This window comes from Streptomyces sp. MspMP-M5 (assembly GCF_000373585.1).
In the GTDB taxonomy this organism is placed as follows: domain Bacteria; phylum Actinomycetota; class Actinomycetes; order Streptomycetales; family Streptomycetaceae; genus Streptomyces.
This window is the reverse complement of sequence record NZ_KB891894.1, coordinates 1-57,671: the sequence shown is the minus strand read 5'-3', so window position 1 is coordinate 57,671 and position 57,671 is coordinate 1. Positions and strand designations below refer to the sequence as shown.

General features: G+C 73.6%; 47 protein-coding genes and 1 pseudogene (1 of these 48 running past the window's edge). 26 read left to right on the top strand and 22 right to left on the bottom strand.

The window, feature by feature from the left end:
* The 4 genes from B073_RS0119090 to B073_RS0119075 form a co-directional block, all read right to left on the bottom strand.
* A protein-coding gene (locus B073_RS0119090; protein WP_018539688.1) for a TerD family protein crosses the window boundary here: on the bottom strand, positions 1–117 show its start. Its footprint begins 459 nt before the window's first position; 117 of the gene's 576 nt are visible here — the first part of the coding sequence; it begins with the start codon at positions 115–117; its stop codon lies off the left edge, out of view.
* Between the two features lie 115 nt (positions 118–232).
* On the bottom strand, positions 233–808 hold the full coding sequence (locus B073_RS0119085) for a TerD family protein (RefSeq protein WP_018539687.1): 576 nt from the start codon (positions 806–808) through the stop codon (positions 233–235).
* 175 nt (positions 809–983) lie between these two features.
* On the bottom strand, positions 984–1,442 hold the full coding sequence (locus B073_RS0119080) for a peroxiredoxin (RefSeq protein ID WP_018539686.1): 459 nt from the start codon (positions 1,440–1,442) through the stop codon (positions 984–986).
* A gap of 130 nt (positions 1,443–1,572) precedes the next feature.
* A complete protein-coding gene (locus B073_RS0119075; RefSeq protein WP_018539685.1) occupies positions 1,573–1,995 on the bottom strand; it encodes a DUF3052 domain-containing protein in 423 nt (140 codons plus the stop codon).
* A gap of 517 nt (positions 1,996–2,512) precedes the next feature.
* On the opposite strand from B073_RS0119075, the gene aceE reads away from it, so the two are divergent.
* Positions 2,513–5,260, top strand: a complete 2,748-nt coding sequence (gene aceE / locus B073_RS0119070; protein WP_018539684.1) for a pyruvate dehydrogenase (acetyl-transferring), homodimeric type — start codon at positions 2,513–2,515, stop codon at positions 5,258–5,260.
* Positions 5,261–5,358: 98 nt separating this feature from the next.
* Here the strand turns inward: aceE and B073_RS0119065 are convergent, their stop codons facing one another.
* Positions 5,359–5,808: a peptidase inhibitor family I36 protein gene (locus B073_RS0119065; protein ID WP_018539683.1), complete on the bottom strand. Its 450-nt coding sequence runs from the start codon at positions 5,806–5,808 to the stop codon at positions 5,359–5,361.
* A 608-nt stretch (positions 5,809–6,416) separates the two neighbouring features.
* Entirely contained in the window at positions 6,417–8,018 is a 1,602-nt protein-coding gene (locus B073_RS0119060; protein WP_018539682.1) for an MFS transporter, read from the bottom strand.
* A gap of 113 nt (positions 8,019–8,131) precedes the next feature.
* On the opposite strand from B073_RS0119060, the gene B073_RS0119055 reads away from it, so the two are divergent.
* The 7 genes from B073_RS0119055 to B073_RS0119025 all read left to right on the top strand — a co-directional run bounded on the left by B073_RS0119055 (position 8,132) and on the right by B073_RS0119025 (position 16,430).
* Positions 8,132–8,833, top strand: coding sequence for a TetR family transcriptional regulator (locus B073_RS0119055; RefSeq protein WP_018539681.1), 702 nt, complete (start codon positions 8,132–8,134; stop codon positions 8,831–8,833).
* A gap of 172 nt (positions 8,834–9,005) precedes the next feature.
* Complete coding sequence (locus tag B073_RS0119050; protein WP_018539680.1) at positions 9,006–10,220, top strand: alpha/beta hydrolase; 1,215 nt, start codon at positions 9,006–9,008, stop codon at positions 10,218–10,220.
* A gap of 200 nt (positions 10,221–10,420) precedes the next feature.
* Positions 10,421–11,299, top strand: a complete 879-nt coding sequence (locus B073_RS0119045; RefSeq protein ID WP_018539679.1) for a DUF4429 domain-containing protein — start codon at positions 10,421–10,423, stop codon at positions 11,297–11,299.
* Positions 11,300–11,423: 124 nt separating this feature from the next.
* On the top strand, positions 11,424–12,839 hold the full coding sequence (locus B073_RS0119040; RefSeq protein WP_018539678.1) for a sensor histidine kinase: 1,416 nt from the start codon (positions 11,424–11,426) through the stop codon (positions 12,837–12,839).
* Positions 12,836–13,516: a response regulator gene (locus B073_RS0119035; RefSeq protein WP_018539677.1), complete on the top strand. Its 681-nt coding sequence runs from the start codon at positions 12,836–12,838 to the stop codon at positions 13,514–13,516. The genes B073_RS0119040 and B073_RS0119035 overlap by 4 nt, the downstream gene beginning before the upstream one ends.
* 262 nt (positions 13,517–13,778) lie before the next feature.
* Positions 13,779–14,945 carry an alpha/beta hydrolase gene (locus tag B073_RS0119030; protein WP_018539676.1) on the top strand — a complete coding sequence of 389 codons (1,167 nt, stop codon included), beginning with the start codon at positions 13,779–13,781 and terminating at the stop codon, positions 14,943–14,945.
* Positions 14,946–15,056: 111 nt separating this feature from the next.
* Positions 15,057–16,430 (top strand): acyltransferase family protein, encoded by a 1,374-nt coding sequence (locus B073_RS0119025; protein WP_018539675.1) that lies wholly within the window; start codon positions 15,057–15,059, stop codon positions 16,428–16,430.
* Positions 16,431–16,491: 61 nt separating this feature from the next.
* On the opposite strand, the gene B073_RS0119020 is transcribed toward B073_RS0119025, so the two are convergent.
* Positions 16,492–17,514: an aldo/keto reductase gene (locus B073_RS0119020; protein ID WP_018539674.1), complete on the bottom strand. Its 1,023-nt coding sequence runs from the start codon at positions 17,512–17,514 to the stop codon at positions 16,492–16,494.
* 6 nt (positions 17,515–17,520) lie between these two features.
* The gene (locus tag B073_RS0119015) at positions 17,521–18,042 is read right to left on the bottom strand and encodes a MerR family transcriptional regulator (RefSeq protein ID WP_018539673.1); all 522 of its coding nucleotides are present in this window, start codon (positions 18,040–18,042) and stop codon (positions 17,521–17,523) included.
* Positions 18,043–18,231: 189 nt separating this feature from the next.
* On the opposite strand from B073_RS0119015, the gene B073_RS0119010 reads away from it, so the two are divergent.
* Positions 18,232–19,053 carry a serine hydrolase domain-containing protein gene (locus B073_RS0119010; RefSeq protein ID WP_026247522.1) on the top strand — a complete coding sequence of 274 codons (822 nt, stop codon included), beginning with the start codon at positions 18,232–18,234 and terminating at the stop codon, positions 19,051–19,053.
* A gap of 40 nt (positions 19,054–19,093) precedes the next feature.
* Here B073_RS0119010 and B073_RS0119005 read toward each other — a convergent pair whose 3' ends face one another.
* Positions 19,094–19,765: a pirin family protein gene (locus B073_RS0119005; RefSeq protein WP_199788169.1), complete on the bottom strand. Its 672-nt coding sequence runs from the start codon at positions 19,763–19,765 to the stop codon at positions 19,094–19,096.
* A 58-nt stretch (positions 19,766–19,823) separates the two neighbouring features.
* On the opposite strand from B073_RS0119005, the gene B073_RS0119000 reads away from it, so the two are divergent.
* The 5 genes from B073_RS0119000 to B073_RS0118980 all read left to right on the top strand — a co-directional run bounded on the left by B073_RS0119000 (position 19,824) and on the right by B073_RS0118980 (position 24,834).
* Positions 19,824–21,008 (top strand): PucR family transcriptional regulator, encoded by a 1,185-nt coding sequence (locus B073_RS0119000; protein ID WP_018539670.1) that lies wholly within the window; start codon positions 19,824–19,826, stop codon positions 21,006–21,008.
* Between the two features lie 89 nt (positions 21,009–21,097).
* Positions 21,098–22,054, top strand: coding sequence for an ACP S-malonyltransferase (locus tag B073_RS0118995; RefSeq protein WP_018539669.1), 957 nt, complete (start codon positions 21,098–21,100; stop codon positions 22,052–22,054).
* A gap of 12 nt (positions 22,055–22,066) precedes the next feature.
* Positions 22,067–23,113 (top strand): ketoacyl-ACP synthase III, encoded by a 1,047-nt coding sequence (locus tag B073_RS0118990; protein ID WP_018539668.1) that lies wholly within the window; start codon positions 22,067–22,069, stop codon positions 23,111–23,113.
* A 109-nt stretch (positions 23,114–23,222) separates the two neighbouring features.
* Entirely contained in the window at positions 23,223–23,471 is a 249-nt protein-coding gene (locus B073_RS0118985; protein ID WP_018539667.1) for an acyl carrier protein, read from the top strand.
* 76 nt (positions 23,472–23,547) lie between these two features.
* The gene (locus tag B073_RS0118980; protein WP_018539666.1) at positions 23,548–24,834 is read left to right on the top strand and encodes a beta-ketoacyl-[acyl-carrier-protein] synthase family protein; all 1,287 of its coding nucleotides are present in this window, start codon (positions 23,548–23,550) and stop codon (positions 24,832–24,834) included.
* A gap of 98 nt (positions 24,835–24,932) precedes the next feature.
* Here B073_RS0118980 and B073_RS0118975 read toward each other — a convergent pair whose 3' ends face one another.
* Positions 24,933–25,823: an NAD(P)-dependent oxidoreductase gene (locus B073_RS0118975; RefSeq protein ID WP_018539665.1), complete on the bottom strand. Its 891-nt coding sequence runs from the start codon at positions 25,821–25,823 to the stop codon at positions 24,933–24,935.
* Between the two features lie 146 nt (positions 25,824–25,969).
* The gene (locus B073_RS0118970) at positions 25,970–26,464 is read right to left on the bottom strand and encodes a DUF3145 domain-containing protein (RefSeq protein ID WP_026247520.1); all 495 of its coding nucleotides are present in this window, start codon (positions 26,462–26,464) and stop codon (positions 25,970–25,972) included.
* A gap of 325 nt (positions 26,465–26,789) precedes the next feature.
* On the opposite strand from B073_RS0118970, the gene B073_RS0118965 reads away from it, so the two are divergent.
* Together B073_RS0118965 and B073_RS0118960 are read left to right on the top strand one after the other, a co-directional pair.
* Positions 26,790–27,725: an SGNH/GDSL hydrolase family protein gene (locus B073_RS0118965; RefSeq protein ID WP_018539663.1), complete on the top strand. Its 936-nt coding sequence runs from the start codon at positions 26,790–26,792 to the stop codon at positions 27,723–27,725.
* A 196-nt stretch (positions 27,726–27,921) separates the two neighbouring features.
* On the top strand, positions 27,922–28,620 hold the full coding sequence (locus tag B073_RS0118960; protein ID WP_018539662.1) for a DUF4097 family beta strand repeat-containing protein: 699 nt from the start codon (positions 27,922–27,924) through the stop codon (positions 28,618–28,620).
* On the opposite strand, the gene B073_RS0118955 is transcribed toward B073_RS0118960, so the two are convergent.
* On the bottom strand, positions 28,607–31,165 hold the full coding sequence (locus B073_RS0118955; RefSeq protein ID WP_018539661.1) for a beta-glucosidase family protein: 2,559 nt from the start codon (positions 31,163–31,165) through the stop codon (positions 28,607–28,609). The genes B073_RS0118960 and B073_RS0118955 overlap by 14 nt on opposite strands.
* Before the next feature lie 142 nt (positions 31,166–31,307).
* On the opposite strand from B073_RS0118955, the gene B073_RS0118950 reads away from it, so the two are divergent.
* Both B073_RS0118950 and B073_RS43305 read left to right on the top strand, forming a co-directional pair.
* Entirely contained in the window at positions 31,308–31,982 is a 675-nt protein-coding gene (locus tag B073_RS0118950) for a TetR/AcrR family transcriptional regulator (protein WP_018539660.1), read from the top strand.
* 235 nt (positions 31,983–32,217) lie between these two features.
* The gene (locus B073_RS43305; RefSeq protein ID WP_018539659.1) at positions 32,218–33,747 is read left to right on the top strand and encodes a nitrilase-related carbon-nitrogen hydrolase; all 1,530 of its coding nucleotides are present in this window, start codon (positions 32,218–32,220) and stop codon (positions 33,745–33,747) included.
* A 407-nt stretch (positions 33,748–34,154) separates the two neighbouring features.
* On the opposite strand, the gene B073_RS0118940 is transcribed toward B073_RS43305, so the two are convergent.
* From B073_RS0118940 to B073_RS0118905, 7 genes and pseudogenes are all read right to left on the bottom strand, one after another.
* The gene (locus tag B073_RS0118940) at positions 34,155–35,066 is read right to left on the bottom strand and encodes a ribokinase (RefSeq protein WP_018539658.1); all 912 of its coding nucleotides are present in this window, start codon (positions 35,064–35,066) and stop codon (positions 34,155–34,157) included.
* A 131-nt stretch (positions 35,067–35,197) separates the two neighbouring features.
* Positions 35,198–37,119 (bottom strand): annotated as a pseudogene (locus B073_RS47985) (substrate-binding domain-containing protein).
* Positions 37,109–38,746 (bottom strand): sugar ABC transporter ATP-binding protein, encoded by a 1,638-nt coding sequence (locus B073_RS0118925; protein ID WP_018539655.1) that lies wholly within the window; start codon positions 38,744–38,746, stop codon positions 37,109–37,111. The pseudogene B073_RS47985 and the gene B073_RS0118925 overlap by 11 nt, the downstream one beginning before the upstream one ends.
* A 162-nt stretch (positions 38,747–38,908) precedes the next feature.
* Positions 38,909–39,910 carry a LacI family DNA-binding transcriptional regulator gene (locus B073_RS0118920; protein WP_018539654.1) on the bottom strand — a complete coding sequence of 334 codons (1,002 nt, stop codon included), beginning with the start codon at positions 39,908–39,910 and terminating at the stop codon, positions 38,909–38,911.
* 289 nt (positions 39,911–40,199) lie between these two features.
* Positions 40,200–40,628, bottom strand: a complete 429-nt coding sequence (locus B073_RS0118915; protein ID WP_018539653.1) for an organic hydroperoxide resistance protein — start codon at positions 40,626–40,628, stop codon at positions 40,200–40,202.
* A gap of 97 nt (positions 40,629–40,725) precedes the next feature.
* Positions 40,726–41,175: an ankyrin repeat domain-containing protein gene (locus B073_RS0118910; RefSeq protein ID WP_018539652.1), complete on the bottom strand. Its 450-nt coding sequence runs from the start codon at positions 41,173–41,175 to the stop codon at positions 40,726–40,728.
* Between the two features lie 212 nt (positions 41,176–41,387).
* Complete coding sequence (locus B073_RS0118905; RefSeq protein ID WP_018539651.1) at positions 41,388–42,410, bottom strand: NADP-dependent oxidoreductase; 1,023 nt, start codon at positions 42,408–42,410, stop codon at positions 41,388–41,390.
* 87 nt (positions 42,411–42,497) lie between these two features.
* Between B073_RS0118905 and B073_RS0118900 the strand changes: the two genes are divergently transcribed.
* Together B073_RS0118900 and B073_RS0118895 are read left to right on the top strand one after the other, a co-directional pair.
* Positions 42,498–42,992, top strand: a complete 495-nt coding sequence (locus tag B073_RS0118900) for a MarR family winged helix-turn-helix transcriptional regulator (RefSeq protein ID WP_018539650.1) — start codon at positions 42,498–42,500, stop codon at positions 42,990–42,992.
* 144 nt (positions 42,993–43,136) lie between these two features.
* Positions 43,137–43,760, top strand: a complete 624-nt coding sequence (locus B073_RS0118895) for a DSBA oxidoreductase (protein ID WP_018539649.1) — start codon at positions 43,137–43,139, stop codon at positions 43,758–43,760.
* 2 nt (positions 43,761–43,762) lie between these two features.
* Here B073_RS0118895 and B073_RS0118890 read toward each other — a convergent pair whose 3' ends face one another.
* The gene (locus B073_RS0118890; RefSeq protein WP_158690155.1) at positions 43,763–43,930 is read right to left on the bottom strand and encodes a hypothetical protein; all 168 of its coding nucleotides are present in this window, start codon (positions 43,928–43,930) and stop codon (positions 43,763–43,765) included.
* Positions 43,931–44,356: 426 nt separating this feature from the next.
* On the opposite strand from B073_RS0118890, the gene helR reads away from it, so the two are divergent.
* Entirely contained in the window at positions 44,357–46,516 is a 2,160-nt protein-coding gene (gene helR / locus B073_RS0118880) for an RNA polymerase recycling motor ATPase HelR (RefSeq protein ID WP_018539646.1), read from the top strand.
* A gap of 11 nt (positions 46,517–46,527) precedes the next feature.
* Here helR and B073_RS0118875 read toward each other — a convergent pair whose 3' ends face one another.
* Together B073_RS0118875 and B073_RS47210 are read right to left on the bottom strand one after the other, a co-directional pair.
* Complete coding sequence (locus tag B073_RS0118875; protein ID WP_018539645.1) at positions 46,528–47,961, bottom strand: PucR family transcriptional regulator; 1,434 nt, start codon at positions 47,959–47,961, stop codon at positions 46,528–46,530.
* A gap of 11 nt (positions 47,962–47,972) precedes the next feature.
* Positions 47,973–48,119, bottom strand: coding sequence for a hypothetical protein (locus B073_RS47210; protein WP_018539644.1), 147 nt, complete (start codon positions 48,117–48,119; stop codon positions 47,973–47,975).
* 336 nt (positions 48,120–48,455) lie between these two features.
* Between B073_RS47210 and B073_RS0118865 the strand changes: the two genes are divergently transcribed.
* The 5 genes from B073_RS0118865 to B073_RS40390 form a co-directional block, all read left to right on the top strand.
* A complete protein-coding gene (locus B073_RS0118865) occupies positions 48,456–49,475 on the top strand; it encodes a DUF3068 domain-containing protein (protein ID WP_018539643.1) in 1,020 nt (339 codons plus the stop codon).
* A 282-nt stretch (positions 49,476–49,757) separates the two neighbouring features.
* Positions 49,758–50,954 carry a glycosyltransferase family 4 protein gene (locus B073_RS0118860; protein WP_018539642.1) on the top strand — a complete coding sequence of 399 codons (1,197 nt, stop codon included), beginning with the start codon at positions 49,758–49,760 and terminating at the stop codon, positions 50,952–50,954.
* A 7-nt stretch (positions 50,955–50,961) separates the two neighbouring features.
* Positions 50,962–51,687 (top strand): class I SAM-dependent methyltransferase, encoded by a 726-nt coding sequence (locus B073_RS0118855; RefSeq protein WP_018539641.1) that lies wholly within the window; start codon positions 50,962–50,964, stop codon positions 51,685–51,687.
* A complete protein-coding gene (locus tag B073_RS0118850) occupies positions 51,684–56,198 on the top strand; it encodes an alpha-(1->3)-arabinofuranosyltransferase domain-containing protein (RefSeq protein ID WP_018539640.1) in 4,515 nt (1,504 codons plus the stop codon). The genes B073_RS0118855 and B073_RS0118850 overlap by 4 nt, the downstream gene beginning before the upstream one ends.
* The coding region (locus B073_RS40390) for a hypothetical protein (RefSeq protein ID WP_018539639.1) at positions 56,195–57,671 on the top strand (1,477 nt) is incomplete at its 3' end. The genes B073_RS0118850 and B073_RS40390, both read left to right, overlap by 4 nt.

Below are 57,671 nucleotides of genomic sequence, written 5' to 3'. Positions count from 1 at the left end.
GAAGGGTGCTCCCGTGGTGGACCGCGCGTCCCAGCCGAGGCCGACCGTGATCTGGGTGAGATGCGGCGCGGCCTTGGACAGGGAGACGTTGCCCCCCTTGGCGAGTGTGACGCCCATGGTGTTCGTATTCCTCCCCGGTGTCGGTGCGGGACGCCTCGCGCGCCCCGGAAACGCGCCCGGCGCCGCACTCCCCGGACGGGGCGTACGGCGCCGGGGCGCGGTCGCCGTGCGGTCAGACGTTGACCCCGAAGTCCTGCGCGATACCGCGCAGGCCCGAGGCGTAGCCCTGGCCGATGGCGCGGAACTTCCACTCCGCGCCGTTGCGGTACAGCTCGCCGAAGACCATGGCGGTCTCGGTCGAGGCGTCCTCGCTGAGGTCGTAGCGCGCCAGCTCCGTGCCGTCGGCCTGGTTGACCACGCGGATGTAGGCGTTGCGGACCTGGCCGAAGCTCTGCTGGCGGGTCTCGGCGTCGTAGATCGACACCGGGAACACGATCTTGTGGACGTCGGCGGGGACACCGGCGAGGTTCACCTTGATGGCCTCGTCGTCGCCCTCGCCCTCACCGGTGAGGTTGTCGCCGGTGTGCTCCACCGAACCGCAGGGGCTCTTGAGGTTGTTGAAGAACACGAAGTTCTGGTCGTTGGCGACCTTGCCCTGGTCGTTCGTCAGCAGGGCGCTGGCGTCCAGGTCGAAGTCCGTACCGGTGGTGGTGCGGGCGTCCCAGCCCAGACCGACGAGGACGGCGGTCAGGTTGGGGGCTTCCTTCGTCAGCGAGACGTTGCCGCCCTTGCTGAGGCTGACTCCCACGAGTCCTCCCGTAGATTCGAGGGGTACGTCAAGATCTGCGCCCCCATCGTGCATGGCATCGGATCAACGATTTGATCCTAGTGACCGGTTCCCGCCGCATGCAGATATCGCACACGGATCCCGTCGGATGTCCGATCGGCCGCCGCGCACGCCGCGACCGGAGGGGGCAGCGGGATCAGAGGGCTTCGAGCGCCTTGACGTAGTCGTTGAGGTCGCGGGCGTCGGGCAGGCCGTTGACGACCGTCCAGCGCACCACGCCCTCCTTGTCGATGACGAAGGTGCCGCGGACCGCGCAGCCCTTCTCCTCGTCGAAGACGCCGTACGCCCGGGAGACCTCGCCGTGCGGCCAGAAGTCCGACAGCAGCGGGTACTCCAGGCCCTCCTGCTCGGCGAAGACCCGCAGCGAGAACGGCGAGTCGTTGGAGACCGCGAGCAGCTGCACGTCGTCGTTGACGAACTTCGGCAGCTCGTCGCGGAGGGCGCAGAGCTCACCGGTGCACACGCCGGTGAAGGCGAAGGGATAGAAGAGCACCACGACGTTCTTCTCGCCGCGGAAGTCGGAGAGCTTCACCAGCTCGCCGTGCTGGTTCTTCAGCTCGAAATCCGGAGCCTTGGTGCCGACCTCGATCGCCATGGGACTGGGTCCTTCCGCGTCACTCTCAACTGGACGCGACCACCCTACGCGCCCGCGCCTCAACTGCGCCGAGCCCCTCCCGGAGCGGATCCGGGAGGGGCTCGGCGAGGACGTGAGGTGGCGCGGCCGGTCAGCGCTTGGGCGAGATCAGCCGGCTGCCGGTCCAGTCCTTGCCTGCGTTGATGCTCCGGGTCTGGGACAGACCCGCGGTCTGTGCGGCCTCGTTGATGTCGCTCGGCTCGATGTAGCCGTCGCGGCCCGTCTTGGGCGTCAGCAGCCAGATCTGGCCGCCTTCGTCGATCAGACCGATGGCGTCCACCAGCGCGTCCGTGAGATCACCGTCGTCGTCTCGGAACCACAGGACGACGACATCGGCGACGTCGTCGTAGTCCTCGTCCTCGAGTTCCTGGCCGATGATGGCCTCGATGCCTTCGCGGAGCTCCTGCTCGACGTCGTCGTCGTAGCCGATCTCCTGGACCACCTGTCCGGGCTCGAACCCCAGCTTGGTCGCAGGGTTGGTCCGCTCCTCCGCGTGGTCCGCGGTCGCGCTCACGGATTGCCTCCTGTCATGTTTCGGAAAGTACTCGGGGACTCCGCGCGTGCGCGGAGCATTGGGCGTAGTCCACACGTGACGGGCGGATCGCGCAAGTACCCGGCGATCGAGACCGCCGAAACGGTGACGATCGACGGGCCTGCCACTGCGGCCCGGCCCCCACCAGGACACCATGAAGTGATACCCACCACAGCATTGTGCCGGGTATATGGGGTACCCGGGAAGGAATGGCCCCCGCGCAGGGTATCGGAGCGTCCCGCCCGTACCGCCGGGCAAGGCCCGGCCGCACACGGGCCCCTTTCGAGATGGGCGTATGGTTGCGATTTGGCCGACCACAGGAATCGGCCCTTTCCGCGCCCTCTCTCAGCGGGTGGTTACCCATCGGTAGAGGTGACGTATCCCGGTGGCTCGGTACACGATGGAAGACGGCGCGACACAAGGCACAGACAGCATTCGTCCCCGTGCACGGCGGCAGCAGCAGGCAGAGCACGACACGAACCGAACACGAAGGAACAGCGTGGCTTCCGGATCCGATCGAAACCCGATCATCATTGGCGGCCTTCCCAGCCAGGTCCCGGACTTCGATCCCGAAGAGACCCAGGAATGGCTCGACTCGCTCGACGCGGCCGTCGACGAGCGAGGCCGGGAACGTGCCCGCTACCTCATGCTCCGCCTGATCGAGCGCGCCCGCGAACGGCGTGTGGCCGTGCCCGAGATGCGCAGCACGGACTACGTCAACACCATCGCGACCAAGGACGAGCCGTTCTTCCCCGGCAACGAGGAGATCGAGCGCAAGGTCCTCAACGCGACCCGGTGGAACGCCGCCGTCATGGTCTCCCGCGCCCAGCGCCCGGGCATCGGCGTCGGCGGCCACATCGCCACCTTCGCCTCCTCCGCCTCGCTGTACGACGTGGGCTTCAACCACTTCTTCCGCGGCAAGGACGAGGGCGACGGCGGCGACCAGGTCTTCTTCCAGGGCCACGCCTCCCCCGGCATCTACGCCCGCGCGTACCTCCTGGACCGGCTCTCCGAGGGCCAGCTGGACGCCTTCCGCCAGGAGAAGTCCAAGGCCCCCGAGGGCCTCTCCAGCTACCCGCACCCGCGGCTGATGCCGGACTTCTGGGAGTTCCCGACCGTCTCGATGGGCCTCGGCCCGCTCGGCGCGATCTACCAGGCGCGGATGAACCGCTACATGGAGGCCCGCGGCATCGCCGACACCTCCAAGTCGCATGTCTGGGCGTTCCTCGGCGACGGCGAGATGGACGAACCGGAGTCGCTCGGCCAGCTGTCCATCGCCGCGCGCGAGGGCCTGGACAACCTGACCTTCGTCGTGAACTGCAACCTCCAGCGCCTGGACGGCCCGGTCCGCGGCAACGGCAAGATCATGCAGGAGCTGGAGTCGCAGTTCCGCGGCGCCGGCTGGAACGTCATCAAGCTGGTGTGGGACCGCAGCTGGGACCCGCTGCTGGCGCAGGACCGCGACGGCATCCTGGTCAACAAGCTCAACACCACCCCCGACGGGCAGTTCCAGACCTACGCCACCGAGACCGGCGCGTACATCCGCGAGCACTTCTTCGGTGACGACCACCGACTGCGCGCGATGGTCGAGAACATGACCGACGACCAGATCCTGCACCTGGGTCGCGGCGGCCACGACCACCGGAAGATCTTCGCGGCGTACGCGGCGGCCAAGGCCCACAAGGGCCAGCCGACCGTGATCCTGGCCCAGACGGTCAAGGGCTGGACGCTCGGCCCCAACTTCGAGGGCCGCAACGCCACGCACCAGATGAAGAAGCTGACGGTCGAGGACCTCAAGCGCTTCCGCGACCGGCTGCACCTGCCCATCCCGGACAAGGACCTGGAGGACGGCCTCCCGCCGTACTACCACCCGGGCCGCAAGTCCGAGGAGATCCAGTACATGCACGACCGCCGCCAGGGTCTGGGCGGCTATGTGCCGACGCGTGTCGTGCGTGCCAAGCCGCTCGCACTGCCGGGCGACAAGGCGTACGCCACCGCCAAGAAGGGCTCCGGCCAGCAGAAGATCGCCACGACCATGGCGTTCGTCCGCATCCTGAAGGACCTGATGCGGGACAAGGAGATCGGCAAGCGCTTCGTGCCGATCGCCCCGGACGAGTACCGCACCTTCGGCATGGACGCGTTCTTCCCGTCGGCGAAGATCTACAACCCGCTGGGGCAGAGCTACGAGTCGGTGGACCGCGAGCTGCTGCTGGCGTACAAGGAGTCGCCGACCGGCCAGATGCTGCACGACGGCATCACCGAGGCCGGCTGCACCGCGTCGCTGATCGCGGCGGGCTCGGCGTACGCCACCCACGGCGAGCCGCTGATCCCGGTCTATGTCTTCTACTCGATGTTCGGCTTCCAGCGGACCGGCGACCAGTTCTGGCAGATGGCCGACCAGCTCTCGCGCGGCTTCGTGCTCGGCGCGACCGCCGGCCGTACCACCCTGACCGGTGAGGGCCTGCAGCACGCCGATGGCCACTCCCAGCTGCTGGCCTCGACCAACCCGGCCTGTGTCGCCTACGACCCGGCCTACGGCTACGAGATCGCGCACATCGTCAAGGACGGTCTGCGGCGGATGTACGGCGAGACCGCCGACGGCAAGCCGGGCGAGGACGTCTTCTACTACCTGACCGTCTACAACGAGCCGATCGTGCACCCCGCGGAGCCGGCGGACGTCGACGTCGAGGGCATCCTCAAGGGTCTGCACCGGATCACGCCCGGCGAGAAGGGCGAGCACCGGGCCCAGATCCTCGCCTCGGGCGTCGCGGTGCCGTGGGCCGTCGAGGCCCAGCGGATCCTCGCGGACGAGTGGAACGTCAAGGCCGACGTCTGGTCGGCGACCTCCTGGAACGAGCTGCGCCGCGAGGCCGTGGAGACCGAGGAGCACAACCTGCTCCACCCGGAGGAGGAGCAGCGCGTCCCGTACGTGACGCGGAAGCTCCAGGGTGCCGAGGGCCCGAAGGTCGCGGTCTCGGACTGGATGCGGTCCGTCCCGGACCAGATCGCGCGCTGGGTGCCGGGCACCTACCAGTCGCTGGGCGCCGACGGCTTCGGCTTCGCGGACACCCGCGGCGCCGCCCGCCGCTTCTTCCACATCGACGCCCAGTCGATCGTGCTCGCCGTCCTCACCGAGCTGGCCAAGGAGGGCAAGGTCGACCGCTCGCTGCTCAAGCAGGCCATCGACCGCTACCAGCTCCTGGACGTGACGGCCGCCGACGCGGGTGAGGCCGGCGGCGACGCCTGACCTCTCCGCGGCCGTCCGCCGCACCGTCTCCCCCGCGCCCCCCGACCGGCGAAGCCCGCCGGTCGGGGGGCGCGGTGCGTCCACCGCGGGCCGTCCGCTCAGTGCTCCCACAGCTTGAACGCCCTTACCTGATACGGGGAACGGGGCACCCAGCTGCCGCCGCCCGGGTAGGTGTCGAACTCGCCGGTCTCGGCGCAGACGGCGCTCTGGTAGGTGGTGACCGGGCGGCCGGTGCGGTTGGCGAGCGAGGCGGCGGTCATTCCCTTGGGGAGGGTCACACAGCTCTCCAGGTCGGTGCCGGACAGTTCGTAGGTCTGCCGGCGGCCGCCGAAGTCCGTCCGCGGCCAGAGGCACAGCTGGCCGGCCGAGCAGTCGCCGGAGGCGGCCGGGGCGCGGCCTCCGGTGGCCGCGCGGGCGGCCGGGGCGCCGAGGGCGGACGGTGTGACCAACGCCGTGGCCAGGGCGGCGAGTCCGGTGGCCAGTGCGGCCCCTCGGAAAGCCCGGGAGGTGCGGCAGGTGCGGGTCGGGTGGTTGGTGCGGATACGCATAGGAGTCTCTCCCCCGTGTCGTGCCGTGGCGGGCCGCGCGGCGGGCGCGGGCCTCGGCGGTCGTGTCCGCGGCGGGTGGGTGCCCGCGGCGGGTTCGGGTTCGAGCGTGCGGCGGAGCGAGTGCCTCCGCCAAGCCCCCGGCGGCTCCTCCACCCGGATCGGGGATGGGGACGGATCCGCAGGTCGTGAGTGGGTGGCGGGTACGCGGAGTTGACGTGCCGGGCGCGACGGCGGGCGATTTGCGGAAACCGTTCTTCGCGTGCGGGGAAGGGGAGTTGGGCCGGCCTCCCGTCCAGGAGGACGACAGCCTGCGGTCCGGTTCCCGGTCGGCGTTACCCGGATGAGGGATAGCGTGCCGAAAGGAGAGGCCAACTGCCGCTTGGGGTACGGCGGTTGCCGGTGCGGGGTGCGGCGGAGCGGGGGTTGACGGCCGCGAACGGCTGCGGACGGCTGCGGACGGCTGCGGGGCCCGGTCTCGCGCCCCCGTCGCGGGAACGGAGCCGGGCCCGTACGCGCGACGGCGCGCGACCGGCCGAGGGGGTGGTTCGGCCGGTCGCGCGCCGCTGGGACGGGCCGGTGGATGCCGCGGAACTGCCGTGCGGCGGCGGTCAGATGTGGCCGACGCCGGCGCCCGCCTCGGCGTTCGCCCCGCGCTTGGTGAAGAGCGCGACGACGGCGGCGAGCACCGCCACTCCGCAGGCGACCGAGAAGGCCAGACCCATGCCGGAGACGAAGGTGTCGTGGGCGACGGTGGTGATCTTCTGGGCGAACTCCGGCGGAGTTCCCTTCGGCACCGGCGCGATGCCCGCCGAGACGGCGTCGGACGCCTGGGACAGCTGTGCGGGCTGCAGCGGAGGCAGGCCGGCGCCCTGCCAGTTGCCCGGGAGGTCCTTGTCGACGCGGGAGGCCATCACCGCGCCGAGCACGGCGGTGCCGAGGCTGCCGCCGACCTGCATCGCGGCCTGCTGGAGACCGCCGGCGACACCGGAGAGCTCCAGCGGGGCGTTGCCCACGATGACCTCGGTGGCGCCGACCATGACGGGCGCGAGGCCCAGGCCGAGCAGGGCGAACCAGACGGACATCGGGCCGGTGGTGCTGCCGGCGTCCAGCCCGGACATGCCGTACATCGCGACGGCGGTGACGACCATGCCGCCGACCAGCGGGATGCGCGGGCCGAACTTGGTGATCAGCGCGCCGGCCAGCGGCGAACCGACGATCATCATGCCGGTCAGCGGGAGCAGGTGCAGTCCGCTGTCGACGGGGGACATGCCGTGGACGTTCTGGAGGTAGAACGTCACGAAGAACAGGCCGCCCATGAAGGCGAAGGCCATCAGTACCATCAGGACCGTGCCGGCGGTCAGCGGCACCGAGCGGAACATCCGCAGCGGGATGAGCGGCTCGCGCACCTTGGTCTCCAGGACGGCGAAGAGCCCGAAGAGGACGACCGCGCCGATCAGGAAGCCCCAGGTCGTCATGGAGCCCCAGCCCCACTCCGACGCCTTGATCAGCGGCCAGATGAGGCAGAACATCGCGCCGGACAGCAGCGCGATACCGGGGATGTCGAAGGAGCGGGGGGCGTTCTGCGCACGGTGGTCCTTGAGGATCACCAGGCCGAGGGCGAGGGCCAGCACGCCGACCGGCACGTTGATGAAGAACACGGACTGCCAGCTGACGTGCTCGACCAGCAGTCCGCCGACTATCGGGCCGCCGGCGGTGGAGGCGCCGATGACCATGCCCCAGATGCCGATGGCCATGTTCAGCTTCTCGGCGGGGAAGGTGGCGCGCAGCAGGCCGAGCGCGGCGGGCATCAGCAGCGCGCCGAACAGGCCCTGCAGCACGCGGAAGAAGATGACCAGCGCGACCTGGCTGGAGAAGCCGATGGCGGCGGAGGCGGCGGCGAAGCCGAGGATGCCGATGAGGAACGTCTGGCGGTGGCCGAAGCGGTCACCGAGCTTGCCGGCCGTGATCAGCGAGACGGCCAGGGCGAGCATGTAGCCGTTGGTGATCCACTGCACGTCCGCGAGGGACGCGCCCAGATCGTCCTTGATGGCCGGGTTGGCGATGGCGACGATCGTGCCGTCGAGCGCCACCATCATCACGCCGATGGCGACGGAGAAGAGAGTTAGCCACGGATGGCCCCGCAGCCCCTTGCGAGGCTCCGGTACGGGAAGTTCCGGTGCGACGTCGGCGACCGGGGTCTGAGAGCTCATGATTCGAGGCTAATGTCAGCCACTGACAGTTGACAAAACAATTCATGAGTCGGTAACTGTCATTTAGCTCACAGGTATCCTGAGCAGCGAGAACCAGGGAAAGGCGGCGCAGGATGGCGGGCTTGACGCCGCAGACGGCTCCCACCGGCGGGCTGCGCGAACGCAAGAAGCAGCGCACCCGCGACGCCCTCATCCGGGCGGCACTGGAGCTCTTCACCGAGCACGGCTACGAGACGACGACGGTCGACGAGATCGCCGAGGCCGTGGACGTCTCCCAGCGGACGTTCTTCCGGTACTTCGCCAACAAGCAGGAAGTGGCCTTCGCCGTCCAGGACATGGTGGAGGCGCGGTTCCTGGAGGAGCTGCGCGCCCGGCCGGCGGCAGAGCCGCCGCTGACCGCCCTGCGCCGCGCCGTGATGGCGGCCTGGGACGAGATCGGCAGCGCCCTCGCGTCGGTGATCCCGGTGGATCTCCACATGCGCACGTTCCAGATGATCGAGTCGACCCCGGCGCTGGTCGCCGCGCATCTGCGGCGGTCCACCGAACTGGAGGAGCAGATCGCGCAGTTGATCGCCCGGCGCGAGGGGCTGGACGTGGACGCCGATCCGCGGCCTCGGGTCCTGGTGGCGGCGTTCAGCGGGGTGCTGCGGGTGGCCGGGAAGGTGTGGGGCGAGGGGCAGGACTGCAGCGTGGAGGCGATCCGCGAGTTGACGGAGTCGTACCTGGATCACATCGGGCCGGCGATCGAGATGGACCGACGGGCGGACCGGAACCCTCGCACCTGCGGGCACGAACACGCCCGTGACCAGCGGTAACTGCCCTCGTCCGGTGGGTGATCGGTTCACCTCTCAACGAGACCGGATCCGCACGGACGAGCACGGAGCGTCAATACGTTCTGCCCGATTTAGCCCAAATACCCTCCACAAAACGTGAGATGCCTCACGAGGGTCCACGGGCACCCTGTCGCGTCTCCTAGGGTGGCCCGCGGTGACTTCTTTCCCGGGCCTCGGTCCCTCCTTCGGTTTCCTGCAGTCCACCGCCTGGCGTGCCGCGCTCGCCCTGCTGGTGGTGTTCGTGATGCTCGCCCTGACGGGGTGGACGGCGATCAGAAACACCAAGGAGGACGCGAACCCGCTGGCCACGGCAAGAGACGCCTGGCGGCACGCCACGTTCCACGGGCGGTCGCTGCCCGCGCCGGACGCCGCGCCGGGCACCCTCCGGGCGTTCTTCACCTCCCTCGACCGGGCCGAGCGCCAGCAGCTGGCCGACCGCTACCCGCTGGTCGTCGGCAACATGGGCGGCGCCCCCGTCGACCTCCGCTACCGCGCCAACCGGACGGCCATCGACGCCGCCCGCAAGGTGGAAGAGCGCCGCATGGGCGACCACCGGCTCACGCCCGTCGGCCGCCAGGAGGCGAGCCGGCTGATGCACCGCATGGAATCGCTGATGAGCCCCGGCCGCCAGATCCTGGCGTTCGACCCGGCGGGCGACGGCCGGGCCGCGGAGGTCTTCGGCGACCTCACCACCGCCGACCGGGTCTCCGTGGTGGTGCCGGGCGTGGACACCAACCTCTCGACCTTCGAGCGCACCGCCAAGGCGACCGCCGCCCCCGTGGGCATGGCGAAGTCCCTCTACGGCGCCGAGCGGACCGCCCGCCCCGGCGCCCGTACAGCCGTGATCGCCTGGGCCGACTACACCACGCCGGGTGGACTGGGCGTCGAGGCGGCCACCGGGCAACTCGCCGAGGCCGGCGCGGTCCGGCTGCGCGCCCTGGTGGACGCGCTGCCGGCCACCGACTCCGTCTCGCTGTTCTGCCACAGCTACGGCTCCGTGGTGTGCGGCCTCGCGGCCCGCAGCCTCCCCGGGAACGTCACCGACATCGCGGTGGCCGGCAGTCCCGGTATGCGCGCCGGGAGCCTGGCGGGCCTGGGCACGCACGCCCGGGTCTGGGCCATGCGGGACGCCGACGACTGGATCCAGGACGTGCCGTACCTGGAGGTCGGCGGGCTCGGCCACGGTGCCGACCCGGTCGATCCGTCCTTCGGCGCCCGGGTCCTGTCCGCCGAGGGCGCGGCCGGCCACGCCGGCTACTTCGCCCCCGGCACCCAGAGCCTGCGCAACTTCGCGCTGGTCGGCGTGGGCGACCTGGGTTCGGTGGACTGCGCCGCCACCGCCCCCCACTGCAGCGCGGACCTGGCCTGACGGCCGGGCGCGCACTGCCGGCGGCCGCGGGTACGGCCCGGCGCCCGGGGACGGGCCGTACCCGCGGGAACCGCGGCCACGCCGATCGGCGTGAACAGGACAAGGGCGGCCGCCGGGTGACCGGGCGCCCTTTTTGACACGCGCAGCGCTGGTGTCCGGAAGGGGGACGGGCGGGCGACCACCCGCATACGATGAGCCGCATGGGTGATGTGCTGGCCGGTTTTCACGCCGTCTGGGAGTTCGACTCGGACTCCGTACTCATCCGCTTCGAACGGGGGATCCGCAGGCCGAAGCTGTTCCAGGCGCTCGGCGAGCGACGCATTCCGTACGAGGCGCTGAGATCCGTCGAGGTCTCCACGGGCAGGCGCGGCACGGTGGTGCTGCACGCCGTGCCACGGCAGGGCGCCGACCCCCTGATGGAGGCGGCGGACGGGCAGCTCAAGGAGGACGCCGACCCGTACCGGCTGGTGCTGCCGGCCGAGCGCGAGGCGCCGGCCGCGTACTACGCCGACCAGCTGCGGGCCGCGCTGGGCCCCGCCGCCCGGGAGCCCGCCGAGCGGCACCTGGTGGCCGCGCCGGAACCCCCGCTGCACTTCAAGGCGTACGACGGCAAGGCGTCCTTCGACGGCCGGTCGGTGGCCTTCCGCTGGTTCTGGACGGGCGCGTCGTCGGCGAAGTGGAAGAGCGGCGACCAGACGTTCGCCGTCGGGGAGCTGGCCGGCGTGGAGTGGCGCTCGCCGGAGGTCCTCAACGGCTATCTGCGACTGCTGGAACGCGACGCCCCCGAGGTCCGCACGGGCGCGGCGGACCAGGACCCGACCGCGGTGGTCTTCGACCTCGGCTACGGGCCGGTGCACGAGTCGCTGCCGTTCGCGGCCTCCGTGCTCCAGGCCGTGCGGGCGGCCGAGCCGGTGCCGGACGGCGCGGAGCGGCCCGTGGCGCGGCGCCCCGGGAGCACCGGCCGGGACCCCGCCGACATCGCCGACCGGATCCGGCACCTCGGCGAGCTGCACGGCGCGGGGCTGCTGACGGACGCCGAATTCACCGCGAAGAAGGCGGAGTTGCTGGCGGAACTGTAGGGGCCGGGGGCCGGGGGCCGGGGCCGTGGTCGGCCGGCCCCGGCGTCATACCGTGGTACGGGAAGGAAGGCCGCACCACGGTATGACGTCGGGGTGGGCGGGATCCGCTTACATTGATCCCGCGATGTCCAAACGATCTCTCACCCCAGAAGACGAGCCGGCCGGCGGCGACGGACGCCCACCGGCCCGCGCCACCGCGCTGCGCGTCACCCGCCGGGTGCTGCGGACCGCGCGGCCGGCGCTGCGCGTGCTCGCCACCGAGCTGGGCACCCCGACCCGGCCGGGCACCCCGCTGTTCGGCAGTGCCCGGCGCCGCTGGGTGCGGGCCCTGCCGTACGCGGTGGCGTTCGCCTTCGCGGTGTCGCTGCTGCCGTCGGGGATCAACGTCCTCCACGGCGACTACGGCATGGCCGGCGGCCTGGCCGGTGCGCTGGCCACCGCGCAGAGCGTGCCGCTGCTGCTGGCGGTGACCCGGCCGCTGCAGGCGTGGTGGGTGATGTTCGCCGCGGCCGTCGTCTGCGCCGTGGCGCTGACCGGCACCGACGGTGTAGTGGGCCACGCGTGGCCGTGGCCGCCCACGGTGATCGTCGGCTATCTCGCGCTGATGGTGGCGCTGTCGGCGCGCGAGCGCCGCAGGACACTGATCGCGATCTGGCTCACCACCGGGGCGGCCGGGATACTCGGCGAGGCGGTCGCGCCCCCGCACGTGCAGAGCACCTGGGTGCTGATGTTCGTGCTCTCCGGTGTGGTGCTGCTGCTCGGCGCCGCCCTGCGGGAACGGCGCGACGCCCAGCGGAAGTTGCTGGAGCAGGAGACCATCAGCGAGGCCGAGCGGGCCCGGCGCACGCTGCTGGAGGAGCGCACCCGCATCGCCCGCGAGCTGCACGACGTCGTCGCCCACCACATGTCGGTGATCACGGTCCAGGCCGACAGCGCGCCGTACCGCATCGGTGGGATACCCCAGGAGGCCCAGGAGGAGTTCGCGGCGATCGCGGCGAGCGCCCGGGAGTCGCTGGCGGAGATGCGCCGCCTGCTCGGGGTGCTGCGCAGCGAGGAGACCGAGCGGGAGGGCGCCCCGGAGAAGGCTCCGCAGCCGGGCGTCGGCCAGCTGCCGAAGCTGGTCGAGGCGACCGTACGGGCCGGTGTGCCGGTCGAGTTGGTGCTGCCGGAGGAGCCGGTGGCGCCGGAACCGGCGGTGGACCTGTCGGCGTACCGCATCGTCCAAGAGGCGCTGGCCAATGTGGTGCGGCACGCCCCGGGCGCCCGGACCCGGGTGTCGGTGACGGTGACCGGCGACCGCTCGCGGCTGACGGTGCTGGTGGTCAACGAACCGCCCGCCCCGCCGCTGTCCGCGCCGCTGGAGACCAGCGGCACCGGGCACGGCCTGGTGGGGATGCGGGAGCGGGTGCGCCTGGTGGATGGCACGCTGGACACCGGGCCGCTGCCCGACGGCGGCTTCCGGGTCGCCGCGCAACTCCCCCTCGCCGCACCGCGCCCCCCGTCCGCCCCCCTCTCAGCGAAGGACTCCGACACCCCATGACGACCCGCGTGATCATCGTCGACGACCAGGCCATGGTGCGGGCGGGATTCGCCGCGCTGCTCGCCGCGCAGAGCGACATCGACGTGGTGGGCGACGCGGCGGACGGGGCGCAGGGCGTGGAGCTGAGCCGCCGGGTGCATCCGGACGTGGTGCTGATGGACGTCCGGATGCCCGAGATGGACGGGCTGGAGGCGGCCCGCCGGCTCCTCCACCCGCTGATCGGGGTCACCCACCGCCCGAAGGTGCTGATGCTGACCACCTTCGACGTCGACGACTACGTCTACGAGGCGCTGCGCGCCGGCGCGTCCGGATTCCTGCTCAAGGACGCGCCGCCGGCCGACCTGATCTCCGCGGTCCGGGTGGTGGCGGCCGGGGAGGCACTGCTCGCGCCGTCGGTGACACGCCGGCTGATCGCGGACTTCGCCCGCCAGCGGCCGGCACCCCGCTCGGACGGCACCGCGCTCCGGCTCAACGGCCTCACCCCGCGCGAGACGGAGGTCCTGGAGCTGATCGCCCGCGGCCTGTCCAATCAGGAGATCGCCGAACGGCTGATCCTCGCCGAGCAGACCGTGAAGACCCATATCGGCCGCGTGCTGGCCAAGTTGGAGCTGCGCGACCGCGCCCAGGCCGTGATCTTCGCGTACGAGTCGGGGCTGGTCTCGCCCGGGGAGCGGTGAGACCGCCGTCGCGGGACAGCCCGAGGCCGCCGTCCCCGGGGGGCGGTGAGACCGCCGTTTCGGGTTGTCCCCACCGGGTCTTCGGGGTAGCCCCACCCACCCTGTGAGGACAGCCCCCGACTCCTCCTCCCGGGGGACGAGCGCCGCCCGGCACCCCCTACCCCGGTATCACCCGGGAGTTGGCTCCGCGGTGTGACGCCGCGCCACCCGGCGGCTTCCTACCTTTCCCTCCGCCACACCGCTGGAAGAGGGAGAGACCACCATGACCGTGCTGCGGAACGCCGTCCGGCGCAGCAAGCGGACGCTCGTCGCCGCCGTCCTCGCGCTGAGCGTCGTCGCGGGGACCGGCGGCTGGGCGGCCGGTTCCGCGCAGACCGCGGTCACCGGCCCGGCTCCCGGCGCCGCCGCCTGGCGCGCCGACCACTCGCTCGGGGTCCGCCTGCCGGACCCGGCGAACGCCTCCCCCGCCGAGGTCGCCCGGTTCTTCGCCGGTCTGACCGAGGACCGGCGGCAGGCGCTCGCCGCCCGGCACCCGCTCACCGTCGGCAACCTCGACGGGGCGCCGATCGCCCTGCGGTACGCCGCCAACGCCCGTGCCCTGCGCGCGGAACGGGACCGCGAACTGGCCCTCGCCACCGACCCGGCCGGCACCCTCCAGGACCACCAGCAGGCCAGGAAGGCGGCCGCGCGCTACGCCGCACTGCTCGCACCCGGCCGCCGGATCCTCGCCTTCGACCCGCGCGGCCGCGGTCAAGTGGCCGAGGTCCACGGCGACTTGGCGACCGCGCAGCGGACCGCGGTGATCGTGCCGGGTTCGGACATCGACCTGGCCACCTTCGACCGCACCACCGACCCGTACGGCACGCCGACCGGGATGGCCACCTCGCTGCGCCGGCAGATGTCCGCCGAGGCACCCGGCGTCCGCACCGCGGTGATCGCCTGGGTCGGGTACACCACACCGGTCGGCCTCGGCCCGGACGCCGCGACCGGCCGGCTCGCCGAGGCCGGCGCGCCCCGGCTGACCCGCTTCCTGGCCGGTCTGGCCGCCACCGGCGTCCCCGCCCCGGCCGTGCTGTGCCACAGCTACGGCTCGGTGGTCTGCGGCCTGGCCGTCCCGCACGCCGGCCGCGGCCGGATCGGCGACCTGGTCGTCTTCGGCTCGCCCGGGATGCGCCGGGACAGCGCCGCGGAGCTGCACACCACCGCCCGGGTCTGGGCGGCGCGGGACGCCTCGGACTGGATCGGCAACGTCCCGCATGTCGAACTGCTCGGCCTGGGGCACGGTACGGACCCCACCGACCCGGCGTTCGGAGCCCGCCGGGTCCCCGCCGAGCGGGCCCAGGGCCACACCGGCTATCTCGCCCCCGGCACCGACTCCCTCCACAACTTCGCCGCGATCACGCTGGGGCGCTACGCGGACGTGCGCTAGCCCTGTCGTGCCGTGGCCTGCCGTCGCGCGCGCCCCCGCCCGCCGCCCCTCCTGCCCCGGGTCTCCTCGCCCGGGTCTCCTCTCCCGGACCTCCTCGCCCAAGGACGCCACATGACCACCGAGAGCCACCCGGCCCACGTGAGACCCACGGCCACCACACAAGGGCCGCCCGCCGAACGCCCCGCCCCCGCCGAACTCCCCGCCACCGCCGAACTCCCCGTCCCCACCGGACGGTTCGGCGTCCCCGCCCCGCTCCGCGCCCTGCGCACGCTCCACACCAGGACCGGTGCCGCCGTGCGCGCCCTCGACGCCCGCACCCCGGCCCACCGCGACCGGGCCCTCGACGGCCTGCGCGCCCTCGCGCTGCTCGCCGTCCCCACCGGGCACTGGCTGCTCGGCGGCTTCGCCCGGGACGCCGACGGCACCCTGCACAACGCCAGCCCGCTGACCGCGCTCGGCTTCCTCGCCCCGGCGAGCTGGGTGCTGCAGATGCTCGGCATCTTCTTCCTGGTGGGCGGCCACGCCGCGGTGCTGTCGCTGCGCCGGACCACCGCGCTCGGCGGCTCCACCACCCGGTGGCTGGGCGGCCGGATCGCCCGGCTGGGCCGCCCCGTGCTGGGCGTGACCGCCGTCTGGGCCACGCTGGTCCCGCTGCTGCACGGCCTGGGGGTGCCCATCGCGACGCTGCGCACCGGGGCGACGCTGGTCATCCAGCCACTGTGGTTCGTCGGCATCTACGCCGTGGTCACCGCGCTCACCCCGTACTGCGCCGCCGTCGCGCGCCGGTGGGGTGTCTGGAGCGCGGCGCCGCTGCTGGTGTCGGTCGCCGCCGTGGACTTCCTGCGCTACGGGCCGTTCGCCGCGACGATGCCGTCCTGGCTGAGCCTGCTCAATCTGCTGCCCGGCTGGCTGTTCGCCTACCAGCTCGGCGTCTGCTGGGGCGAGCGGCGGCTCGGCCGGCGCGCCGCCGGGGCCCTGCTGCTGGGCGGCGCCGCGCTGTTCGCCGCGCTGCTGCTGTTCTTCCACTACCCCGCGAGCATGGTGGGCGTCCCCGGTCAGGACCGCACCAACTCCCATCCGCCGTCGCTGCTGGTCCTGGCGCTGGCCGCGGCCCAGTCGGGGGCAGCGGTGCTGCTCCGGGACCGGCTGGCCGGGCTGCTGCGGCGGCCGGCCCTGTGGGCGCCGGTGGTGGTGGTCAACCTGTGTGCGATGACGATCCTGTGCTGGCACCAGACGGCGCTGTTCGCGGCGGCCGTCCCGGCCTCGTACGCGGGCGCCGTACCGGGTCTGACCACTGTGCCGGACAGCCTCGGCTGGATCGCGGCGCGGCTGGCCTGGATGCCGGTCTTCGCCGTGCTGCTCGTCCTCGTCGGTTCCGTCACCCGCCGCTTCGAGGCGCCGTGGACGGGGGCCGGGCGGGCCCGCCGGGCGCTGGCAGCGGTGCTGGCGGCGGCCTTCGCGACGTTCGCGCTGGGGTACGCGTAGCGGGCGCCGGGGCGGCGCGGCGGGCGGACGACGCCTGCCGGGGCGCACCGCCGACCGTCGGCTACTCCCGCCCGGCCGAGGTGAACCGCATGTCGGCGTAGCGGTCGCCGGCCACCTTGCCCGCGATCGACTCCAGAAGCGCCAGCTCCTCGGCGCTCAGCCGGATCCGGGTCGCGGCGGCGTTCTCCTCGACCCGGGCGCGCCGGCGGGTGCCGGGGATCGGGACGACCGCCAGTCCGTGCTCGGCGGCCTGCTGCTGCACCCAGGCCAGCGCGATCTGTCCGAGCGTGGCACCGTGCGCCTCGGCGACGGTGCGGACCGGCTCCAGCAGGGCGGCGTTGGCGGCCGCGTTGTCGCCGGTGAAGCGGGGCTGCCGGCGGCGGAAGTCGTCGGCGGCCAGCTCCTGGTCGGCGTGGACGAAGGCGCCCGTGAGGAAGCCTCGGCCGAGCGGCGAGTACGGGACCAGGGCGACGCCGAGGTCGGCGGCGGCCGGGACCACGCCCTCTTCGATGTCGCGGCTGAACAGCGACCACTCGGACTGGACGGCGGCGATCGGGTGCACGGCCTGGGCGGCCCGCAGCTCGCTGCCGGTCACCTCGCTCAGGCCCAGGTACTTCACCTTGCCCTCGGCGACCAGTTCGGCCATCGCGCCGACGGTCTCCTCGATGGGGACCTCCACATCACGGCGGTGCATGTAGTAGAGGTCGATCTGCTCGACACCGAGGCGCCGGAGGCTGGCCTCGACGGCCTGGCGGATGTAGGGGCGGTCGTTGCGGATGACGCGCCGGGCGGGGTCCTTCGGGTCCACGGCCAGCGCGAACTTGGTGGCCAGCACGATCTCGTCACGGTGCGCCCGGACGAAGGGGGCGATGAACTGCTCGTTCTCCCCGTCGCCATAGACGTCGGCGGTGTCGTAGAGCGTGATGCCCAGCTCCAGGGCGCGCTCCAGGGTGGCCCGCGCCTCGCCGGCGTCCTCAGTGGGGCCGTAGGCCCAGCTCATGCCCATGCAGCCCAGGCCCTGGACGCCGACCTGCGGGCCGCCGGTGCCCAGCTGGACGGTGCCGATCTTCGTGTCGTTCGCCATGGGAACTCAGAACCTCTCGGACGCCCGTCGGGCGTCGGCGTAGATACCGATCTTGTAGTCGAGGACGTCGAGCGTGCTCTCCAGCTCGGCGATCCGCTGCCGTACGTCCGCGCGGTGCCGGGTGAGCAGCGCCTCGCGCGCGGCGAAGGTGCTCTCGCCCTCCCGCACCAGCTCCGCGTACCGGACCATGTCGGCGACCGGCATACCGGTCAGCCGGAGCTTGGAGACCAGGCCGAGCCAGTCCAGGTCGCGGTTGGTGAAGCGGCGCTGCCCGGTGTGCGTCCGGTCCACGTGCGGCATCAGGCCGATCCGCTCGTACCAGCGCAGGGTGTGGGCGCTGAGTCCGGTGTGCTCGGCCACCTCGCCGATGGTGTAGCGGTCCTGGCCGGCCGGGCGCGGATAGCCGCCATAGGTCTTCCCGCAGTCCCGGGCCGCCGCCGGCAGCGGGCGCCGGTTCGGACACACCGGCTCCGGCAGTCCGGCCAGGGCCGTGCCGCCGGTCACCGGTTCACTCTGCGTCACCGTCATGCCGCGTCTTCCCCCTACTCGTCCCCGGTGCGCATCGCCCCGGATGTCGTCGCACCGCCGGAGGTTCCACCGGGGCGCCTTACGACCTCCCCAACGCTAGAGACTTGGAGTGCACTCCAAGCAAGCACCGGCCGCGATCGTTCTTGACCTGAATTTGAAGGCACGGGGGCACCCCGTAGGCTCGGGGCCATGCAGAGCCTGGGGATGATCGAGAACTGGCCGGTGCCCACCGCGGCGGCCGCCGTCGTACGCGCCGACGGCTCGGTGGCCGGCACGCACGGCCCGCTGGACCACCGCTTCCCGCTGGCGTCCGTCACCAAGCCGCTGACCGCCTACGCCGCGCTGCTCGCCGTCGAGGAGGGCGCCGTCGAGCTGGACGAGCCGGCCGGCCCGGAGGGCTCCACGGTCCGTCATCTGCTCGCCCACACCTCGGGGCTGGCGTTCGACGAGGCGCGCCAGGTGGCTGCCCCGGGCACCCGCCGGATCTACTCCAACGCCGGTTTCGAGGCGCTCGGCGACCACCTCGCCAAGGCCACCGAGATCCCCTTCCCGCAGTACCTGCACGAGGCGGTGCTGGCCCCGCTGGGGATGACGTCGACGGAGCTGGCCGGCTCACCGGCCAAGGACGGCGTCTCCACGGTCGCGGACCTGATCCGCTTCGCCGCCGAGCTGCAGGCGCCGCGGCTGCTGGCGCCGCAGACCCTCGCCGCGGCGACGCAGGTGGTCTTCCCGGGCCTGACCGGCGTGCTGCCCGGCTACGGCCACCAGAAGCCCAACGACTGGGGGCTTGGCTTCGAGATCCGCGACGGCAAGGCGCCGCACTGGACGGGCGCCGCCTCCTCGCCGCGCACGTTCGGGCACTTCGGCCAGTCCGGCACGTTCCTGTGGGTGGACCCGGCGGCCGGCGCGGCCTGTGTCGCGCTCACCGACCGGGACTTCGGCCCGTGGGCGATCGAGGCGTGGCCGCAGCTGACGGACGCGGTCCTGGCCGAGCTGGCCGGGAAGGGCTGAGGCGCTCCGGCCGGCCGGGCTCCCGGTGCCGGTGCACGGCTCATCCGTACACCGGCTCCGGCCCCATCTCCCACACCAGGCACTCCGCTTCCGCCGCCGCCCGCAGCTCGAGCCCCCGCGCGCCGGTGATCCGCGCCGCGTCCCCGGCCGCCAGCAGCGTGTCCCCGAGCCGCACCTCGCCCCGTACGACATGGACGTAGACCCGGGCGGCATCCGGGACGGCGGTGCGCCCGCCCGCCCCGAGGCGGCACACCCGCAGCGTGGCGCCGGCCCGCGGCAGCGCCTGGGGCGCACCGTCGGCGACCTCCCGCACCACCTCGTACTCCGGTTCGCCGCCCGGGTCGCGGGGCGTCAGCCACATCTGGACGAAGCGCAGCGGCACCGGGCCGTCGTTGCGCTCGACGTGCCGGACGCCGCCGGCGGAGCTCAGCCGCGCCAGGTCGCCGGGGCGTACGGTCGTGGCATGGCCCGTCGAATCGCGGTGGGTCAGCTCGCCCTCGACGACCCAGGTGACGATCTCGGTGTCCCGGTGCGGATGCTCGTCGAAGCCGGCGCCGGGCGCCAGGCGCTCCTCGTTGCAGGCGACCAGCGCGCCGAAACGCAGGTTGTCCGGGTCGAAGTGGGGCCCGAAGGAGAACGCGTGCAGCGACACGATCCCGGCGTCCGTGTCCCCGCCCCGATAGCGTTCCTCGCCCCTGCGCACCTCGATCATCGGGCCACCGTAGCCCCACCGCTCCACCCGCTCATCCCGATAGGGCAGGCTTGGTCCCGTGTCTGAACCCGCATCGCGCGACGCGCACCCGCACTCCGCGACCCTCCGGCGGCTGGAGAACTCCTCCGGCAAACTGGCGGCCGCCGCGATCTCCCGTATGGACGCCACGCTGCCGTGGTACCGCGCGATGCCTCCGGAGAACCGTTCCTGGATCGGCCTGGTCGCACAGGCCGGCATCGCCGCGTTCACCGAGTGGTTCCGCCATCCCGAGACGCCGCAGGCGATCAGCACCGACGTGTTCGGGACGGCGCCGCGCGAGCTGACCCGGGCGATCACCCTGCGGCAGACCGTCGAGATGGTCCGCACCACGATCGAGGTCATGGAGGCCGCGATCGACGACGTCGCGGCACCGGGCGACGAGTCCGTGCTGCGCGAGGCGCTGCTGGTCTACGCCCGGGAGATCGCCTTCGCCACCGCCCAGGTCTACGCGCAGGCCGCCGAGGCGCGCGGGGCCTGGGACGCCCGCCTGGAGTCCCTGGTGGTCAACGCGGTGCTGTCCGGGGAGGCCGACGAGGGCGCGGTCTCCCGGGCGGCGGCCCTGGGCTGGAACGCGCCGGAGCATGTGTGCGTGGTGCTGGGCACCGCCCCGGACGGCGACAGCGAGCTGACCGTGGAGGCGATCCGGCGGGCCGCCCGGCACGCCAAACTCCAGGTGCTGACCGGCGTCCTGGGCAGCCGGCTGGTGGTGATCGCGGGCGGTTCGGACAATCCGCTCAAGGCCGCCAAGGCGCTGATCGGGCCGTTCGCCGCCGGGCCCGTGGTGGCCGGCCCGGTCGTCTCCGACCTGCTCGCCGCGACCCGCTCGGCCCAGGCCGCGGCCGCCGGCCTGCGGGCCTGCGCGGCCTGGCCGGACGCCCCCCGGCCGGTGCTCGCCGACGATCTGCTGCCGGAGCGCGCTATGGCCTCCGACCCGGTCGCGCGGGAGCAGCTGGTGGAGGAGATCTACAGACCGCTGGAGGAGGCGGGGTCGGCGCTCCTGGAGACGCTGAGCGTCTATCTGGAGCAGGCGAGCAGTCTGGAGGGCGCCGCCCGGATGCTGTTCGTCCATCCCAACACCGTGCGCTATCGGCTCCGACGTGTGACGGACGTCACCGGCTGGTCGCCGTCCGATGTGCGATCCGCGTTTACGCTGCGTATCGCGCTGATTCTGGGGCGCCTGACCGGCGCCGCGGCGCAACCCTAGACTTTTGTCGAACACCAACAATTCCCCCGATGGTTCTTCGTCCCTGTCCCCACGGGCGGGCGGGACCTCCCACAAGAGAGAGTGTGAGGGTGCTCGTACTCGTCGCTCCCGGCCAAGGCGCTCAGACGCCCGGCTTCCTGACCCCCTGGCTCGACCTCCCCGGAGTCGAGGACCAGCTCCGCGAATGGTCCGCGGCCATCGACCTGGACCTCGTCCACTACGGCACCAAGGCAAGCGAAGACGAGATCCGCGACACGGCGGTCGCCCAGCCGCTGCTGGTGGCGTCCGCCCTGATCTCCGCGCGGCAGCTCTTCCCGGCCGCCGAAGCGCTCGCCGCACAGGTCGGCGCGACGGCCGGCCACAGCGTCGGTGAGCTCGCCGCCGCGGCCCTGGCCGGCACCCTCTCCGACGCCGAGGCGCTGTCCCTGGTGCGCCGCCGCGGGCTGGCCATGGCCGAGGCCGCCGCGGTCACCGAGACCGGTATGGCCGCCCTGCTGGGCGGCGACGCCGACATCGTCCTGCCGCACCTGGAGAAGCTCGGCCTGACCCCGGCGAACGTCAACGGCGCCGGCCAGATCGTGGCCGCCGGCACCGCCGAGCAGATCGCCGCACTGGTCGAGGACAAGCCGGAGGGCACCCGCCGGGTCGTGCCGCTCAAGGTGGCCGGCGCGTTCCACACCCACCACATGGCTCCCGCCGTCGCGGCTTTGGAGGCCGCGGTCACCGAGCTGGCCCCGGCCGACCCGCGCGTCCGGTACGTCTCCAACAGGGACGGCCAGGTGGTCACCTCTGGCCAGGACGTGGTGCGGCGACTGGTCGGCCAGGTGGCCAACCCCGTGCGCTGGGACCGCTGCATGGAGACCTTCAAGGAGCTCGGGGTCACCGCGCTCGTCGAGGCCGCGCCCGGCGGCACCCTCACGGGCCTGGCCAAGCGCGCCCTGCCCGGGGTGAAGACGCTCGCCCTGAAGACGCCCGACGACCTCGACGCGGCCCGTGAGCTGATCGCCACCGCCGCGGACGCCGCTCCCGCAGCACCGGCCGAATAGGAGTCGCAGCGCATGACCTCGAAGATCAAGCCTTCCAAGGGCGCGCCGTACGCGCGGATCATGGGCGTCGGCGGCTACCGCCCGACCCGTGTCGTGCCCAACGAGGAGATCCTCAAGCACATCGACTCGTCCGACGAGTGGATCCGTTCGCGGTCGGGCATCGCCACGCGCCACTGGGCGGGCCCCGACGAGACCGTCGCGACCATGGCCGTCGAGGCGTCCGGCAAGGCCGTGGCGGACGCCGGCATCACGCCGGAGCAGATCGGCGCGGTGATCGTCTCCACCGTCTCGCACTTCAAGCAGACCCCGGCCATCGCGACCGAGATCGCGCACCTCGTCGGCGCCGGCAAGCCGGCCGCCTTCGACATCTCCGCGGGCTGCGCCGGCTTCGGCTACGGCCTGACGCTGGCCAAGGGCCTGGTCACCGAGGGCTCCGCCGAGTACGTGCTGGTGATCGGCGTCGAGCGGCTCTCGGACCTGACGGACCTGGAGGACCGCGCCACGGCCTTCCTGTTCGGCGACGGCGCCGGCGCGGTCATCGTCGGCCCGGCCAAGGAGCCGGCGATCGGCCCGACCGTCTGGGGCTCGGAGGGCGACAAGTCCGACACCATCAAGCAGACCCTCCCCTGGGACGTGTACCGCACCACCCCGGCGCCCGGTGGCGACGGGCCGAAGGAGCGTCCCGCCCTGGAGGCGGTCCGCTACCCCGCCATCGCCCAGGAGGGCCAGGCGGTCTTCCGCTGGGCGGTGTTCGAGATGGCGAAGGTCGCCCAGCAGGCGCTGGACGAGGCCGGCGTCAGCCCGGAGGATCTGGACGTCTTCATCCCGCATCAGGCCAACATGCGGATCATCGACTCGATGGTGAAGACTCTGAAACTGCCGGAGAGCGTCACGGTCGCCCGCGACGTGGAGACCACCGGCAACACCTCGGCCGCCTCCATTCCGCTCGCCATGGAGCGGCTGCTGGCGACCGGTCAGGCCAAGAGCGGGGACACCGCGCTGGTCATCGGCTTCGGGGCGGGTCTCGTGTACGCCGCGACGGTCGTTACTCTCCCCTAGGCAAGATCTGCGCAGTCCGGCACCGAGCACGACGTGCCGACCGCTGCGCGGGCCTGCACCGCTTCACTGTCAGACAAAGCAGTTTCCCGCTACACGAAGGAGCGCCATCATGGCCGCCACCCAGGAAGAGATCCTCAAGGGTCTCGCCGAGATCGTCAACGAGATCGCCGGCATCCCCACCGAGGACGTCAAGCTGGACAAGTCCTTCACCGACGATCTGGACGTCGACTCGCTGTCCATGGTCGAGGTGGTCGTCGCCGCCGAAGAGCGCTTCGACGTGAAGATCCCGGACGACGACGTCAAGAACCTCAAGACCGTCGGCGACGCGACCGACTACATCCTCAAGCACCAGTCCTGATCTGGCGCAGCGCATGTCGCCACCCGGCGGTGGCGCCGTCGATTCAGACACCTCTACCCGTGGAGTAAGAATTCCCGTGAACGCGACCAATCGCACGGTGGTCGTCACCGGTATCGGCGCAACCACACCGCTGGGTGGCGACAGCGCTTCGACCTGGGAGGGCCTGCTCGCCGGCCGGTCCGGCGTCAGCCTCCTGGAGCAGGACTGGGCAGCCGAGCTTCCGGTCCGGATCGCCGCGCAGGCGGCGGTCGACCCGACCGAGACGCTGCCCCGCCCGCAGGCCCGCCGACTGGACCGCTCGGCGCAGTTCGCGCTGATCGCGGCCCGTGAGGCGTGGGCGGACGCCGGCTTCACGGCCAAGGCCGGAGAGTCGGACGCGGCCGCCGGCCCGGCCGGTTCGGTCAACCCCGACCGCCTGGGCGCGGTCATCGCCTCCGGCATCGGCGGGGTCACCACGCTCCTGGGCCAGTACGACATCCTTCGCGAGAAGGGCGTCCGCCGGGTCTCCCCGCACACCGTGCCGATGCTGATGCCCAACGGACCGGCGGCCAACGTCGGTCTGGACGTCAACGCCCGCGCCGGTGTGCACACCCCGGTCAGCGCCTGCGCGTCCGGCTCGGAGGCCATCGGCTACGCCATCGAGATGATCCGTACGGGCCGTGCCGACATCGTCGTCGCGGGCGGCACGGAGGCGGCCATCCATCCGCTGCCGATCGCCGCGTTCGGCAACATGATGGCGATGTCGAAGAACAACGACGACCCGCAGGGCGCCTCCCGGCCGTTCGACAGCGAACGCAACGGCTTCGTCCTGGGTGAGGGCGCCGGTGTGATCGTCCTGGAGTCGGCCGAGCACGCCGCCAAGCGCGGCGCCCGGGTCTACGCCGAGGCGGTCGGCCAGGGCATCTCCGCCGACAGCCACGACATCGTGCAGCCGGAGCCGTCCGGCAACGGCATCGCGCACGCGCTGCAGAACCTCCTCGACAACAGCACCCTCGACCCGTCCGAGATCGTGCACGTCAACGCGCACGCCACCTCGACGCCGCAGGGCGACCTGGCGGAGCTGAAGGCGCTGCACAAGGTCTTCGGCGACGACGTGCGGCACATGGCGGTCTCCGCCACCAAGTCGATGACCGGCCACCTCCTGGGCGGCGCGGGCGGCGTGGAGACGGTCGCCACCATCCTGGCGCTCTACAACCGGACGGCCCCGCCGACCATCAACATCGAGAACCTCGACCCCGAGGTGGAGGCGGACATCGTCCGCGACGAGGCCCGCGCGCTGCCCGCCGAGGGCCGGATCGCGGCGCTGAACGACTCGTTCGGCTTCGGCGGCCACAACGTCGTCCTCGCCTTCCGCACGGTCTGACGCAACGCCAGACGGTCACCGCGGACCCGCCGCGGACACCACGAGGGCCCGCCCGGTCGTCCTGACCGGGCGGGCCCTCGTGCTGCCACGGGCGGCCGTCAGCCGTCGAAGCTGGCGAAGTACGCGGCCGCGCCGTCCTCGCCGCCGTGGCCCTGCTCCTCGGCCCGGCGGAAGCGCTCTCCGGCCGCGGCCGCCAGGTCCGCCCGGACTCCGGACGCCTCGGCCGCCTCGGTGATCAGCCGGAGGTCCTTGCGTGCCGCGGAAACGGTGAAGCTGGGCGCGAGTTCGCCGGAGAGGATCGCCTCCGACTTCATCCGCAGATACGGCATGTCGAGCGCGCCGCCGGCGACCGCGTCCAGGAATTCCCGCGGGTCCACGCCCAGCCCCTTGGCGAGCCCGAGGGTTTCACCGGTACCGCTGATGACCGTCATCACCCAGCTGTTGACGACGAGTTTGAGCCGGCTGGCGGCCCCGTCCGCGGCGTCCTCACCGACCCACTGGGTGCGGCCGCCGACGATGTCGAAGACCCGCCCGGCACGTTCCCGCAGCTCCGGCGCCCCGGCGGCGAGGACGATCAACTGCCCCTTCTCGGCGGGCGCCTTGGTGCCCAGTACGGGGGCGTCGACGAAGCCCAGCTCCTGTTCGGCGGCGAGGCGGACGAGCGGTTCGAGTGCCGCGGGCCCGACGGTGCTCATCTGGAGCCAGAGGGTGCCGGGGGCGAGGTGCGGGGCGGCCGTGCGCACGGCGTCCAGGACGGCGGGGCCGTCGAGCAGCATGGTGAGGACCACGTCGGCGCCGTCGACGGCCTCGCCCGGGGTGTCGGTGACCCGGACCCCGTCGGCGGCCAGCGGCTCGGCCTTGGCGCGGGTGCGGTTCCAGGCGCGGACGTCCAGCCCGGCGCGGGCGAGGTTGCGGGCCATCGCCGTCCCCATGATCCCGGTGCCCAGGACGGCGACCGAGAGGGTGTCAGAGGTGTTGTTGTCAGCCATGGGCGCACGCTAGGACCTGGAGTGGGCTCCAGGCCAACCGTGCGCCGTTCGTCGCCGTACGGCCCGCACAAGGCTCCGCACGGCCGCCTGCGGGGACGTCCGGACGACGGCCCGGGCCGGGCCGGCCCACGGGCGCCCCGGCTTGCTCAGACGACCTGGTGCAGCCAGCGCACCGGGGCGCCCTCGCCGGCGTAGCGGAAGGGCTCCAGCTCGTCGTCCCAGGGCTTGCCGAGCAGCTTGGCCACCTCGGCGGCGAGTTCGGTCTCGCCGCGGGCGGAGCGGGCGACGGCGGCGCGCAGCCGGTCCTCGGGGATGAGGATGTCGCCGTGGATGCCGGTGACGGCGTGGAAGATGCCCAGCTCGGGGGTGGAACTGTAGCGCTCGCCCTCGGCGGTGGAGCAGGGCTCGGCGGTCACCTCGAAGCGGAGCAGGTGCCAGCCGCGCAGCGCGGAGGCGAGCTTGGAGGCGGTGCCGGCCTCACCCTGCCAGGAGAACTCCGCTCTCCAGGTGCCGGGCGACGCCGGCTGGCGGATCCAGTCGAGATTGACGCGCACCCCGAGGACGCCCGCCACCGCCCATTCGACGTGCGGGCAGAGCGCTCGTGGAGCGGAGTGGACGTACAGGACTCCACGTGTCGTCACCGGGACCTCCCGTGCGGATCGAGGTTCGCCTTCCCCAGCGGCCTCGTGCCCGTTCCGGTCGCGGCCGGGACAGCTTCCGACATTCTGCCCCAGTGATCACTTCGGCACCAGCATGCGAGGTGACCTACAGTAAACACCACTAGGCGGAATTTGCCGCAAAAGGGACAGGAAATGACGTGTTGTAATTTGTCTGTGCCGACTGCACGTGCCATTTCGGGTCATCGCCCGGCAGGCACGGGGCCAAGCTACCGCGCGGTGCCGGACCGGAAGTGACGTACCGTCGGTACCCGAAGAGATATCACTCGCACGCCGGAGGGGACAGGGGATGACGCCGATCGATCAGCCCGTCCGCCCTCGGCGTCCTCGCCTCGCCACCCGCGCCGCGCTGGCCTGCGCGACGGCGTCCGCGCTGCTGGCCACCGCCACCGCCTGCGCCGACGGCCCCGCACCGCAGGGCCGGGCCGCGGTGAAACCCACCGCGAAGCCCGCGCCCGCCTGGCGTACGGACCCCGCCTCGATCGCCGCCCTCGGGGACTCCATCACCGCCGGCTTCGACGCCTGCACGGTGCTCTCCGACTGCCGGGAGGTCTCCTGGTCCACCGGCACCAGCCCCAAGGTCGACAGCCTGGCCCGGCGGCTGCTGAAGAACCCCGCGGGGCACAGCTGGAACTTCGCCCGGACCGGCGCCCTGATGAGCGACCTGCCGCAGCAGATCACCGTGGCGGCGCCCCGCAGACCCGAGCTGGTCACCGTCCTGATCGGCGCCAACGACGCCTGCCGCAGCGACGTGGGGGCGATGACCTCCCCGGCGGCCTTCCGCGCCGGCTTCGAGCGGTCCATGAAGACCCTGCGGCGCAGCCTGCCGCGCACCCAGGTGTATGTCGCGGCCGTGCCGGACCTGCTGCGACTGTGGTCGGAGGGGCGCCGGAACGAACTCGGCAAGCAGGTGTGGAAGCTGGGCATCTGCGGGTCGATGCTGCGGGACCCGGACGACCTGACGAAGCCGGCGCAGGACCGGCGGGCGCTGGTCCGGGAGCGGGTGATGGCGTACAACGAGGCGCTGGCGGAGGTCTGCGCCCGGGACGCGCTGTGCCGCTTCGACCGGTCGGTCTTCGACTACCGCTTCACCGGGCAGCAGTTGAGCACCTGGGACTGGTTCCACCCGGGGCCGAGCGGCCAGCAGGAGCTGGCGGAGCTGGCGTTCCGGACGATCACGCGCAAGGAAAACCCCCTGAAGGGTGAGGCCGCGTCCGCCGGGTGAGCCGGTCCGGCCCTCGCCGGTCTCAGGGACACCCCTAAGGGCACGCGGGTGCGGGTCATACCGTGCGGGGAGGACGAAGGTCATACCGTGCGGCGACGTCCGCGGGGTGCGGAGGGGCGATGATGTTGACCATGCGGTTCGGCCGGGTCCGGCCGTTCCGCAACCGCACCGTCACCACTGCCTCGGGGGAATCACCATGGCTCGTCTCCGCGCCACCCATCTCGTCCTGCCCTGTGCGGCATTGACCCTGCTGACGACCGGTTGCTCGCTGGTGGCCGGCCCGCTCAAGTCCGCCCAGCGGACGTACGGCGTCGACGGCACCGTCCGCTCGCTGTCCGCGACGACGCACGGCGGGGACATCGAGATCGTGCCGGTGGAGGCCGGCGTCCCCGTCAAGGTGACGGAGAAGGTCACATACGACGACGCCAAGCCGCAGACCTCGCACACCCTCAAGGACGGCCGGCTGACGCTGACCGCCGAGGACTGCTCGATGGGCAGCCGCTGCGAGGTGGGCTACCGCGTGCTGCTGCCGCGCAACGCCTCCGTCGAACTGCACACCAGCGGCGGCGACATCACCGTCCGCGGCGCCTCCGGCGGGATCAGCGCGGACACCAGCGGCGGCGACATCACCGTCGAGGACAGCAAGGCCCGCACCGCGAAGGTGAAGACCAGCGGCGGCGATGTGCAGCTGACACTCGACGCGGTGCCCGACGACGTGTCCGGCCGGACCAGCGGCGGCAACCTCACCATCCGGGTGCCCAAGGGCACCTACGCCGTCGACGCGGGAACGAGCGGCGGGAACCGCAAGGTCTCCGTCACGACGGACGAGGGCTCGGCGCACAAAATATCCGCCCGGACGAGCGGCGGCGACGTCTCGGTGCTCAGCCGGCAGTGATCCGCGCGGTGAGCCGGATGTCGGCACTGCTGTGGGCCGCCTCGACGGTGTAGGTCCCCGGGACGCGCCGCCAGCCGCCGTCCGGTTCCGACCAGATCTCGAAGGCGCGCCCCGGCAGCGGAATCTCGGCCTCCACGCTCTCGCCGGGACCCGCCTCGACGGTGGTGAAACCGGCCAGCCAGCGGACCGGGCGCTCCGGCAGGCCCGCGGTGTCGCCGGCGGGCGCGAGGTAAACCTGGACCACCTCGCGGCCGGGACGGTCGCCGGTGTTGCGCAGCCGGACGCGTACGGAGTCCGGGGTGGTGTCCAGGGAGTCGTACGCCCAGCGGGTGTAGCCGAGACCGTGGCCGAAGGGGTACGCGGGGGCGGTGGGGATGCGCTGCCAGGCGCGGTAGCCGATGAACAGCCCCTCCTCGTAGGGCAGGGTGCCGTCGGTGGGGGTGACGGTGGTGACCGGGGCGTCGGCGAGGCGGGCCGGCCAGGTGGTGGGGAGCCGGCCGCCAGGTTCGTGGGCGCCGAGCAGGACGTCGGCCAGCGCCGCCCCGGCCTCCTGGCCGGGGAACCAACTCAGCAGCACGGCGGGGACCCGGTCGCGCCAGGGCAGTTCCACCGGGGAGCCGGAGTTGACCACGACCACCGTGCGGGGGTTGGCGGCGGCGACCCGGGCGACCAGTTCGTCCTGCCGGCCCGGCAGCCTGAGGTCGGTGCGGTCGAACCCCTCCGATTCGACCTCCTCGGTGGTCGCGACGACGACGATCGCGGCGTCCGCGCCGGCCGCCGCGCGGACCGCCTCCTCGATCTCGGCGTCCCCGTCGCACTGCGGCTCGCGGTGGCCGAGGACGAAGCTCAGGGCGTCCAGGCCCTCGCCCAGGCCGAGGCGGTGCGGGAGGTACCGCAGGGTGAGCGGAAGTTCCTGATCTGCCGTCAGGTCGGCGGCCACCAGGTGCTCGGCGGGCTGCATCAACGCCTCGAAGGGGTCGCTGCTCTCCTGCGCGGCACCGTCGCCGTCGAAGAGGACGGCCTCGCCGAGGGTCAGCCGGAGCCGACCCGAGCCGGCCACCGCCAGGGTGTGGGTGCCGGTGGTCCGCGGGGTGAAGCTGCCGGTGAGTTCGACGGCGTGCAGGTCCCGCCGGGCCACGCCGTCGGGGAAGCTGCCGAGCACCTGGACCCGGCCGTCGAACTGCGGGGTCTCGGCGAGCACCCGGCCGTCGGCGGCGAGGTAGCGGGCGCGCAGGGTGAAGCCCTCGCGGGCGTGCGGGATCCGGGTACGCGGGTCGGCGCCGGTGGCGAAGACCACCTCGACACCCTCGGGGAGCGCGGCGCGCAGGCCCGCGAGAGGGGAGACGATCCCGGCGGGGAAGACGGTGGCGGAACCACCGCCGAGCACCCGGGCGTCGCGGGCGGCCGCGCCGATGACGGCGACGCTGCGCAGCTCGGCGGCGTCCAGCGGCAGAAGCGGGCGCACACCGGCCGCGGGCGCCTCGCCCACCGGTTCGTTGCGCAGCAGGACCATGGCGCGGCCGGCCAGTTCGCGGGCGACGGCCCGGCCGTCGACGCCCCCGGGAGCGTCGGCCGGGGACACCGCGGGCGGCACCCCGTCCAGACAGCCGGTCCGGGCGGCGAGCAGCAGCACCCGGCGGACCGCGGCGTCCACCTCCGACTCGTCGATCTCGCCCGCGCGGACGGCCGCCGCGAGCGGAGCGCCGAAGACCGTGCGGGGCCCCGGCATGGCCACGTCCAGGCCGCCCCGCAGGGCCCGGACGGTGTTCCGGGCCGCCGTCCAGTCGGAGACGTTGCAGCCGTCGAAGCCCCATACGCCGCGCAGCACTTCGGTGACGAGGTGGTGGTGCTCGGTCATCGTGGAGCCGTTGACCTGGTTGTAGGCGGTCATGACGCCCCAAGGGCGGGCGTGGGTGACGATGTGCTCGAAGGGCGCGAGATACAGCTCGTGCAGCGGGCGCGGGGCGATGCGGTTGTCGACGGTGAAGCGGTCGGTCTCGGCGTCGTTGCCGACGAAGTGCTTGACGGTGGTGCCGACGCCGCCCTCCTGCACCCCGCGCACATAGCCCGCGCCGATCGCGCCGGTCAGCAACGGGTCCTCCGAATAGCACTCGAAGTGGCGGCCGCCCAGCGGCGAGCGGTGCAGGTTGACGGTCGGCGCCAGCAGGACGTGCACGCCCTTGCGGCGGGCCTCCTGGGCGAGCAGACGACCGGCCCGGCGCGCCAGTTCGGGGTCCCAAGTGGCGGCCAGGGCGGTGGGGCTGGGCAGCGCCACCGACGGGTCCGCCGCGCTCCACTGCCGGCCCCGGACGCCGATCGGTCCGTCCGACATCACCAGCGACCGCAGTCCGATCGCGGGCACCGCCGGGAGGCTCCACATGTCCTGGCCCGAGAGCAGCCGGACCTTGGTGTCCAGGTCGAGCGCGCCGAGCGCCCGCTCCACCGCATCGGTGTGGTCGCGGGGCTCCGTGCCGGTCGCGGCGTCCGGGCCGGGCGCGGTGCGGGGGCCGGGCGCGGCATGGCGGGCGTGCGGCTGGTCGGTCATGTGCGGCGCTCCCTTGCGTGGACGGGCGGCCCCCCGGCCGAATTCTTACCGCCATACCGGACGGCAGGTAGGCATTGTTGCCGTTCCGTTACGCCTGCGCCGCGCCGCGAAGGGGCTGGAACGGGAGGGTTACCCTCGGCCGGTGAGTGCACAGGAGCAGGGCCCGGCCCGCAGTACCCGGCGGGCCGGTGGCGGGCGCGAGGCGCAGCGCGCGGAACGGCGGCAGGCCATCCTGGAGGCCGCCGTGGAGCTGATCGCCGAGCGCGGCTACCGCCGGACCTCACTCGCCGCCGTCGCCGAGCGCGCCGGGCTGACGCAGCAGGGGCTGCTGCACCACTTCCCCACGAAGGAGCTGCTGCTGGTCGGCGTACTGGAGGCACGCGACCGCTGGGACACGGCCGCCGCGGCCGCCGGCTCCTGGCGCACCGCCACCCTCACCCAGCTCGTCGACTACAACGCCACTCGCCCCGGCGTCGTCCAGGCGTACACCGTGCTCTCCGCCGACAGCGTCACCGAGGACCACCCGGCACGCGACTTCTTCGAGGCCCGCTTCCGCGCCGTCCGCGAGGCGCTGGCCGGCGCACTGCGGGCCGAGTTCGGCGACCGCCTGCCCGGCGGCCTGTCCCCGGAGCGGGCGGCCCCGCTCCTGGTCGCGGTGATGGACGGACTCCAGCTGCAGTGGCTGCTGGATCCGGAACGGGTCGACCTGCCCGCGTCGTTCCGTGACTTCCTGGCGCTGCTCGGCAGCGGGGAGGCGGGGACGCAAGGAACTGGGCAAGGAGATGAGGGATGCGGGAGAAGCAGAAGAGGCGGGTGAGGCGCACTCGGGGAAGCGGGGAAGCGGGGCGGGGGCAAGCGGGACGGGCCCGCGCCGGGGGCCGTTGGACGTTGGAGGTCGAAGGGGGTCGTCGAGGGGTGGGGCGGGGCGGCCCGCCGGCGGGGTGACGGGCGCGGCCGGGCCGCCGCGGTCCGTGGGGCTGCGCCCGGCTGTGCGGTTCGGGAGTTATCCACAGGTCGCCGCGAGCGGGAGGCGGGGTGGGCATCATGGGGGAATGATCATCGCAGCCGCACAACTCCGGTCCGTAACAGGCGACATCGCCGGCAACGCCCTGCGGATGGCCCGGCTCATCACCGAGGCCGCCGAGCGCAGCGCCGGGCTGGTGGTCTTCTCCGAGCTGGCACTGACCCACTACGACCTCCGGCCGATGGCCGACGATCCGGCGAGGGCCGCCGTCCTGCCCGACGACCCCCGGCTGGCGCCCATACGGGAGGCGTGCCGCGCGACCGGTGTCGCGGCGGTGGTCAACGGCCCCGGGCGCAGCGGCGAGGACGGCGCGCTGCCCACCATCGCCAGCTTCGTCTACGGACCGGACGGCGCTCTGCTCACCCGCTACGACAAGCGGCATCTGGCCGAGACCGAGAGCGCGGTGTTCGCGCCGGGCAGCGCGCACGGCCGGTTCACACTGGGCGGCATCCGCTTCGCGCTCGCCACCTGTTGCGACAGCTCTTTCCCCGAGGTGGCGGAGCGGGCCGTGGCGGACGGCTGCCGGGTGTATCTGTCCAGCGCCTTCCACCGCGACGCGGAAGGGGTGGCGCGCTATGGCCGGCTGGCCCGCGAGCACGGACTGCATGTCCTGCTCGCCAACGGCACGGGCGTCGGGAGCCCCGGGCCGGCCGCGGGGCTCAGCGGCTGCTGGCTGCCGTCCGGCGAGCGGGTGGCGTCGGCCGGTCCCGGCGGCGATGGTGCGGAGCTGGTGCTGAGCGACGTCCGGGACGCGATCACGTTGATGGCCGACCCCGCGGTGGCCGCGGTGCCGGTCCGGGAGTGCGGCGAGCCGTTGGTGGACGTGCGCACCGCCGCGCCCGAGCTGATGACGGGTCACCTCAAGCCCGGGGCGGGCGGTGAGGGCGATGGTGCGTGCGGCGCGTTCGCCTATCTGCGGAAGGGCGTGCTGCGACGGCTGCTGGCCGCGCAGGAGGCGCTGCCCGACGGGTGGCGGCTCCGGTTCGTCGAGGGATACCGCCCGCCGGCCCTCCAGCGCCATTACTTCACGCGGTACGCCGACGGCCTCCGTGCCGCCCACCCCGACTGGGACGACGCGCGGATCCACCGGGCGGCCAGCCGCTATGTGTCGCCGCCGGAGATCGCCCCGCACAGCGCAGGCGGTGCGGTGGACCTGACCCTGGTCACCTCGGACGGCGACGAGGTCGACATGGGGACACCGATCGACGCGTCCCCGGAGGAGAGCGGCGGCGCCTGTTACACCTCGGCGCCGGACGTGTCACCCGCGGCCCTCGCCCACCGTCGCATCCTGGCCGCCGCGCTGCGCGGGGTGGGCCTGGTCAACTACCCGACCGAGTGGTGGCACTGGTCCTACGGCGACCGCTACTGGGCACTGGAGACCGGCGCGGAGCACGCACTGTACGGGCCCCGGGAGCTGGGCGCGGAGGCCGCGACCGATGAAGCGGAGGGGCCGGAGGGGGCGGACGGGATGGAGGGGAAGGAAGGCGCAGGAAGTACGGAAGGCGCGCAAAACGCGACGGAGACGGGCGGCACGGGCCTGGTGGGGGCCGAGCGGTGAGGGGCGGGCGGGGGCGATGGGGCCGAGCGGCGCGGTGGTCAACTTCCCTACTGCGCCTGCGTGTTGGCTCCGCTTTACGCCGCCCCCGCCCGGCCACCTCGGCCGGCCCGGTTCTGGCATTCCAGGCCGGGCCCGTCGGCTCTGGCAGCATGGCCGGCTCAGGCCGCGCTGCCTGGCCAGCCCGACCGGCCCGCCCTACCCGGCCGACCCGCCCTACCCGACCGACCCGACCGGCCGAGCCGCTCGACCACGCCGGCCGGCCCCTGCGGCGACTCAGGGGACGACTCGGTCGGCCCGATCTGCCCGGATGGCCCGGCGCGTCCGGACCGCCCGAACGGCCCGAACGGCCCGGACGGCGCAGTCGGTTCTGTCCGCTCCGGCCGATCGGGGACCGGCGTTTGCGCGGGCTACGGCAGCTCCGGCAGTTGTGCGAGTTCGTCGGTTGTGGGGTACGACGGTTGGGCGCCGGGCTTGGTGACGGCGGCGGCGCCGACGCGTACGGCGAAGCGGGCCGCCTCGGCGAGGGTCGCGCCGCCGGCCAGTCGCGTGGCCAGGGCGCCGGTGAAGGCGTCGCCGGCGCCGGTGGTGTCCACGGCCTCGACCCGTACACCGGGCACCGTGGTCGTTCCGGAGGCGTCCAGCACCAGCGCGCCGTCGCCGCCGAGGGTCACCACGACCGAGCGGGCGCCGCGCTCGCGCAGGGCGGCCGCCCAGTCGGCGGGGGTGCCGTCGGTGCGGCCGGAGAGCTGCCGGGCCTCGTGCTCGTTGACCACCAGCGGGTCGGCCACGGCGAGGAGTTCACGGTCGAGGTCCTCGGGGGCCGGGGAGGGGTTGAGGACGACGCGGGTGCCGGCTTCCTCGGCGGCCGCGGCGGCCGCCCGCACGGTCTCCATCGGGATCTCCAGCTGGAGGGAGACCACCGCGGAGGCCGCGAAGACGTCCGCGGCGGCGGCCACGTCGTCCGGGGTCAGGGCGGCGTTGGCGCCGGGCGAGACGACGATGCTGTTGTCGCCGTCCGGGCCGACGATGATCATCGCGGTACCGGTGCGGGCGCCCTCGTCCACGATGACGGGGGCCACGTCGGTGCCCGCCGCACGCTGGGCGGCCAGCAGCAGTTCGCCGAAGGCGTCGCCGCCGACGCGGGCCAGCAGGGCGGTGCGCCCGCCGATCCGGGCCGCCGCGGCCGCCTGGTTGGCGCCCTTGCCGCCGGCCGATTCCACCAGGTCCGTGCCGAGCACGGTCTCCCCCGCGCCGGGCCGCCGGGTCACCCGTACGGTCAGGTCCGCGTTGGCCGAGCCGACCACCAGGACGTCGTACATGCGCCGTTCCTCTTTTCTGTCCGGGCGTCGTTCTCTCGTGTCCATACGCCGCGTTGCCTTTTCTTCCTGCGTGTCGCCGCCCGGCGGGCGCCGGCGGCGGTGTGCTGCCCCGGTGCCGCCCGGCGGCGCGGTCAGCCGCCGAACCGGGCGGCGTTGGCCGTCGTCACCAGCACCACCGGCACCCTGACGGTCCGCGGCAGCTTCTCCCCGCGGGCCGCCTTCAGCGCCCAGTCCACGGCCTGTCTGCCGAGGAGTTCGGGCTGCTGGGCGACGGTGGCGGTGAGGGTGCCGGCACGGACGGCCCGGACCCCGTCCGGGGTCCCGTCGAACGCCACCACCTTCACGTCCTTGCCGGAGCGGGCCCCCAGCGCCTTGGAGGCGCCGAGTGCCATCTCGTCGTTGGCGGCGAACACCCCGGCGATGTCGCGGTGCGCCTGGAGCATATTGGACATCACGTCCATGCCCTTGGTGCGGTCGAAGTCCGCGGGCTGCCGGGCGACGACCTCGATTCCGGGGTACTGCCCGACGCCCTCCTCGAAGCCCCGGCCGCGTTCGCGGGCGGCGGAGGTGCCGGGCCGGCCTTCGAGGAAGGCCACCTTGCCCCGGCCGCCGAGCGCGTCGGCGAGGGTCTTCGCGGCGAGCCGGCCGCCGGCGACGTTGTCGGAGGCGATGGTCGAGCCGACCCGTCCGCCGTTGACGCCGCGGTCGATGGAGATCACCGGCACCTTGGCGCGGTTGGCGACGCCGACGGCGGGGACGGCGGCGTCTGCGTCCACCGGGTTGATGATGGCCGCCTTCACCTGCTGGCTGGTGAAGGTCTCCATCTGGTTGATCTGCTGCATCGGGTCGTTCTGCGCGTCGGTGATGTTGATGTGCAGTCCCCGGGCGTCCGCCTCGGCCTGCGCGCCTTTCTTGATCCCGACGAAGAAGGGGTTGTTCATCGTGGACAGGGCCAGACCGAGGTCGGTGTCGCCGCCGCGGTCGCAACCGGCCAGGGCGAGGGCACCGGCCGCGAGGGCCGCGCCGAGCAGTGCCGTGCGCCGCCTCATCGCGCGCTCCTTCGCCGCAGGGTGTCCAGGAGGACCGCGAGCGCGATCACCAGGCCGGTGGCGACCTGCTGCCAGAAGGCCGAGACGCTCAGCAGGTTGAGGCCGTTGCGCAGCACGGCGAGGATCAGCGCGCCGATCAGGGTGCCGGACGCCTTGCCGGAGCCGCCGGAGAGGCTGGCGCCGCCGATGACGACGGCGGCGATGGCGTCGAGCTCGTATCCGCCGGCGGCCTGTGGCTGGGCGGAGGTGAGCCGGGCCGCCAGCACAATGCCGGCGACGGCGGCGAACAGCCCGGAGAGCGCGTAGATCACGAGCTTGCGGCGCCGGACGTCGATGCCGGAGAGGCGGGCCGCCTCCTCGTTGCCGCCGATCGCGAACATCGTGCGGCCGGAGTAGGTGCGGGCCAGGATCAGCGCGGCGAGCAACCCCATCGCGATCATGACGAGGACGGGCACCGGCAGCCAGTCGCCCAGGGTGTCGCCGAGCGCGTTGACGGCTCCGGGGAAGGGGATCGGTGAGCCGCCGGAGATGACCAGCGCCAGGCCGCGCCCGACGGACAGCATCGCCAGGGTGGCGATGAAGGCGGGCAGGCGTCCGTAGGCGACCAGGGTGCCGGAGAGCAGGCCGGCGGCCGCGCCGACGGCGAGGCCGAGCAGCACCGCGAGCCAGACCGGCAGCCCCTGGCCGGTGGCGGCCCAGGCGACGACGGTGGCCGACAGGGCGGCGACCGAGCCGACCGACAGGTCGATGCCGGCCGAGACGATCACGAAGGTGACGCCGAAGGCCAGGATCGCGGTGACCGATGCCTGGACGCCGACGTTGAGGAGGTTCTGACCGTTGAGGAAGTCACGCGACAGCACGGCCATCACCACGACCAGGGCGAGCAGCCCGCCGAGCGGGCCGTTGCGCAGTACGGCCCGGGAGAACCACGGCCCGAGGCCGCCCGGGGCCGGGCCCCCGCCCGCCGCCTCGGGGACGGCTGCCGTCTTCAGCTCAGCGGACATCGGAGCCCTCCATCGCGCTCTCGTGGGTGTGCGTGCCGTCGGAAGCGCCGTGCGGGGTCCGGAGCGCCAGCTCCATCACGGCGTCCTGGGTGGCCTGTTCGGCGGGGAGTTCGCCGGTCAGCCGGCCCTGTGCCATCACCAGCACCCGGTCGCTCATGCCGAGCACCTCGGGCAGGTCGCTGGAGATCATCAGCACTCCGCAGCCGGCCGCCGTCAGCTCGTTGACGAGCCGGTAGATCTCGACCTTGGCGCCGACGTCGATGCCGCGCGTCGGCTCGTCCAGGATCAGCAGCCGGGTCTCGGCCAGCAGCCACTTGCCGATGACGATCTTCTGCTGATTGCCGCCGGACAGGGTGCGGGCGTGCTGCCCCAGCCCGCTCATCCGGACCTTCAACTGCGCGGCGACGACGGCCGCCCGGCGCCGCTGGCCGCGCCGGTCGACCAGCCCGCCACGGGTGTCCCGGTCGAGCCGGGCCAGCGTCAGGTTGTCCTGCAGCGAGGCGTCCAGGACCAGGCCCTGGCCCTTGCGGTCCTCGGGGACGAGCCCCATTCCGGCCCGCATCGCGGCCCGGACGTCACCGCGGGGCAGCGGCTCCCCGGCCACCTCCACGGTGCCGGCGTCGTAGCGGTCCACGCCGAAGACGGCCCGGGCGATCTCGGTGCGGCCGGCGCCGACGAGTCCGGCCAGCCCGACCACCTCACCGGCCCGGACGTCGAAGTCGACGCCCTCGAAGACCGGCCGGGCCGGGGCGCCGCCGGTACCCCGGGCGCCGCGGCGGGTCAGGCCCCGCACCCGCAGCAGCGGCGCGCCCGGTGCGTCGGGGCGGCGGCGGGGGTACTGCTCGGCGATGTCCCGGCCGACCATCAGCCGGATCAGTTCGTCCTCGCCGGTGCCGGCGGGCACCTCGGCGACCGAGCGTCCGTCGCGCAGGACGGTGACGCGGTCGCCGAGGGCGCCTATCTCGTCGAGGTGGTGGGTGATGAAGATGACGCCGACACCGGAGGCGCGCAGTTCGCGGACGATGCCGAAGAGTGTCTCCACCTCTTCGGAGGTGAGCACCGCGGTCGGCTCGTCCATGATCAGGACGCGGGCGTCCAGGCTGAGCGCCTTGGCGATCTCCACCATCTGGAGCCGGGCGATGCCGAGTTCGGCGACCGGGGTGTCCGGGGAGACGTCGAGGCGCACCCGGCGCAGCAGTGCGGCGGCGCGGGCGCGCATGGTCTTCCGGTCGACGAGGCGGAGGGCGGTGCGCGGCTGGCGGCCGAGGAAGATGTTCTCGGCGACGGTCAGCCCGGGGACGAGGTTGAACTCCTGGTGGATGGTGGCGATTCCGAGCCGTTCGGCGTCCTGCGCGGAGCGGATCCGCACCTCGCGGAGCCCGTCGGCCGTGCCGTCCGGGCCTCCGTGGACGAGGATGCGGCCGGCGTCGGGGCGGTGGGTGCCGGAGAGCATCTTGATCAGGGTGCTCTTGCCGGCCCCGTTCTCGCCGAGCAGTACGTGCACCTCGCCGGTGCGCAGGCTCAGATCGACGCCGTCCAGCGCGCGGACGCCGGGGAACGCCTTGGTCACCCCCTCGACGCGCAGCAGTTCGCGGCCGTCCGGTACGTCGTCGTTGACGCCGGTCATGCGCTGCCCCTCTCTCCTCGGTGTGTTGCTCGGGTGGGTGTTCCTCGGGTGGCGGGCCCTCGGGTCGTACGGGTCGTACGGGCCGTATGAGCCTTATGGGACGGGCGGGTTGGGCGGATCGGGCCCGAAGGGACGGTCGGTGGTCCCGTCGGGCGGGAGCGGTCAGCGGGCGGGCGGTTCGCCGCAGGAGCGGCGCGGCACCAGCCGGGCGGGCAGCAGGACCGACTCGGCGGGGCGCCCCTCGATGCGTTCCAGCAGGGTCTGCACGGCAGCCCGGCCGAGGTCGCGGGTGGGCTGGGCGATGGCGGTCAGCGGCGGGTCGGTGTGCGCGAACCACGGCACGTCGTCGTAGACCACCAGCGCCATGTCGTCGGGGACCCGCAGGCCGCGGGCGCGGAGTTCGTCCATCGCGCCGAGCGCCATCAGGTTGTCGGTGGCCAGCACCGCGTCCGGTGGTTCGGGGAGGTCGAGGAAGCCGCTCATCACCCGGCGGCCGCCGCTGGGCTGGAGATCGGGGGTGGCGCCGACCCGCTCGTCGGGGAGTGCGATGCCGTGGCCGGCCAGGGCCGTGCGGAAGAGTTCCAGGCGCTCCTCGCCGGTGGGGGTGCCGGCCGGGGCGACGATGATCGCGGGGCGACGGCGGCCGAGCGCGGCGAGGTGGGCGGCGAGGTCGGTGAGCGCGGCCCGGCCGTCGGCACGCACGCAGGGGGCGTCGATGCCGGGAACGGCGCGGTCCAGCAGGACGAGCGGGGTGCCGGAGGCGACGACCTCGGGGAGCATCGCCGAGCCGGCGCCGGCCGAGCTGACCAGCAGGCCGTCGATCCGGCGGTCCAGCAGGGTGCGGATGTAGTCGTCCTGCTGGGCGGGGCGTTCGCCGGCGTTGCCGATGACGAGGCTGTAGCCCAGGCCCCGGGCGGCGTCCTCGACGGCGTCGGCCAGCTCGGTGAAGAAGGGGTTGGTGAGGTCGCTGATGACCAGTCCGAGCGCGCCGGTACGTGCGGTGCGCAGGGCGCGGGCGACGTTGTTGGGCCGGTAGCCCAGTTCCCGGACGGCGGCGAGCACCCGCTCGCGGGTCTCGGCGACCGGGCTGTTGCCGTTGAGGACCCGGGAGACGGTGGCGACGGAGACCCCCGCCCGCTCCGCCACGTCCTTGATGTTCGCCATGGCTCCGTTGCCGTCCTGCCCGTGTGTAATCGATTACGCGTGCCGCGCGAGGGCTACGTAATCGATTACATAGGCGAGGCGTCAAGACTCGGAGAACGTGGCCTGCGTCACAGGGTCGCCGGGCGGGGCCATGGCCGAGCGATGTGGAACGGCGGAGGGCCGCACCCTGTCGCGGGGTGCGGCCCTCTGTGTGCCGATGCCGAATGCGGCGCCGCTGACCGCCCGAACCGCCCGGGCTGACTCGGCGGCCAAGCCAGCCGACCTGGGTCGCCCCGGCCGTCCGGGGCCGTCAGGCGACGGTCAGCGTGACCTCGATGTTGCCGCGGGTGGCGTGGGAGTAGGGGCACACCTGGTGCGCCTTCTCCACGAGGTCCTTGGCGGTGGCCGCGTCGACGGTGGGGATCGAGGCGACGATCTCCACCGCGAGGCCGAAGGCGCCGTCCGGGGTCTTGCCGATGCCGACCTTGGCGGTCACCCGGGAGCCGGAGACGTCGGCGTTCTCCCGGCGGGCGACGACGCTGAGCGCGCCCTGGAAGCAGGCGCTGTAGCCGGCCGCGAAGAGCTGCTCCGGGTTGGTGCCGGCGCCGCTGCCGCCCTGTTCCTTGGGCGGGTTGACGACGACGTCGAGCTTGCCGTCGTCGCTGGCGACGCGGCCGTCGCGGCCGTTCTCGGCGGTGGCGACGGCGGTGTAGACGACGTCGACGGGCTGGATGGACATACCGGATCCTCCTGTGGTTCACCGCGACTCGCGCCCACGCATCGCGACGGCTTGCCGACGAGCCTAACGGCGGAGGCCGCCCGGTGGGAGGCGAGTCTCACAGTGCGGAGGCCGGATCGGCCGGCGCGCGGGTGGGAACGGCGCCGGCGGCCCGGAGCAGGGCGGCCGTTTCCGGGTGCGGCCCGGCCAGCGCCCAGTCCAGCGGCGCGAGGCCCGTGCCGTGGTCCTCGCGGAGCTGCGGGTCGGCGCCGTGTGCGAGGAGTTCACGGACCGCCGCGGCATGGCCCCAGCAGGCAGCGGCGCACAGCGGGGTGCCCTCCGCGCCGTGTCCGCTCTCGGCGTCGGGTGGCGCGCCCGCCGCCAGGAGTACGCGGACGCTGTCGGCGTCACCGTGCACGGACGCCGCGTACAGCGGGGTGGTGCCGTCGGCGTCGGCCGCCGCCGGATGGGCCCCGGCCCGCAGCAGCGCCGTCACCTGGGCGACCCCCGCCAACGCCGCCGCAGCGACAAGGCGTTCGGCGAGCTTCTTGCGCTTCCGGTTGTTCATGCGGGCGAGGTTACGGCCTACGTGCCCGCGGGCGGGCGACCGTGGGGCGGGCGGTACAGCCGGCGCGAAGCAGGCTTCGCTGCACGGGAGTTCGCGCCGTGGCGGGCAAGCCGGGGGAAACGGGCGGACGGGGCCGGGGCCGGGAGGGCCGGCGGAGCGCACCCGCCGGCCGCCGCGCCTCCCGGTCTCCCGGCTCCGTCCAAGCGCCGGTCTCAGTCCGCCAGGCTCACGATCATCTTGCCGGTGTTGGTGCCGCGGAGCAGGCCGAGGAACGCCTCGACGCCGTTCTCGATGCCGGAGACCTTGGTCTCGCTGTACTTCAGCTCGCCGGAGCGGATCCAGGCGGAGACCTCCTCGACGAACTGCGGCTGGAGCGCCTGGTGGTCGCTGACCAGCAGGCCCTCCAGGCGGAGGCGCTTGCCGATCACCATGGGGAGGTTGCGCGGAGCGCAGCTCGGCTCGGTGGCGTTGTACATCGAGATCATGCCGCAGATGGCGGCGCGGCCGTGGACGTTGAGCGTGCTGATGGCGGCTTCGAGGTGTTCGCCACCGACGTTGTCGAAGTAGACGTCGATGCCGTCGGGGGCGGCGGCCTTGAGCTGCTCGGTGACGTCGCCGTTCTTGTAGTTGAAGGCGGCGTCGAAGCCGTACTCCTCGGTGAGCAGCCGGACCTTCTCGTCGGAGCCGGCGGAGCCGATGACCCGGGAGGCGCCCTTGAGGCGGGCGATCTGCCCGACCTGGCTGCCCACCGCGCCGGCCGCACCGGACACGAAGACGGCCTCGCCCTCCTTGAACTCGGCGACCGCCAGCAGGCCCGCGTACGCGGTCAGGCCGGGCATGCCGAGGACGCCGAGGTAGGCGGTGAGCGGGGCGAGCGAGGCGTCCACCTTGGCGACGCGGTCGGCGCCGAGGACGGCGTGCTCGCGCCAGCCGAGGCCGTGCAGGACGTGGTCACCGGGCGCGAAGCCGTCGGCCCGCGAGGCGAGGACCTCGCCGATCGCGCCGCCGTCCATCGGCTGGTCCAGCTGGAAGGGCGGGACGTAGGACTTCACGTCGTTCATCCGGCCGCGCATGTACGGGTCGACGGAGAAGTAGAGGTTCTTGACGAGGATCTGGCCGTCGGCGAGATCGGGCAGCGCAGCCTCACGGAGCGCGAAGTCGTCGGGGGTGGGCCAGCCCTGCGGGCGGGCGACGAGGTGCCATTCGCGGCTGGTCGTCGGCAGCGGTGCGGACATGAGCGTGATCCTCCAAATGCTTCAGATGCTGAAACAATGATGCAGCTGAATATTTCATCTTGTCAAGCAATTGGGTATCCTGTGTCTATGACTGCGCGCCCAGACCCGCTGACCGTCGAGGTGGTCGATCTCATCGGCACCGTCGTCGCCCGCTACCACGAGGAGTACGAGCGCGCCGCGGCCGAGCACTCCCTCACGGGCGCCCAGGCCCGGCTGCTGAGGATGCTGGTGATGGAGCCGATGCCGATGCGCAAGCTCGCCCAGTGCCTGAAGTGCGAGCCGTCCAACGTGACCGGCATCGTGGACCGCCTGGAGTCCCGCGGCCTGGTGGAGCGCCGCCCCGATCCCGCCGACCGCCGGGTCAAGCTGGCCGTGCCGACCCCGGACGGCCGGGAGACGGCCGAACGGCTGCGCACGTCGCTGGACTTCGCCCGCCAGCCGCTCGGCCGGCTGACGGTCGCCGAGCGCACCCTGCTCAAGGAACTGCTCCAGCGGATGCTGGGCGTCGAACCGGAAGCGGACGAGGGCGCGGACGAGGACGAGCCCGCACGCAACACCGGGAAGGCCGGCAGGGCGCGGTAGGCCGGGAAGCGGGCCGAGGCCGGAGGGCCGCGTAGGCCAGGCGGTGGGGGTGGCGGCCGGCGGCACAGGTGGCCGGATTGGCCCAGGCATACGGCGGCGGAGTGTCCCAGTCGGCCGGGCCGGTGACGCCCTAATCTGGACCGCATGACGCACCAGAGCCCCACCCGGCACTCCGTTGACTTCTACTTCGACCCCATCTGCCCGTTCGCCTGGATCTCCTCCCGCTGGATCCTGGAGGTGGAGCGCCGGCGGGACATCGACCTGCGGTTCCGGGTGATGAGCCTGTCCGTGCTCAACGAGGGCCGCGAGAACCTCCCCGAGAAGTACCGCGAACTGCTGGACGCCGGCTGGGGTCCGGTGCGGGTGTGCATCGCGGCTGCCCAGGAGCACGGGGAGGAGGTGCTGCGCGACCTGTACACCGCGCTCGGCACCCGTATCCACAAGGAGGGCCGGGAGGACACCGCGACCGTCATCGAGGAGGCGCTCGCCGAGGTCGGACTGCCCGCCGGACTGGCGCGCGCCGCGGAGACGGACGCCTACGACGACGCGCTGCGCAAGAGCCACCACGAGGGCATGGACCCGGTCGGCGAGGACGTCGGCACGCCCACGATCCACATCGACGGGGTGGCCTTCTTCGGCCCGGTCCTGATGTCGATCCCACGGGGCGAGGACGCGGTGCGGGTCTTCGACGGCGCCCGGCTGCTCGCCGGCTACGACCGGTTCTTCGAGCTGAAGCGGACCCGCACCGGGGAATTCGACTTCAGCTGACGTCAGTTGACGGCGACGGGGGAGTCGGAGGCACCGCCCGTCGCCGCCCCCGACTCCCCCGTCGCCGCCCTCTCCCCCGTCTTCGCCGCGTCCCGCGCCGTCCCCATACCGCGCAGCAACGCCACCGCCAGGACGGCCGCCGCGGCCATCACACCCGCGGTGCACAGCACGACGGTGTGCAGCCCGTGTAGGGGATGCGCGCGCCCCCTGCGGGGCCACAACGCGGCGGGGAGGGGAGGTATTCCGCACGCACAAGCACACGCACAAGAAAAGGCAAGGAGACTTCGCGCTCCTCGCCACTCTCAACGTATAGCGCACAGGGGGCCTTGCGGCAAGGCCCCGGTCGTGCCGCACAATCGCTGGCCTGAACCGGTAGCTGCGGAAACGGGGGCTCGCGAAGTGCGTGTGGTATTGCCTGACTTGGGGTGGAGGGCCGGCGTCGGGCCCGTGACGGGGCGGCTCGCGCTGCCGCGGCGGTCGCTCGGCGCCGCGGAGACCAAGGCGGCGGAGACGGCGAAGACGGCGGAGGCGCAGACACGGGTGTGCGCGTCGGCGCACTCCCGGAGCACGACGGCCCCGGGAGCGGGGGTGCTCGCATGAGTTCGCTGACCACCAGCGCGTTCGGGCTTCCCGAGCGGCTCGCGTCCAAGGGCGACCCGGCGCTGATCGGCGGCGACGAGAAGCACTTCGCGGCCCTCGCGGAGAGCCTCGATCAGGCCGTCGCCGAACTGTCCGACCGCCTCGACGCGGAGCGCCGGGCGCCCGGCGGCGCCGGCCGGCAGGCCATGGACCGGGACCTGGAGATCCACCGGCTGACCGGCCGGCTGCGCGCCCTGCGCCGCTTCGGCCTCGACCTGTGCCTCGGCCACATGGTCCGCGCCGACGACCCCGAGCCGGTGTACGTCGGACGGCTCGGCCTCACCGACAGCGCGGGACGCCGGCTGCTGCTCGACTGGCGCTCCCCCGCCGCCGAACCGTTCTTCGCGGCCACCCACGCCCACCCCATGGGGCTGGCCAGCCGCCGCAGATACCGCTGGACGGGTGGCCGGATCAGCGACTACTGGGACGAGGTGTTCACCGCCGACGGGCGGGAACGGCATGCCGCGCTCGACGACCAGTCCGCCTTCATCGCCAGCCTGGGCGGCAGCCGGTCGCCCCGGATGCGCGAGGTGCTCACCACCATCCAGGCCGACCAGGACGCCGTCATCCGGGCGGGCTCCCGCGGCGCACTGGTCGTCGACGGCGGCCCCGGCACGGGCAAGACCGTCGTCGCGCTGCACCGCTCCGCCTACCTCCTCTACTCCGACCCCCGCCTCGGGCACCGCAGGGGCGGCGTGCTGTTCGTCGGCCCGCACCAGCCCTATCTCGCCTATGTCGCCGACGTGCTGCCCAGTCTCGGGGAGGAGGGCGTGCAGATCTGCACGCTGCGGGACCTCGTCGCCGAGGGGGCCGGCGCGGCCGACGAGGCCGATCCGGAGGTGGCCCGGCTGAAGTCGTCCGCGGACATGGTGCGGGCGATCGAGACGGCCGTGCGGTTCTACGAGGAGCCGCCCACCGAGGGCATGACCGTCACGACCGACTGGGCCGACGTCCGGCTGAGCGCCGACGACTGGGCCGAGGCGTTCGACGCGCCGGACCCGGGCACTCCGCACAACGAGGCGCGCGAGCAGATCTGGGACGAGCTGGTCGCGATCCTGCTGGACAAGCTCGGCGGCGACGACAGCGGCATCTCGCCCGACCGGCTCCGCAGGTCACTGCGGCACGACGAGGAGCTGGTCGGCACGCTCAACCGCGCCTGGCCGCTGCTGGAGGCGGCCGACCTCGTAGGGGACCTGTGGTCGGTGCCGGCGTATCTGCGGATGTGTGCGCCCTGGCTCGACCGCGACGCGGTGCGCAGGCTCCAGCGCAAGGCGGCGCCCCAGGCGTGGACGGTGTCCGACCTGCCGCTGCTGGACGCGGCCCGGCAGCGGCTCGGCGACCCGGAGACGGCCCGGCGCAAGCGCCGGCACCGGGCCGCCGTCGCCGCCGAACGCGCCCGTATGGCCGACGTGATCGACGACATCGTCGCGGCCGACGCCGACGGGGAGGGCGCGGTGACGATGCTGCGCGGCCGCGACCTGCAGGACACCCTGATCGACGAAGACGCGCTGCCCGGAACCGACCCGGACCGGCTCGCCGGCCCCTTCGCGCACATCGTCGTCGACGAGGCCCAGGAACTGACCGACGCCGAGTGGCAGATGCTGCTGCTGCGCTGCCCGTCCCGGAGCTTCACCATCGTCGGGGACCGGGCCCAGGCCCGGCACGGCTTCACCGAGTCGTGGCGGGAGCGGCTCGAACGGATCGGGCTCGACCGGATCGAGGTGGCGTCCCTGAGCATCAACTACCGGACGCCGGAAGAGGTGATGGCGGCGGCCGAGCCGGTCATCCGGGCCGCGCTGCCGGACGCGAACGTGCCGGTCTCCATCCGCAGCAGCGGTGTCCCCGTCGTCCACGGGCACGTCGCGGAGCTGGACTCCGTCCTCGACGGCTGGCTCGCCGGGCACGACGACGGGACGGCGTGCGTCATCGGCGCGCCCGCGTTCCGGGAGCGGCCCCGGGTCCGGTCGCTGACTCCGGAGCTGTCGAAGGGGCTCGAATTCGACCTGGTCGTGCTCGTCGAGCCGGAGACGTTCGGCGAGGGGATCGAGGGGGCGGTGGACCGCTATGTCGCGATGACCCGGGCGACCCGGCAGCTGGTCGTCCTGACGGGTTCCTGAGCCCCGGCCGGCTACCCCAGTTCGCCGCGCAACCGCCGTGCCCGGAGGACGAGTTCGAGTTCGAAGCGGCGGTCGGGATCGTCGACGTCGGGGCCCCACAGTTCGCGGATCTGGCGAAGGCGGTAGCGGACGGTCTGCGGGTGGACGCCGAGGCGGGCGGCGATCTCGGGGGCGCCGCCGCGGGTCTCCAGCCAGGCGAGCAAAGTCTCGGCCAGGCGGCGGCCGTGGGTGGGGCCGCAGTGGTCGAGCGGGGCGAGCCGGCGGCGGGTGAGGTCCTCGATCAGTTCGCCGGGCGGCAGCAGGACCAGTGCCTCGGTGTGCTCGGTGCACTGCAGGAGTTCGCCGGCGGGCAGCAGTCCGCGCTCCATCAGGTCGACCGCGGAGGCCGCCCAGCGCAGCGACTTCCCGGCGTCCGGCAGCGGCACGGCGGGGCCGATGGCGCCCGACCAGCCGGCCGCGGCGCGGGCCAGCAGCTCGCGGCGGCCCGGGGCGTCCGGGTCCGGCACCACCAGCCGGGGCCGTTCGCACTCCATGTCCAGCAGGATCCCGTCGGCCACCGCGGGCGCGACCGCCTCCCGGTCCGGGCGCAGCAGCACCGCCACCGCGACCCGTTCGGGCAGCGGCCAGCCGAGCAGCCGGGCGCGTTCGGCGAGTTGGGGGTGGGGGTTCCCGTGCCCGTGCCGGCCGTCGGACGGGCCCCCGGCCCCGTGGGCGGGCGGAGGCGACGCCGTGGGAAGCCCACCGGGCCCGGCAGCGCGGAGGGAGGCGGTGCCGGGCGTGGCGGCGACCCCAGAGGCACGGCCGGACGCGGACCCGGAGGCACGGCCGGACGTGGCGTCGGACGCCGGCCCGTACGCCACACCGCCCGTCCCGCGACGCGTCCCCTCCCGGGTGTACGGTTCCGGCTCCGCGAACAGCTGGTCCATCAGGCGGCGCTGCATCCGGAGGCGTTCGCCGGCCTGGCGGGCGGCGGCCTCCGCATAGCCGCGGACGGATTCGGCGACCAGCCCGTCGAGGTACTCGAAGCCGGACTCGGCCAGTTCGTACATGGCGGGCGCGGGAATGGCGACCTGCTGGCCGATCCCCGCCAGCCGCCGCCAGGCCAGCCGCACCCCCAGCCGGTAGATCGCCTGGAGGGCGTCCAGGCTGCGGCCCTGGAGGACCTCGCCGCGGCCGAACTCCTGGAAGACGCGCGGGTGGACGTGCGGCCGGTCCGGTGCGGCGGTGAGGTGCGCGACGAAGTGCTCCAGGGACTGGCGGATGCCGACCAGGGCCCGCGGCTCCCCCGACTCGTCGGGGACCAGCGGCAGTCGGGGGTACTCCCGGCGGATCTCGCGGAAGATCTCCTGCGCCAGCGCGGGGACTTCCTCCAGGGCGAGGGCGGCGAACCGGTGCACCTGATGGGGCGGCACCTCCTGCCAGGCCGAGCGGACCGCGGTCACCACGATGCGGCCCCCTACGCGCCGGGCCGGCCGAAGGTCACCAGTGGCACGTTCGGTTGCTCGGGGGTGGCCTGCAGGGCGGCGACGATGCCCAGCGCGGCGCCCACGGCCAGGGCGGCGGCGGCCAGCGCGGTCAGCGCGGCGGCGAGCGTGCGGTGCATGGCGCGGCGATCCCTTCGTCGGCAGCCGGTACCGGGCGAACGGCACGAACCGGTACCGGAGAGCGGCAACAGCGAGGACGTCGGCAGTCGACAGGCGTACGGCCGCGGTGCGGGCGGCCCTGCGGCCCCGCGGCCCGCGGGGTGCGACGGCTCGGAGGACCGGCGGCGGTGCCGCGTTCCCACCGCGCGGCGCCGCTTCGGTCGTGGTGCCTGCCGAGTGTGGAAGGGCATTGACGCGCTGTCAAGGGTTCGCTTACGTTCCCGGCCCATGACGCCGCGTCGCGGCGCCGCACGTGCACCAGGGCGTGTTCCCCCACCGCTTCCAGGAGTGCTCGTATGCGCCGATCCAGATATTCCGGCCGTTCCGCGGCGTCCCCCGCGGCCCCCGCGCCCGCCGCCCGCACCGCCTCGCCGCTCTCCCTGGCCCTCCTGGGCGCCGGGGTGTTCCTGCTGGTGCTGGCCGCGCTGCTGGCCTGGTACGTGACGCCGCGGGCCGCGGTCACCCCCGTGGACGTGGACGTCACCACCGTCTTCACCGGCACCGGCAGCTACTTCGACGCCGGCGCGCTGACCACCCGCGACGGGCAGCGGATCACCGTCACCCGGCACGTACTGGGCGATGTCGCGGCGAGCGGGCGGAGCGGGCGGGCGGTCTGGGACGTGTCCACGACGGTGGACACCCCGCGGACGCTGCCGCTCGCGGACCCGCGCCGGTCGTTCCAGTGGACCACCGGCCGCTGGGTCACCGACCGGCGCAGCAACGCCCCGGTGCACTGCTGCGGGGAGTACCCCACCCGCTTCGACGGGGACGCCTACCTCAAGTTCCCCTTCGCGCTGGAGAAGAGGACCTACCGCTGGTGGGACGACACCCTCGGCGCGGCCGTCCCGCTCCGCTTCGCCGGCACCGTGCGGCTGCCGGGGATCACCGGCTACCGCTTCACCGGGACCGTGCCGGCCACCCGGACCGGCACCCGGCAGGTCCCCGGGCGGCTGGTCGGCCGGCCCGGACAGGGCCAGATCCAGGCCGAGGAGTGGTACGCGAACACCGGGATCAGCCTGGTCGTCGAGGAGCGCACCGGGCGGATCGTCGACGCGTCGATCGCGCCGGTCAAGACGCTGCGGGCACCCGGCGCCCGGCGGGACGCGGTGGTGCTGCTGCGGGCCCGGCGCCTGGCGTTCACCCCGGCCACCCGGCGGGCCCAGACCGCCCTGGCGCGGGCCGACCGCGACAAGCTGACGCTGGTCGGGCGGACCCTGCCGGTGGCGGCGGCCACGGCCGGCGCGCTGCTCGCCGTCGCCGCCGGGGTGCTGGTGGCCCGCGGCCGGCGGTCCGGTGGCCGGTTCTCAGCGGCGTGACGACGTGACGGGCGGGACCGGAGCGGATTTTGTCACCCCGGTGAGTAGCCGCGGGCCCGTCCCGCCGCGAACACTGTGCCTCCCACACCGGGAACACGCCCCCGCACGACCCCGTACCACCCCGCACGCCCCCGCACCGTCCGTCCCGTACACCCGCCGACCGCTCCGCGCGACCCGTCCCCCGCCCCCACCGCTCCCCGACGCGCCGCACGACCCGCACGACTCAGCACGCAGTACGTCCCCCACCGCCGGTACCGCACCCTGAGACGAGTTGGATCGCACATGCCCCAGCATGTACCCCCCTCCCCACCGCTGACCGCCGCACCGCCCGTCCCCTTTCCGGCCGTTCAGCCTGCTCAGCCCGCTCCGTCGGCGTCCCCCGCGCCGGCGCCGGCCGCACCCCCGCTCCCCCGCCGGATCGTCTTCCTGGCCCGCCGCGACCTGGGCAACCCCGCCGCCGGCGGCTCCGAACTGCTGGTGGACCGGATCGCCGACGGGCTCACCGCCCACGGCCACGAGGTGACGCTGCTGTGCGGCGGGCAGGCGGCCGAGCACGGCTACCGCGTCCTGTCGGCGGGCGGCGACGCCGGCCACTTCCTGCGCGTCCCCCGCCAGCTGGCGCGCCGGACCGGCGGCTGCGATCTGCTGGTCGAGGTCTGCAACGGCATGCCGTACCTGGCGCCGCTGTGGCACCGCGGGCCGACGCTGTGCCTGGTCAACCACGTCCACACCGACCTGTGGCGGATGCGCTACCCGGCGCCCGCCGCCCGGCTCGGCCGCCGTCTGGAGCACTGGGCGCTGGCCGGCACCCACCGCGGCAACCTGATGGTCGCGGTCTCCGACTCGACCGCCGCCGCACTGCACGACCTCGGCGTCGCACCGGACCGGATCCGGCTGGTCCACAACGGCGTCGAGGAGCCCGGCCCGCTCGTCCCCGAGGCCCCCGAGCCGCTGTTCCTGGCCATGGGCCGGCTCGTCGAGTACAAGCGGATCGACCTGCTGCTGCGGCTGTGGGAGCGGGTCCGGCCGGTCACCGGCGGTCGGCTGGTGATCGTCGGCGACGGCCCGGAACGCGACCGGCTGACCGCGCTCGCCGGCCCCGGCGTCACCTTCACCGGCCGGATATCCGAACAGCGCAAGCACCAACTCCTTTGCTCCGCCTGGCTGTTGCTGCACCCCTCGCTCGTCGAGGGCTGGGGCCTGGTGGTGATGGAGGCCGCCGCCCGCCGCACCCCCACCGTCGGCTTCGACATCCCCGGACTGCGGGACTCCGTCGAGGACGGCACCACCGGGCTGCTGGCCCGCGGCGAGAGCACCTTCGCCGCGCACTGGTGCACCCTGGGCCTGAGCGCCCGGCGGCGGCACGCCCTGGGCGCCGCCGCCGCCGGCCGCGCCGCCCGCTTCAGATGGAGCCGGACCGTCCGCAGCTTCCGGGCTGTCGCCGCGGAGGCGTACCTCCGACCGCTCCCCGGGTGGTGACCGCCCCGTGCGCGACCCCTCGCTGCGCAGGTCCCTCGCCCTCTTCCGGGCCTTCCTGAACGAACCCGCCGACCCCGGGCACTGCTACCGGCTGCTCGCCCGGGACGCCGCCGACCAGGTCGAACGGTACGTCCCGCTGCGCGGCGCGGTGGTCGCCGACGTCGGCGGCGGCAGCGGCCACTTCACCGAGGAGTTCCGCCGCCGCGGCGCCCACGGCTACCTCTTCGAACCCGACCCCGCCGAACTCACCGCCCGCGGCCGGACCCCCGACGGCGCGGTGCGCGCCGACGGCTACCTGCTGCCGCTCGCCGACGGCGCCGCCGACGTCTGCTTCTCCTCCAACGTCCTGGAGCACGTGGCCGACCCGCAGACCTTCCTCAGCGAACTGGTCCGGGTCACCCGCCCCGGCGGCCTGATCTACGTGGCGTTCACCAACTGGCTCTCCCCCTGGGGCGGCCACGAGACCGCACCCTGGCACTACCTCGGCGCCGCGCGGGCCCGCCGCCGCTACCACCGGCGCACCGGCCGCCCCGCCAAACACACCCTGGGCGAGAACCTCTTCGCCGTGCACATCGGCCCCACCCTGCGCCAGGTCCGCGCCCGGGACGACGTCGCCGTCGTCACCGCCCGCTCCCGCTACGCGCCGTTCCTCGCCGAGACCATCCCCCGCCTCCCCGGCGTCCGCGAGATCGCCACCTGGAACCTCCTCCTCATCCTCCGGCGGTTGCCATGACCCAGACGCTGAAGATGTCCCCGTCCCCCGGCGTGCCCGACGCCGGCGGCACCCCGGCCACCGCCCCCGCGCCACCGCCCGGCGAACCCCGGCGCAGGCGCTGGCTGTTCGCCTTCTGGGCCGCCGTCCTGGTCGCGTTCCTGGCCCCCTCCCCGGGGAAGACGACGTTCGAGACGAAACTGGGGGTGGCCCTCGACCCCTGGCGGTTCCTCACCGACCTCGGACAGATGTGGCACGACCGGGCCGGCTTCGGCGGCCTCGCCGACCAGTACATCGGCTACGCCTTCCCCTCCCTCCCGTATTACGGCGCGGCCCACCTCGTCCACCTGCCGGTCTGGCTCGCCGAGCGGCTGTGGATGTCGCTGATCGTCACCGCCGCCTTCTGGGGCGCGCTGCGGCTCGCCGAACGGTTCCGCGCCGGCAGCCCGCCCACCCGGCTGCTGGGCGCCGCCTGCTACGCCCTGTGGCCCGCCTTCACCCTCGTCGTCGGCTCCACCTCCGCCGCCGCCCTGCCCGGCGCCCTGCTGCCCTGGGTCCTGCTGCCGCTCACCGACCACCGGCTCGACGCCCGTGCCGCGGCGACCCGTTCGGCCCTGCTGATCCCCTTCATGGGCGGCGTCAACGCGGCCTCCACCCTGGCCGCCCTGCTGCCCGCCCTGCTGTACCTGCTCTCCCGTACGGGCCCCCGCCGCCGCGCCCTGCTCGTCCGATGGCTGCCCGGCGTCGTCCTGGCCACCGCCTGGTGGACCATCCCGCTGCTCCTCCTGGGCCTGCACGGCGAGAACTTCATGCCGTTCATCGAACAGGCCGACACCACCACCGGCACCATGTCCGCCACCGAACTGCTGCGCGGCGCCGGCAACTGGGTCGGCTACCTCGACTTCGGCAAACCCTGGCTGCCCGCCGGCCGGACCCTGACCGGCAACGCCGCCGCCGTCGCCGGCTCGGCACTCGCCGCCGCCCTCGGCCTGGCCGGCCTGGCCCGCCGCGACCTGCCCGAACGCCGCTGGCTGCTGCTCACCGTCCTGACCATCGCCCTGATCACCCTGGCCGGCTACGGCGGCGCCCTCGGCGGCCCCCTGCACGGCACCTGGCAGGACTGGCTGAACGGCTGGCTGCGCCCGTTCCGCAACATCTACAAGTTCACCCCCGGCCTCGGCCTGGCACTCGCCCTGGGGCTGGCCCACCTACTGGCCGCCGTCCGGTGGACGGGCACCGGGCGGCGCGCCACCCGCCCGGCCGCCCGCCGGCTGCCCGCCGCCGTCGCCGCGGTGCTCGTCCTGCCCGCCCTCGCCCTGCCCTACCTCAACGGCGACGTCCTCCAGCCCGGCGCCTTCACCCACCTCCCCGCCTACTGGCAGCAGACCGCCGGCTGGCTGAAGACCCACACCCACGGCAGCCGCGCCCTGGTCGTCCCCGCCACCGCACACGGCCTGTTCACCTGGGGCTCCCCCATCGACGACCCCCTCGACGTGCTCGCCCGCTCCCCCTGGGCGCAGCGCGACTTCGTGCCGTTCGGCACCCCCGGCTCCCGCCGCGCCCTGGACGCCGTCGAACAGGCCCTGCTCACCGGCGCCGAGGTCCCCGGCCTGCGCGACTACCTGCACCGGGCCGGCATCCACGACGTCGTGGTCCGCAACGACCTCGACCCCGACCAGATCGGCTACGTCCCCCCGCAGACCGTCGCACGCACCCTGGAGGCGTCCGGCTACCGCAAGACCGCCGCCTTCGGGCCGCTCACCACCGGCGGCCGCATCCCCGCCGAGGCCCCCCTCCAGGTCCAGGGCCTCTACCCGCGGCAGCGCTCCGTGGAGATCTACCGGCCGCAGGGCGTCCCCGAACCCGGCCCCGTCACCGCCCCCGCCGCCGCGGCCACCGCCCAGCTCAGCGGCGGCCCGGAAGCCCTCCTCCAGCTCGCCGCCGACCCCTCACTGCGCGACCGGCCCACCGTCCTCACCGGCGACCGCCACCCCGGCATCGGCACCCCACCGCTCCAGCTCACCGCCGACGGGCTGCGCCGCGCCGACACCCGCTTCGGCCTGGTCAACAGCAACACCTCGTACACCTACACCGCCGACGAGACCAACCTCCCCGGCAGCCTCCAGGACCCCGGCCGACCACCCCGGCAGATCCTCCCGGCCTCCGGCATCGCGCACCAGACCACCGCCGTCCTGCGCGGCGCCGCCGCCGTCACCGCCTCCTCCAGCGGCAACTGGCTCTTCCACCTGCCGCAGTACGACCCCGTCAACGCCTTCGACGGCAACCCCGACACCGCCTGGGCCGAGGGCAGCGCCGGCAACCCCGTCGGCCAGTGGATCCGCGTCACCTTCACCACGCCCACCGACATCCCCGCCCACCTCTTTGTCACCCCGCTCCCCGGCGACGGGCTGCGCGCCGCCCCCACCGCCGTCCGCGTCCGGACCGACCGCGGCAGCGCCGACAGCACCCTCCGCCCCGACGGCACCCGCCAGCGGATCAAGGCCCCGCCCGGCAGGGCCACCTGGCTCCAACTCACCATCCTGGGCTCGCAGAGCCCGCGCACCGGCCTCTCCGGCGCCGGCTTCACCGAGATCTCCGTCCCCGGCGTCCAGGTCACCCGGCTGCTCCAACTCCCCACCGACGCCGCGAAGTCCGACGCCCCCTCCGAAATCGTCTCCCTCCACCGGGGCAGCGACCCGGGCGGCCTCTCACCCGCCTCGGCCGAGACCGGCCTGCATCGCCAGTTCAGCACCGGCCGCACCGCCCCGTACACCGTGACCGGCAGCGCGCTCGCCGTCCCCGGCAGCGCCCTCGACCGGCTCCTGGACCAGGTCGCCCCCGAACAGAAGGACCGGATCACCGCCACCGCCGACTCCACCAGCTTCGGCTTCGGCCGCTCCCTCAGCCCCCGCAACCTCGTCGACGGCGACCTGACGACGGCCTGGATCGCCGGCGCCAAACCCACCCTCCACCTGCGCTGGCCCGGCAAGAAGAAGATCGACCGGATCGTCCTGGCGGCCGCCGGCGGCATCTCCACCCGCCCCGAACAGATCCAGCTCGACTCGCCCTACGGAGCGGCCACCGCCGGCGTCGACGACAACGGCCTGGCCCGCTTCGATGCGATCACCACCGACCGCCTCGACATCACCATCAGCAAGGTCAAGGAACTCACCCTCAGCAACCCCCTCGCCGGCCAGCCCCTCCAACTCCCCGTCGGCCTCAGCGAGGTCTACGTCCCCGCCCTCGACGCCTACCGCACCCCCCGCCCGGACCCCGCCAAGCGCTTCGCCCTCCCCTGCGGCAAGGGCCCCGTGCTCGCCGTCGACGGCATCCTCTACGCCACCGAGGCCGCCGGACACGTCCGCGACCTCACCGACCGCCGCCCCGTCACCGTCCGCCCCTGCGGCCCCGCCGCCCCCGACAGCCAACTCCTCCTCCGCGCCGGCCAACACCGCGTGGAGGCCGGCGACCAGGGTGCACTGGTACTTACGGATGTGAGGCTGGAGAGGGGAGAGACGGGAGGGACTGCAGAGATCGGAAAGACCAGAGATACCGGAGAAACCGGAGAGGCGAGTGCGGGGGCGCGGGGCTTCTCTCCCGCTCCCACTCGCGCTGCCGTCGGCGGTCGGTCCTCCGACGGTCGGTCCGCCGACGGCCAGTCCTCCGGCGGTCAGCACTCCGGCAGGACCGCTGAGGCGGCGGCACGGACGGTCGCCGCCAAGGACTGGTCCGGCGACCACCGCACCGTCACCATCGGCGCCGGCCAGGCCGCCTACCTCCAGCTCCACGAGAACGCCAACGACGGCTGGCACGCCACCCTCGACGGCCGGGAACTCACCCCGCTCCGCGTGGACGGCTGGCAGCAGGCGTTCCTCGTCCCGGCCGGCGCCGGCGGCACCGTCACGCTCTCCTACGCCCCGGCCACCTTCTACGACCTGGGCCTGATCGCCGGCGCCCTGGGCATCGCCGCACTCCTCACCTCCGCCCTGATCCGCCGCCCGCGCCGCACCCCACCGGCCCCGCCGCCCACTGCGCAGCAACCGCCCGCCCCGTCCTGGGTTCTGGGCACGCTGGCCCTCACGGCGGTGCTGGCCCTGGCCGCCGGCCCGTACGCGCTGATCGTCGTACCGCTGGCCCTGGTGGCCCGGCTCCGGCCGCGGGCGCTGGTACCGCTGGCGGGCACCGCGATGCTCGCGGCCGGCATCACGGCGGCCGTCGGCGCGGGCCACCCCGTCGCCGATCGCACGGGCGCCTTCAGCCCCCTCGCCCAGGCCCTGGCCCTCCTGGCACTCACGGCGGCGGTCGTCACCGTCACCTCGCCGACGGCCACAATCAGCGCCACCGCTGCCGGAAATGCGTCCGGGCCCGGGTCCGGGCCCAGGCCCGCGACTGACTCCGCACGGCCGGCCCGGGAGGGCACGGCGGGACCGCCCCAGGAGAACGCCGGCGGGCCACCCTGGGAAGGCGCGGGACGGCCACCGCAGGAGGACGCAGCCATGTCGCCCCAGCAGGACGCAGGTGGGCCAGAATGACCGCCCGCCAACCGGCCCGCCACGACCCGCCGCAGGCACGGGACGGCGCCCGCCTCCCCGCCGGCATCCGCCTCCCCGCCGGCATCCGCCTCCCCGCCGGCATCCGCATCCCGTTCCCCCTCGTGGACGAGATCTCCCGCCACTGCCTGGAGGACGCCGAACCAGAGACCGTCCACATAGAAGTGCACCTCCCCGGCCGACTCGACCACGAACGGCTACGCACCGCCTTCCACCAGGCCCTCGCCCGCCATCCACGCGTCCTGATGCGCCAGATGCCGACCCGCTGGTGGCACCGCCACTACACCTGGCAACTCACCCCGACCCCGGACGTGGACCCGGTCGCCTTCCCGCCCCCAGGCCCCGACGCCCTCACCCACGCCCGGTCCCGCGCACTCACCGCATGCCCTCCCCTGGACGCCTCACCACCCCTCCGCCTGGAGGTGATCGAGCCATCCCCCACCGGCGGCCACACCTCCACCGGCGGTCACACCCCCACCGGAGACACCGGCGGCACCGTAGACACCGGCGGCACCGTGCTGCTGCTCACCGTCCACCACACCGCCCTGGACGCCCCTGCCTGCCTCCGCATCCTGGCCACCGCCGCCGAGCTGTACACCGGTGCCCCCGACGCGCCCCTGCCTCCACTCGTGCCTCCGCTCGACGTGCCCCGGCCTCTTCCCTCACTCCTCTCCCGCCCCAACCCCCTCACCCGCCCGGCCCGCCTCGCCCCCGACCACACCGCGACAACGGCCACCGCCCCGCCCACCGGCAACGGCCTGCTCCTCACCGACCTCCCCCTCCCCGCCCGCACCCCGCGCCCCACCGACCAAACCCCCCGTCCCCCCTACACCATCAACGACCAACTCCTCGTCGCCACCTACCTGATGGCGACCCGCTGGAACCAACTCCACCCACTCCACCACCACCGCCCCACCGCCCCCGTCGTGCTCACCATGCCCGTCGACGACCGACCACGCGGCCCCCACATGCCCATCGGCAACGGCACCCGCCTCACCCAAGTCCCCTTCCCCCCACCTTCACCCCCGCCCCCACCCCTCACGCGCCTCCTCCACCAGACCGCCGCCCGCACCCGCGCCCTCAAATCGGCCACCCCGCACTCCCAACTCGGCCTGCCCGCAACCCTGCTGACCTCCCTCCCCCTCCCCATCGGCCCGCGCCGCGCCCTCATCCGCGCCCTCCGCGCCCTCGCCGCCCCCTGGTCGCCCACCGCCCTCGTCTCCAACATCGGCCGCGTCCCGTACCCCCTCGACTTCGGCGAAACGGGCGGCCGGGCGACCGCGGTGTGGTTCTCCGCCCCGGCCCGGATGCCCCGCGGCCTGAGCATCACCACCGCCGCCACCCACGACGGCAACCGCATCCACCTCGCCCTCCGCTGGTCCCGCGCCCTCCTCGACGACACCTCCGCCACCCACCTCCTCACCCTCCTCCGCTCCTCCTTCGCCACCCCCACCC

Excerpts from the sequence above, each read along its gene's own strand:
- B073_RS0118860 (WP_018539642.1), top strand. The coding sequence starts at position 49,758 with ATGCCCCAGCATGTACCCCCCTCCCCACCGCTGACCGCCGCACCGCCC.
- B073_RS0119010 (WP_026247522.1), top strand. The coding sequence starts at position 18,232 with ATGCAGAGCCTGGGGATGATCGAGAACTGGCCGGTGCCCACCGCGGCG.
- B073_RS0119055 (WP_018539681.1), top strand. The coding sequence starts at position 8,132 with ATGGCGGGCTTGACGCCGCAGACGGCTCCCACCGGCGGGCTGCGCGAA.
- B073_RS0119065 (WP_018539683.1), bottom strand. The coding sequence starts at position 5,808 with ATGCGTATCCGCACCAACCACCCGACCCGCACCTGCCGCACCTCCCGG.
- B073_RS0118960 (WP_018539662.1), top strand. The coding sequence starts at position 27,922 with ATGGCTCGTCTCCGCGCCACCCATCTCGTCCTGCCCTGTGCGGCATTG.
- B073_RS0119030 (WP_018539676.1), top strand. The coding sequence starts at position 13,779 with ATGACCGTGCTGCGGAACGCCGTCCGGCGCAGCAAGCGGACGCTCGTC.
- B073_RS0119020 (WP_018539674.1), bottom strand. The coding sequence starts at position 17,514 with ATGGCGAACGACACGAAGATCGGCACCGTCCAGCTGGGCACCGGCGGC.
- B073_RS0118910 (WP_018539652.1), bottom strand. The coding sequence starts at position 41,175 with ATGAACAACCGGAAGCGCAAGAAGCTCGCCGAACGCCTTGTCGCTGCG.
- B073_RS43305 (WP_018539659.1), top strand. The coding sequence starts at position 32,218 with ATGATCATCGCAGCCGCACAACTCCGGTCCGTAACAGGCGACATCGCC.
- B073_RS0118915 (WP_018539653.1), bottom strand. The coding sequence starts at position 40,628 with ATGTCCATCCAGCCCGTCGACGTCGTCTACACCGCCGTCGCCACCGCC.
- helR (WP_018539646.1), top strand. The coding sequence starts at position 44,357 with ATGAGTTCGCTGACCACCAGCGCGTTCGGGCTTCCCGAGCGGCTCGCG.
- B073_RS47210 (WP_018539644.1), bottom strand. The coding sequence starts at position 48,119 with ATGCACCGCACGCTCGCCGCCGCGCTGACCGCGCTGGCCGCCGCCGCC.
- B073_RS0118990 (WP_018539668.1), top strand. The coding sequence starts at position 22,067 with ATGACCTCGAAGATCAAGCCTTCCAAGGGCGCGCCGTACGCGCGGATC.
- B073_RS0119045 (WP_018539679.1), top strand. The coding sequence starts at position 10,421 with ATGGGTGATGTGCTGGCCGGTTTTCACGCCGTCTGGGAGTTCGACTCG.
- B073_RS0118965 (WP_018539663.1), top strand. The coding sequence starts at position 26,790 with ATGACGCCGATCGATCAGCCCGTCCGCCCTCGGCGTCCTCGCCTCGCC.
- B073_RS0119025 (WP_018539675.1), top strand. The coding sequence starts at position 15,057 with ATGACCACCGAGAGCCACCCGGCCCACGTGAGACCCACGGCCACCACA.
- B073_RS0119005 (WP_199788169.1), bottom strand. The coding sequence starts at position 19,765 with ATGATCGAGGTGCGCAGGGGCGAGGAACGCTATCGGGGCGGGGACACG.
- B073_RS0119040 (WP_018539678.1), top strand. The coding sequence starts at position 11,424 with ATGTCCAAACGATCTCTCACCCCAGAAGACGAGCCGGCCGGCGGCGAC.
- B073_RS0119015 (WP_018539673.1), bottom strand. The coding sequence starts at position 18,042 with ATGACGGTGACGCAGAGTGAACCGGTGACCGGCGGCACGGCCCTGGCC.
- B073_RS0118865 (WP_018539643.1), top strand. The coding sequence starts at position 48,456 with ATGCGCCGATCCAGATATTCCGGCCGTTCCGCGGCGTCCCCCGCGGCC.
- B073_RS0118985 (WP_018539667.1), top strand. The coding sequence starts at position 23,223 with ATGGCCGCCACCCAGGAAGAGATCCTCAAGGGTCTCGCCGAGATCGTC.
- B073_RS0118920 (WP_018539654.1), bottom strand. The coding sequence starts at position 39,910 with ATGGCGAACATCAAGGACGTGGCGGAGCGGGCGGGGGTCTCCGTCGCC.
- B073_RS0118895 (WP_018539649.1), top strand. The coding sequence starts at position 43,137 with ATGACGCACCAGAGCCCCACCCGGCACTCCGTTGACTTCTACTTCGAC.
- B073_RS0118900 (WP_018539650.1), top strand. The coding sequence starts at position 42,498 with ATGACTGCGCGCCCAGACCCGCTGACCGTCGAGGTGGTCGATCTCATC.
- B073_RS0119035 (WP_018539677.1), top strand. The coding sequence starts at position 12,836 with ATGACGACCCGCGTGATCATCGTCGACGACCAGGCCATGGTGCGGGCG.
- B073_RS0118955 (WP_018539661.1), bottom strand. The coding sequence starts at position 31,165 with ATGACCGACCAGCCGCACGCCCGCCATGCCGCGCCCGGCCCCCGCACC.
- B073_RS0119060 (WP_018539682.1), bottom strand. The coding sequence starts at position 8,018 with ATGAGCTCTCAGACCCCGGTCGCCGACGTCGCACCGGAACTTCCCGTA.
- B073_RS0119080 (WP_018539686.1), bottom strand. The coding sequence starts at position 1,442 with ATGGCGATCGAGGTCGGCACCAAGGCTCCGGATTTCGAGCTGAAGAAC.
- B073_RS0118925 (WP_018539655.1), bottom strand. The coding sequence starts at position 38,746 with ATGACCGGCGTCAACGACGACGTACCGGACGGCCGCGAACTGCTGCGC.
- B073_RS0118850 (WP_018539640.1), top strand. The coding sequence starts at position 51,684 with ATGACCCAGACGCTGAAGATGTCCCCGTCCCCCGGCGTGCCCGACGCC.
- B073_RS0118905 (WP_018539651.1), bottom strand. The coding sequence starts at position 42,410 with ATGTCCGCACCGCTGCCGACGACCAGCCGCGAATGGCACCTCGTCGCC.
- B073_RS0118940 (WP_018539658.1), bottom strand. The coding sequence starts at position 35,066 with ATGTACGACGTCCTGGTGGTCGGCTCGGCCAACGCGGACCTGACCGTA.
- B073_RS0118975 (WP_018539665.1), bottom strand. The coding sequence starts at position 25,823 with ATGGCTGACAACAACACCTCTGACACCCTCTCGGTCGCCGTCCTGGGC.